This window comes from Streptomyces niveiscabiei, from assembly GCF_033794345.1.
Classification (GTDB): domain Bacteria; phylum Actinomycetota; class Actinomycetes; order Streptomycetales; family Streptomycetaceae; genus Streptomyces; species Streptomyces niveiscabiei.
The window spans coordinates 114507-172177 of sequence record NZ_JARAYJ010000012.1 but is presented as its reverse complement, the minus strand read 5'-3'; the positions used below and the strand labels follow the sequence as shown (position 1 = coordinate 172177).

52 protein-coding genes (2 of these 52 cut by a window edge) are annotated in these 57671 nt (G+C 70.6%); 21 read left to right on the top strand and 31 right to left on the bottom strand.

Translation table 11 applies throughout. The annotated features are described in order from the left end of the window. Both PV682_RS19070 and PV682_RS19065 read right to left on the bottom strand, forming a co-directional pair. Positions 1-47, bottom strand: the beginning of a protein-coding gene (locus tag PV682_RS19070) for a helix-turn-helix domain-containing protein (RefSeq protein ID WP_319731350.1). It extends 1198 nt beyond the left edge of the window; only the first 47 of its 1245 coding nucleotides appear in the window; the start codon lies at positions 45-47; the stop codon falls past the left edge of the window. A gap of 377 nt (positions 48-424) precedes the next feature. Continuing rightward, entirely contained in the window at positions 425-754 is a 330-nt protein-coding gene (locus tag PV682_RS19065) for a hypothetical protein (protein WP_319731489.1), read from the bottom strand. 336 nt (positions 755-1090) lie between these two features. Here PV682_RS19065 and PV682_RS19060 point away from each other — a divergent pair, with 336 nt between their 5' ends. Beyond that, the gene (locus PV682_RS19060; RefSeq protein WP_319731347.1) at positions 1091-1618 is read left to right on the top strand and encodes a universal stress protein; all 528 of its coding nucleotides are present in this window, start codon (positions 1091-1093) and stop codon (positions 1616-1618) included. A gap of 148 nt (positions 1619-1766) precedes the next feature. Then, on the top strand, positions 1767-2342 hold the full coding sequence (locus PV682_RS19055) for a GPR1/FUN34/YaaH family transporter (RefSeq protein WP_319731345.1): 576 nt from the start codon (positions 1767-1769) through the stop codon (positions 2340-2342). A gap of 179 nt (positions 2343-2521) precedes the next feature. Here PV682_RS19055 and glmS read toward each other — a convergent pair whose 3' ends face one another. Continuing rightward, positions 2522-4339 (bottom strand): glutamine--fructose-6-phosphate transaminase (isomerizing), encoded by a 1818-nt coding sequence (gene glmS / locus PV682_RS19050; protein ID WP_319731343.1) that lies wholly within the window; start codon positions 4337-4339, stop codon positions 2522-2524. Positions 4340-4380: 41 nt separating this feature from the next. Continuing rightward, complete coding sequence (locus tag PV682_RS19045; protein ID WP_055721849.1) at positions 4381-4638, bottom strand: hypothetical protein; 258 nt, start codon at positions 4636-4638, stop codon at positions 4381-4383. A gap of 187 nt (positions 4639-4825) precedes the next feature. On the opposite strand from PV682_RS19045, the gene PV682_RS19040 reads away from it, so the two are divergent. Continuing rightward, entirely contained in the window at positions 4826-6391 is a 1566-nt protein-coding gene (locus PV682_RS19040; protein WP_319731340.1) for a purple acid phosphatase family protein, read from the top strand. A gap of 78 nt (positions 6392-6469) precedes the next feature. On the opposite strand, the gene PV682_RS19035 is transcribed toward PV682_RS19040, so the two are convergent. From PV682_RS19035 to PV682_RS18985, 11 genes are all read right to left on the bottom strand, one after another. Continuing rightward, a complete protein-coding gene (locus tag PV682_RS19035) occupies positions 6470-7345 on the bottom strand; it encodes a DUF4429 domain-containing protein (protein ID WP_319731338.1) in 876 nt (291 codons plus the stop codon). Between the two features lie 69 nt (positions 7346-7414). After that, on the bottom strand, positions 7415-9184 hold the full coding sequence (locus PV682_RS19030) for an IucA/IucC family protein (RefSeq protein ID WP_319731336.1): 1770 nt from the start codon (positions 9182-9184) through the stop codon (positions 7415-7417). Next, the gene (locus PV682_RS19025) at positions 9181-9717 is read right to left on the bottom strand and encodes a GNAT family N-acetyltransferase (protein WP_112474573.1); all 537 of its coding nucleotides are present in this window, start codon (positions 9715-9717) and stop codon (positions 9181-9183) included. The genes PV682_RS19030 and PV682_RS19025 overlap by 4 nt, the downstream gene beginning before the upstream one ends. Continuing rightward, positions 9714-10997, bottom strand: a complete 1284-nt coding sequence (locus PV682_RS19020) for a lysine N(6)-hydroxylase/L-ornithine N(5)-oxygenase family protein (protein ID WP_319731333.1) — start codon at positions 10995-10997, stop codon at positions 9714-9716. The genes PV682_RS19025 and PV682_RS19020 overlap by 4 nt, the downstream gene beginning before the upstream one ends. Continuing rightward, entirely contained in the window at positions 10981-12423 is a 1443-nt protein-coding gene (gene desA, locus PV682_RS19015; RefSeq protein WP_319731331.1) for a lysine decarboxylase DesA, read from the bottom strand. Before desA ends, PV682_RS19020 begins: the two co-directional genes overlap by 17 nt. A 134-nt stretch (positions 12424-12557) precedes the next feature. Continuing rightward, the gene (locus PV682_RS19010; protein WP_319731329.1) at positions 12558-13382 is read right to left on the bottom strand and encodes a siderophore-interacting protein; all 825 of its coding nucleotides are present in this window, start codon (positions 13380-13382) and stop codon (positions 12558-12560) included. 7 nt (positions 13383-13389) lie between these two features. Then, a complete protein-coding gene (locus tag PV682_RS19005) occupies positions 13390-14445 on the bottom strand; it encodes an ABC transporter substrate-binding protein (protein WP_319731327.1) in 1056 nt (351 codons plus the stop codon). Positions 14446-14578: 133 nt separating this feature from the next. Then, complete coding sequence (locus tag PV682_RS19000; protein ID WP_319731325.1) at positions 14579-15739, bottom strand: acyl-CoA dehydrogenase family protein; 1161 nt, start codon at positions 15737-15739, stop codon at positions 14579-14581. Then, on the bottom strand, positions 15739-16701 hold the full coding sequence (locus PV682_RS18995; protein ID WP_319731323.1) for a hydroxymethylglutaryl-CoA lyase: 963 nt from the start codon (positions 16699-16701) through the stop codon (positions 15739-15741). Before PV682_RS18995 ends, PV682_RS19000 begins: the two co-directional genes overlap by 1 nt. Next, entirely contained in the window at positions 16694-18613 is a 1920-nt protein-coding gene (locus PV682_RS18990) for an acetyl/propionyl/methylcrotonyl-CoA carboxylase subunit alpha (protein ID WP_319731321.1), read from the bottom strand. The genes PV682_RS18995 and PV682_RS18990 overlap by 8 nt, the downstream gene beginning before the upstream one ends. A 5-nt stretch (positions 18614-18618) precedes the next feature. Continuing rightward, complete coding sequence (locus tag PV682_RS18985; RefSeq protein WP_319731319.1) at positions 18619-20235, bottom strand: carboxyl transferase domain-containing protein; 1617 nt, start codon at positions 20233-20235, stop codon at positions 18619-18621. A 97-nt stretch (positions 20236-20332) separates the two neighbouring features. On the opposite strand from PV682_RS18985, the gene PV682_RS18980 reads away from it, so the two are divergent. From PV682_RS18980 to tesB, 4 genes are all read left to right on the top strand, one after another. Further along, positions 20333-20932, top strand: coding sequence for an SACE_7040 family transcriptional regulator (locus PV682_RS18980; protein WP_319731317.1), 600 nt, complete (start codon positions 20333-20335; stop codon positions 20930-20932). A 21-nt stretch (positions 20933-20953) separates the two neighbouring features. Further along, positions 20954-21304 (top strand): hypothetical protein, encoded by a 351-nt coding sequence (locus PV682_RS18975; RefSeq protein ID WP_319731315.1) that lies wholly within the window; start codon positions 20954-20956, stop codon positions 21302-21304. A gap of 178 nt (positions 21305-21482) precedes the next feature. Then, the gene (locus tag PV682_RS18970) at positions 21483-22640 is read left to right on the top strand and encodes an acyl-CoA dehydrogenase family protein (protein WP_055724544.1); all 1158 of its coding nucleotides are present in this window, start codon (positions 21483-21485) and stop codon (positions 22638-22640) included. Between the two features lie 62 nt (positions 22641-22702). Continuing rightward, on the top strand, positions 22703-23575 hold the full coding sequence (tesB, locus tag PV682_RS18965) for an acyl-CoA thioesterase II (protein WP_319731311.1): 873 nt from the start codon (positions 22703-22705) through the stop codon (positions 23573-23575). A gap of 25 nt (positions 23576-23600) precedes the next feature. Here the strand turns inward: tesB and PV682_RS18960 are convergent, their stop codons facing one another. Then, positions 23601-24389, bottom strand: coding sequence for a phosphatase (locus PV682_RS18960; RefSeq protein WP_319731309.1), 789 nt, complete (start codon positions 24387-24389; stop codon positions 23601-23603). Between the two features lie 87 nt (positions 24390-24476). Further along, the gene (locus PV682_RS18955) at positions 24477-26249 is read right to left on the bottom strand and encodes a PucR family transcriptional regulator (protein ID WP_319731307.1); all 1773 of its coding nucleotides are present in this window, start codon (positions 26247-26249) and stop codon (positions 24477-24479) included. Positions 26250-26387: 138 nt separating this feature from the next. Here PV682_RS18955 and PV682_RS18950 point away from each other — a divergent pair, with 138 nt between their 5' ends. The 3 genes from PV682_RS18950 to PV682_RS18940 are packed head-to-tail and all read left to right on the top strand — an operon-like array spanning position 26388 to position 30560. After that, positions 26388-27857, top strand: a complete 1470-nt coding sequence (locus tag PV682_RS18950; RefSeq protein ID WP_319731305.1) for a sodium:solute symporter — start codon at positions 26388-26390, stop codon at positions 27855-27857. A gap of 49 nt (positions 27858-27906) precedes the next feature. Beyond that, positions 27907-28878, top strand: a complete 972-nt coding sequence (gene speB, locus PV682_RS18945) for an agmatinase (RefSeq protein WP_319731303.1) — start codon at positions 27907-27909, stop codon at positions 28876-28878. Continuing rightward, positions 28875-30560 carry a thiamine pyrophosphate-binding protein gene (locus PV682_RS18940; RefSeq protein ID WP_319731301.1) on the top strand — a complete coding sequence of 562 codons (1686 nt, stop codon included), beginning with the start codon at positions 28875-28877 and terminating at the stop codon, positions 30558-30560. The genes speB and PV682_RS18940 overlap by 4 nt, the downstream gene beginning before the upstream one ends. A 34-nt stretch (positions 30561-30594) precedes the next feature. Here PV682_RS18940 and PV682_RS18935 read toward each other — a convergent pair whose 3' ends face one another. Then, a complete protein-coding gene (locus PV682_RS18935) occupies positions 30595-30945 on the bottom strand; it encodes a hypothetical protein (protein ID WP_319731299.1) in 351 nt (116 codons plus the stop codon). 277 nt (positions 30946-31222) lie between these two features. Here PV682_RS18935 and PV682_RS18930 point away from each other — a divergent pair, with 277 nt between their 5' ends. Beyond that, positions 31223-32281: a methyltransferase gene (locus PV682_RS18930; RefSeq protein WP_319731297.1), complete on the top strand. Its 1059-nt coding sequence runs from the start codon at positions 31223-31225 to the stop codon at positions 32279-32281. 1 nt (position 32282) lies between these two features. On the opposite strand, the gene PV682_RS18925 is transcribed toward PV682_RS18930, so the two are convergent. From PV682_RS18925 to PV682_RS18910, 4 genes are all read right to left on the bottom strand, one after another. Continuing rightward, the gene (locus tag PV682_RS18925) at positions 32283-32669 is read right to left on the bottom strand and encodes a VOC family protein (RefSeq protein ID WP_319731295.1); all 387 of its coding nucleotides are present in this window, start codon (positions 32667-32669) and stop codon (positions 32283-32285) included. Positions 32670-32678: 9 nt separating this feature from the next. Next, entirely contained in the window at positions 32679-33293 is a 615-nt protein-coding gene (locus PV682_RS18920) for a DUF7691 family protein (RefSeq protein ID WP_319731294.1), read from the bottom strand. Positions 33294-33503: 210 nt separating this feature from the next. Continuing rightward, complete coding sequence (locus PV682_RS18915; RefSeq protein WP_319731291.1) at positions 33504-34310, bottom strand: endonuclease I family protein; 807 nt, start codon at positions 34308-34310, stop codon at positions 33504-33506. 204 nt (positions 34311-34514) lie between these two features. After that, positions 34515-36788 carry a glycosyltransferase family 39 protein gene (locus tag PV682_RS18910; protein ID WP_319731289.1) on the bottom strand — a complete coding sequence of 758 codons (2274 nt, stop codon included), beginning with the start codon at positions 36786-36788 and terminating at the stop codon, positions 34515-34517. Between the two features lie 156 nt (positions 36789-36944). Here PV682_RS18910 and PV682_RS18905 point away from each other — a divergent pair, with 156 nt between their 5' ends. From PV682_RS18905 to PV682_RS18880, 6 genes are all read left to right on the top strand, one after another. Further along, a complete protein-coding gene (locus PV682_RS18905) occupies positions 36945-37790 on the top strand; it encodes a serine hydrolase (RefSeq protein ID WP_193554947.1) in 846 nt (281 codons plus the stop codon). Positions 37791-37932: 142 nt separating this feature from the next. Next, positions 37933-38958: an esterase-like activity of phytase family protein gene (locus tag PV682_RS18900; RefSeq protein ID WP_319731285.1), complete on the top strand. Its 1026-nt coding sequence runs from the start codon at positions 37933-37935 to the stop codon at positions 38956-38958. A gap of 122 nt (positions 38959-39080) precedes the next feature. Next, positions 39081-42788: an ABC transporter ATP-binding protein gene (locus PV682_RS18895; protein WP_319731283.1), complete on the top strand. Its 3708-nt coding sequence runs from the start codon at positions 39081-39083 to the stop codon at positions 42786-42788. Positions 42789-42931: 143 nt separating this feature from the next. Continuing rightward, the gene (locus PV682_RS18890; RefSeq protein ID WP_319731281.1) at positions 42932-43306 is read left to right on the top strand and encodes a hypothetical protein; all 375 of its coding nucleotides are present in this window, start codon (positions 42932-42934) and stop codon (positions 43304-43306) included. A gap of 382 nt (positions 43307-43688) precedes the next feature. After that, the gene (locus tag PV682_RS18885; RefSeq protein WP_319731279.1) at positions 43689-44528 is read left to right on the top strand and encodes a helix-turn-helix domain-containing protein; all 840 of its coding nucleotides are present in this window, start codon (positions 43689-43691) and stop codon (positions 44526-44528) included. Further along, complete coding sequence (locus PV682_RS18880; RefSeq protein WP_319731277.1) at positions 44525-45355, top strand: helix-turn-helix domain-containing protein; 831 nt, start codon at positions 44525-44527, stop codon at positions 45353-45355. The genes PV682_RS18885 and PV682_RS18880 overlap by 4 nt, the downstream gene beginning before the upstream one ends. Before the next feature lie 153 nt (positions 45356-45508). Here the strand turns inward: PV682_RS18880 and PV682_RS18875 are convergent, their stop codons facing one another. Then, positions 45509-45931, bottom strand: a complete 423-nt coding sequence (locus PV682_RS18875; RefSeq protein ID WP_319731275.1) for a DNA-binding protein — start codon at positions 45929-45931, stop codon at positions 45509-45511. Positions 45932-46124: 193 nt separating this feature from the next. Between PV682_RS18875 and PV682_RS18870 the strand changes: the two genes are divergently transcribed. Then, the gene (locus PV682_RS18870; RefSeq protein ID WP_319731273.1) at positions 46125-46502 is read left to right on the top strand and encodes a hypothetical protein; all 378 of its coding nucleotides are present in this window, start codon (positions 46125-46127) and stop codon (positions 46500-46502) included. A 172-nt stretch (positions 46503-46674) separates the two neighbouring features. On the opposite strand, the gene PV682_RS18865 is transcribed toward PV682_RS18870, so the two are convergent. From PV682_RS18865 to PV682_RS18835, 8 genes are all read right to left on the bottom strand, one after another. Continuing rightward, positions 46675-47487 (bottom strand): carbohydrate ABC transporter permease, encoded by an 813-nt coding sequence (locus PV682_RS18865; protein WP_319731271.1) that lies wholly within the window; start codon positions 47485-47487, stop codon positions 46675-46677. Next, positions 47484-48377: a carbohydrate ABC transporter permease gene (locus tag PV682_RS18860; RefSeq protein ID WP_319731269.1), complete on the bottom strand. Its 894-nt coding sequence runs from the start codon at positions 48375-48377 to the stop codon at positions 47484-47486. The genes PV682_RS18865 and PV682_RS18860 overlap by 4 nt, the downstream gene beginning before the upstream one ends. Further along, positions 48352-49653 (bottom strand): ABC transporter substrate-binding protein, encoded by a 1302-nt coding sequence (locus tag PV682_RS18855; protein WP_319731267.1) that lies wholly within the window; start codon positions 49651-49653, stop codon positions 48352-48354. Before PV682_RS18855 ends, PV682_RS18860 begins: the two co-directional genes overlap by 26 nt. 84 nt (positions 49654-49737) lie before the next feature. Then, positions 49738-50829, bottom strand: a complete 1092-nt coding sequence (locus PV682_RS18850; protein ID WP_319731265.1) for an LLM class flavin-dependent oxidoreductase — start codon at positions 50827-50829, stop codon at positions 49738-49740. A 130-nt stretch (positions 50830-50959) separates the two neighbouring features. Beyond that, positions 50960-51037: a putative leader peptide gene (locus PV682_RS44355; protein ID WP_368451344.1), complete on the bottom strand. Its 78-nt coding sequence runs from the start codon at positions 51035-51037 to the stop codon at positions 50960-50962. 136 nt (positions 51038-51173) lie between these two features. Further along, positions 51174-52592, bottom strand: coding sequence for a S28 family serine protease (locus PV682_RS18845; protein WP_319731263.1), 1419 nt, complete (start codon positions 52590-52592; stop codon positions 51174-51176). Between the two features lie 148 nt (positions 52593-52740). Beyond that, positions 52741-53742 (bottom strand): LacI family DNA-binding transcriptional regulator, encoded by a 1002-nt coding sequence (locus tag PV682_RS18840; protein ID WP_319731261.1) that lies wholly within the window; start codon positions 53740-53742, stop codon positions 52741-52743. A gap of 360 nt (positions 53743-54102) precedes the next feature. Beyond that, entirely contained in the window at positions 54103-55011 is a 909-nt protein-coding gene (locus tag PV682_RS18835) for a LysR family transcriptional regulator (RefSeq protein WP_319731259.1), read from the bottom strand. 89 nt (positions 55012-55100) lie between these two features. Here PV682_RS18835 and PV682_RS18830 point away from each other — a divergent pair, with 89 nt between their 5' ends. The 3 genes from PV682_RS18830 to PV682_RS18820 all read left to right on the top strand — a co-directional run. Beyond that, positions 55101-56027 (top strand): EamA family transporter, encoded by a 927-nt coding sequence (locus tag PV682_RS18830; protein WP_319731257.1) that lies wholly within the window; start codon positions 55101-55103, stop codon positions 56025-56027. Between the two features lie 283 nt (positions 56028-56310). Further along, positions 56311-57582, top strand: a complete 1272-nt coding sequence (gene aroA / locus PV682_RS18825; RefSeq protein WP_319731254.1) for a 3-phosphoshikimate 1-carboxyvinyltransferase — start codon at positions 56311-56313, stop codon at positions 57580-57582. Then, a protein-coding gene (locus PV682_RS18820) for a GNAT family N-acetyltransferase (protein ID WP_319731252.1) crosses the window boundary here: on the top strand, positions 57579-57671 show its beginning. The gene runs 555 nt beyond the window's last position; the window shows 93 of its 648 coding nt (coding positions 1-93); its start codon is at positions 57579-57581; the stop codon falls past the right edge of the window. The genes aroA and PV682_RS18820 overlap by 4 nt, the downstream gene beginning before the upstream one ends.

Genomic DNA, 57671 nt, shown 5'->3' with positions numbered 1-57671 from the left:
AGCTTCCGGGCAGCGGCTTCCGGTGCGGCGGTGGAGTCGTGGCTCATCCTGCTAAGCCCCCCTCGGTGGTCGCGGCTCCTCGGTTGTGTCGCTCCTGCACGTTTCCCCTCGGTCCTGCACGAGTCCCCCGCCGTAGACAGTCAAGATCGAATCTACTGTGTCGCGTCGTGCCGCGGTGGCCAGTTCTCCACCCGGCGCATTGTCGACATGGCAACTTGGCGTGAAGCATTCGATCACGAAGCGTTGCACTACGAGGACGTGCAGGGAAGTGCGCCTCGTGGCAGTGGCCAATCTGCGTAGGGTGCAGGGGGGCCCTGAGACCCTTTCCGTGCAGGTCAAACGGGGCGTGGGGGGTGTTCGGACCACTTGATGCACAGGTACGGGAAGTTGGCTGAAAACCGATGTGGCTGTGCGCGGAAACCGGTCAGCCGACCGGTGACCCTCCCCCGGTGTGACGTCCGCCTCGGTGTACGCCCGCGCCCGCACGCGGGGGGCGCCTGTGCGAGTGCGGCGCGCGTTCCTCGGCGAGCACGCGCGCCTCGCAGCGCTCCGACTGCCGCAGCAGCACCCGGCACACGGCGGTCACGGCGGCCAGCCCCAGCGCGGTGCCGGCGGTGCCGCCGAGCGAGGTGCCGTACCAAAGGAGTACTACGGGTACGAGCAGACAGGAGAAGACCGCCCAACGGATGAGATCGGTCGTCCGGTCCTCGGGGGACCCGGGGGGTCCCTCGGAGGTACTACGGGGTACGGGCACGGTGGGGTTTCCTGTCTCCCGGAGGCGGTCGGCGGGGTGGTCGGGGGTGCGGTCGGGCACCGGGTTCAACGCCCGTTCGACCGGTCGGTCACTCGGCTGCGGGGCCCGCGTCAGCGAATCCTGTGCAAACCGCCTGTACGGGGCAGCAACCATTGCGTTACGGGCGCCACCTCGTGCATGCTCCCTGGAACCCCCACCGGAAGGGCGTCGGGATATGGGCTGAGGAGGCGTGCCGCCGTACCCTTGGGGGTATGGGGTTGGGAAGATGATTCCCGGACAACAGCTCCGCCGCTCCTGTCGCCCTCCCATCACAAGGATCGATACGCCGAGACAGCCATGGCCGGTCACGAATTCTTCGAACCCGCAGACCGCAAGCGGCCCGTCGCCGACCCAACGGCGGCCGAGCCCCTGGCGGCGGAAGACGCACGCCCCACCTGCGATCCCGCCTTCAAGCACGGCGTGGTCGTCGGCTTCGACGGCTCCACGTCGAGCGAGCGGGCCCTCGCGTACGCCATCGGCATGGCCCACCGCTCCCGCGCGGGTCTGATCATCGTCCACGTCGCCAACCGGCTGCCCACGACCGTGTGGGCGGGCTGCGAGCCCCCGGTCTTCGTCGACGTCCCGGACCACCGCACGGAGGTCCTCGGCCTCGAACTCGCCTGCGCGGAGTACCTGTCGGAGGTGCCGTGGATCCTCGTCGAGCGCGGCGGTGACATCTGCCACGAACTCGAAGAGGTGGGGCGGGAGTACGAGGCGGACGCGATCGTCGTCGGCTCCACGCACGGCATCGTGGGCCGGATCTTCGGCTCCGTCGCGGGGCGGCTCGCGAAGCGCGCGCAGCGCCCTGTCGTCGTCATCCCGTAGTACCCGTAAGCCTTTTGAGGGACGGGTGACTGCTGAGGTCAGGCTTCCGCGCCGGCATAAATCTACCGGCGCGTAGAGGTGTTCGTGCCTTTGTGAAGGGCATATATCGCACACCGCACAACTGCACATGCTTGAAGGGAGCCCCGCCGTGGCCAACGACGTCTCTGCGGGAATCACAGGCACCTCCACGATCGCCGGCCGACTCGCCCTCGCCGTCACCCTGCTGGCCTTCGGCCTCGGGTACGCCGATGTCATCGACGGGGTCACGGCGGCCGACGCCGTCTCCATCGCCCACTACGTCGGCGGAGTCACTCTCTTCGTCGCCGGACTCTTCGCCTTCCGGGACCACGACACCCTGAACGGGACCGGGTTCGTGGCCGTCGGGGCGTTCTGGTTCACCTGGGCCGTGTCCGCCGGCGATCGAGTCTCCGACAACGCGGCCGGGTTGTTCCTGCTGCTGTTCGCGCTCATCGCCCTGTCCCTCACCGTCTCCGGCGGGGACCAACTCACCCAGGGCACCTACGGGTTGTTCCTCGTCGCGCTGGTCCTGCTGGCCGTCGCGCGGCTGTGGGGCCCCGACTCCCTCGCCAAGGTGGGCGGTTGGTTCGCCGTCGCGGCGGGCGCGGTCGCCTGGTACGCCGCGACAGCGGCCCTCGCGCACTGGCCCACCGCCCTGCCCCGCCGTGGACGCGCTGCCGGCCGGGGGGTGACGGCCACCGGCTAACAGGCAGCCGCAGCCGGGGAGTTGGGCGTCCCCGGCACCTATGAACGGACCCTCTGCGAAGGTGGCATCGCAGAGGGTCCGTTCCTGCTTTTGCGCCTGAATCGGCGCCGCTCTCGCGGTGGTTGCTCGCCGCGGGGGTTACTCAATCATCGCTTCGGTGGTCGGGGGTGAAAAAATCTCTACTCGACCGTCACCGACTTCGCGAGGTTGCGCGGCTTGTCGATGTCGCGGCCCAGGGCCTTCGCCGTGTAGTACGCGAGGAGTTGGAGCGGGATGCCCATCAGGATCGGGTCCAGCTCGTCCTCGTTCTTCGGGACGACGATCGTGCGGTCGGCCTTCTCCTGCTCGCGGTGGGCGACGGCGACGATCCGGCCGCTGCGGGCCTTGATCTCCTCCAGCGCGGCGCGGTTCTTCTCCAGCAGGTCGTCGTCGGGGACGATGGCGACCGTCGGGAGGGCGGGCTCGATGAGCGCGAGGGGCCCGTGCTTCAACTCCGAGGCGGGGTATGCCTCGGCGTGGATGTACGAGACCTCCTTCAGCTTCAGGGACGCCTCACGCGCGACGGGGTAGCCCCGCACGCGCCCGATGAACAGCATCGAGCGGGCCTCGGCCAACTCGGCCGCCAGCTTCTCGTACTCGGCCTCGTTGGCCATGATCTCCGCGATCTGGCCCGGGAGTTTGCGCAGCCCCTCGATGATCCGCTTGCCGTCGCGCACCGACAGGTCACGGGTGCGGCCCAGGTGCAGGGCCAGCAGCGCGAACGCCACCGTCGTATTGGTGAAGCACTTGGTGGAGACGACGCAGACCTCGGGTCCTGCGTGCACGTAGATGCCGCCGTCGGCCTCGCGGGCGATCGCCGAGCCGACGACGTTGACGACGCCGAGGACGCGCGCGCCCTTGCGCTTCAGCTCCTGGACGGCCGCGAGGACGTCGTAGGTCTCGCCGGACTGGGAGACGGCGATGTACAGGGTGTCGGGGTCCACGACGGCGTTGCGGTAGCGGAACTCGGAGGCGGGCTCGGCGTCGGCGGGGATGCGGGCCAGCTCCTCGATCATCTGGGCGCCGATCATGCCCGCGTGGTACGAGGTGCCGCAGCCGAGGATCTTCACGCGCCGGATCTGCCGGGCCTCGCGCGCGTCGAGGTTGAGGCCGCCGAGGTGGACGGTGGAGAAGCGGTCGTCGATCCGGCCGCGCAGGACGCGGTCCACGGCGTCCGCCTGCTCGTGGATCTCCTTGTGCATGTAGGTGTCGTGGCCGCCCATGTCGTAGGAGGCGGCCTCCCACTCGACGGTCGTGGGCTCCGACGTAGTACGGGTCCCCTCCGTGGTGTACGTACGGAAGTCGTCCGCCTTCAGCGTGGCCATCTCGCCGTCGTCCAGCGTTACTACCTGACGGGTATGCGCGACCAGCGCGGCGATGTCCGAGGCGACGAACATCTCCTTCTCGCCGATGCCGAGGACGACCGGGGAGCCGTTGCGGGCGACGACGATGCGGTCGGGGAACCCGGCGTGCATGACGGCGATGCCGTACGTGCCCTCGACGAGGCGCAGGGCGTCGCGGACCTTGTCCTCCAGCTTCTCGGCCTGCGAGCGGGCGATCAGGTGGGTGAGGACCTCGGTGTCGGTCTCGGAGAGGAACTCGACGCCGTCCGCCTCCAGCTTGCGCCGCAGGTCGGAGGCGTTGTCGATGATGCCGTTGTGGACGACGGCGACGCTCAGGTCGGCCGAGAGGTGCGGGTGCGCGTTCACGTCGGAGGGGGCGCCGTGGGTGGCCCAGCGGGTGTGCGCGATGCCGGTCGTGCCCTTGAAGCGCGCCGGGACCTTCGCCTCCAGGTCACGGACGCGGCCCTTGGCCTTGACGACCTTCAGGCCGGCCGACTTCGGGGAGGAGACGACGATGCCCGCCGAGTCGTACCCCCGGTACTCCAGACGCTGGAGACCCTCCAGGAGGAGAGGGGCCACATCACGCTTGCCGATGTATCCGACAATTCCGCACATACAGACAAGGTCCTCATGTTCTGGGGCATACCTGAGAGGGACTACCCGTAGACGATGCGGCGCAGCTGCCGGAGCGAGAGCTCCGGCGGGGCGACCGCCCTGTACTTCAGTTCCGCCTCGATCCGCTCGAAGATCTCCGCGTTCACCAGACCCTGCGCCTGGAGCTCCCGGTGGCGGCGACGGACATAGTGCTCCGTCGTCTCGTCGAAGTAGGCGAGCACGTCCTGGATCACCCGCAGCGCCTCGCCCCGCTGGAGGGGCGTGGACCGCGTCAGATGATCAACGAGTTCGTCGTGCACCCGGTAGATCCTGAGGTAAGCGGACGCCTTTCGCAAGAAACCTGCCCGATTTCGGGCAAGCCCTCGCTGGGGGATTCATGAGCGAACGTTGAAGGTCTCATGGGCCCCTGTTCGGAATTCAGCCATCCGGCGTCTTGCGGCGCGTCGTTCGAAGGGGCGAATTTCAGACCTCATGGACACACCTCGCATGGGCGTACCCGAGCAGCTCGCCGCCCGCATGACCATGGCCGAGCAGCACGAGTACCTGCGCGCCAAGTTTTCCCGCCGGTCGATGATGAGAGGCGGCGCCGTGACCCTCGGCGCCGTCGCCGGCGGCGCCTTCGTGCCGGGCGCCACCGCCCAGGCCGCACCCCGCACCCCGTCGTACCAGGGAGCTACGGAGAAGGTCGACGGCTCGCTCGTCGCCCCCTTCGGCCGCCACCTCGCCTACGGCAACGACCCCCGCACCGAGATCACCGTCTCCTGGCAGGTCCCGGTCGCCGTCAAGAAGCCGTACATCCGGATCGGCGCCCACCCCTGGGACCTCTCCCGCAAGATCGAGGCCGAGGTCCGCACGCTCTTCACGCCGGCCGGCGTCGGCGCGAGCGGCAACCACACCCAGTACTACCTGCACGCCAAGCTGACCCACCTGCGCCCCGGCAAGACGTACTACTACGGCGTCGGCCACGCCGGCTTCGACCCGGCCGCGCCCCATCTCCTGGGCACCCTGGGCACGTTCACCACCGCGCCCGCCCACAAGGCGCCGTTCACCTTCACCGCCTTCGGCGACGAGGGCGTCAGCTACCACGGCCTCGCCAACAACTCCCTTCTCCTGGGCCAGAACCCGGCCTTCCACCTGCACGCGGGCGACATTGCGTACGCCGACCCGACCGGCGCCGGCCAGTCCGCCGACACCGGCTTCGACTCGCGCGTGTGGGACCAGTTCCTCGCGCAGACCGAGTCGGTCGCCAAGTCCGTTCCGTGGATGCCGGCTTACGGCAACCACGACATGGAGGCCTGGTACTCGCCCAACGGCTACGGCGGCGAGGAGGCCCGCTGGAACCTCCCCGACAACGGCCCCGACAAGAAGAACCTGCCGGGCGTCTACACCTTCACCTACGGCAACACGGCGATCATCTCCCTCGACGCCAACGACATCTCGTTCGAGATCCCCGCCAACCTCGGTATCTCCGGCGGGACTCAGACCAAGTGGCTGGAGAGGCAGCTCAAGAAGTACCGCGCCGCCAAGGACATCGACTTCGTCGTCGTCTTCTTCCACCACTGCGCCTACTGCACCTCCACCGCGCACGCCTCCGAGGGCGGGGTCCGCAAGGAGTGGGTGCCGCTGTTCGAGAAGTACACGGTCGACCTGGTCATCAACGGCCACAACCACCAGTACGAGCGCACCGACGTCATCAAGAAGGGCGCGGTCACCAAGAAGCTCCCGATCGGCGGTACGGCGTACCCCGAGACCGACGGCGTCGTCTACGTCACGGCGGGCGCGGCCGGCCGCAGCCTGTACGCGTTCAGCGCGCCGCTGTCGTACGAGGGCCACGAGAAGGAGGTCGAGTCCGTCGCCTCCTTCGTCAACACCAAGGACGGCAAGGTCGACGAGACGGTCACCTGGTCGCGCGTGCGCTACCTCGACTACTCGTTCCTGCGCGTCGACGTCACCCCGGCCGCCAAGGGCCGTACGGCGACGCTGACCGTGCGCGGCATCGCCGAGACCGGCGCGCAGGTCGACCACTTCACGGTGGCGCGCCGCGCGAAGTGACCGCTTTCAGCAAGTAGGCCCGGAAGGCGGGGCGTTACTTGTGCGGGAACCGCAGGCTGTCCTCAAACGCCGTTGTTCTCAAAGGCGTTTGAGGACAGCCTGTTTGGCCATCGCGAACTCGTCGTCCGTCAGCACCCCGTCCCGGTGCAGCTCGCCGAGCTCCCGCAGCCGCCGCAGCAGCGCGTCGTGGTCATCACCACTGGGCTGAGACGGAGTTGACGGTACGTCAGAGGCGGGTGCGGCGACCGGGCTCGCCGCCGGGTGCGGGAGCCGCGCCTGGACCGCCGCCGCGACCAGCGCCATCAGCGGGTCCTTCTTGAACCCCCACAGCTCCACCGCGTTGGGGTCGTACTTCGGCGGCGCCTTCGTGGCCGCGCCCCGGACCGTGAAGCGCAGATGCCCGTTCTCCAGCCCGGCGGCCGGCACCCACTCCACGCCGAGGATGTCGCCGATCGCCAACTGCCGTGCCCCGGCGGCCGACTTGGCGTCCTCGGTCTTCCAGTTCCACTCCAGCCGCACGACGTCCCCGTCGAAGCTCGCGCTGCCGTCCCCGGCGGACACCGAGAGCGGTACGGCGGGGCCCGGCAGCAGGAACGCGTCCACCGGGGTGCCCGGCACCTGCTCCAGGAGCAGCGCGCCCCGGACCTCGTCCACCAGGTACTCGGCGACGCCGTACCGGTCGGACTCGACGACGAGCTGATAGGGGTCGTGGGGTTCGGCGAGCCGCCCCGCTGCGGCCAGCAGCAGGGGGTCGGCGCCGTCGCGCAGGCGCAGTCTCAACCGGCCGTTCTTCTTGCCCTGTTCGAGGGAGACACCGGCCAACGCCTGGAGGGGGACGGTGAGTTCACCCAGTTCCTTGCGGAGCGGGCTCACGTTCTTGTCGTGTCCCGGCGTCAGCCTCAGCCGGTCGCCGTCGAAGACCCAGGTGCCGTCCTTCTGGATGATTTCCGCCATGCCATGATTGTCCACCAGAAGGCGACGGGCGCCCCCGAGGACCGTACTCGGGGGCGCCCGTCGCCGCGATCAGTACCCCGCGACGGGATTGTTCAGGGTGCCGATCAGCTGGAGGGCGCCCGCCGGATCGGCCAGGTCGACCATCTGCCGGTTGTCGCGCAGCTGGAGCCGGTTGAGGCAGGAGCGCGCGAACTCGGGAGCGAAGAGGTCGTACCGCCGGAATCTGTCGGCGAGTTCGGGGTGCGCCTCCTGGTACGAGCGGGTGGTCTGCGCGACCGTCCGCCAGAACTCGTCCTCGGTGAGGGCGCCTTCGGCGGCGAGGCCGGAGGCGAGGAAGCGGAAGAAGCAGTCGTAGACGTCCGTGAAGAGCGACAGCAGCTTCTTGTCCTCGGGGACCTCGACGGCGATCCGCCGGACCTCGGGCGGCAGCACCGCGTCCGGGTCCATGACGGCGATCTCCTCGGCGATGTCCTTGTAGACCGCCCGCCGCACGACGCCGTCCTTCAGCACCAGGATCGTGTTCTCGCCGTGCGGCATGAACACCAGGTCGTAGGCGTAGAAGCAGTGCAGCAGCGGCGTGTAGTAGGCGTCCAGGTAGCACCGCAGCCACTCCACCGGCGCGAGGCCCGACCGCTCGATCAACTCGGCGGCCAGCGACCGGCCTTCGTGGTCCACATGGATCAACGAGGCCATCGTGGCGAGCTGTTCGCCCTCCTGGAGAGCGGCGACAGGGCTCTCCCGCCAGAGCGCGGCGAGCATCTTGCGGTACGGCGAGAAGCGGTCCGTCGCCGCCTCGTACTCCAGGTGGCGGTAGCCGACGGCGGCGCGCTCCCGGATGATCGACAGGCCGGACTCCTTCAGCACCCGGTCGTTGTCGATCAGCCCGGCGAGCCAGTCGTTGATGGCCGGGGTCGCCTCCATGTACGCGGCCGAAAGCCCGCGCATGAAGCCCATGTTGAGGACCGACAGCGCCGTCTTGACGTAGTGCTTCTCGGGGTGGGAGCTGTTGAAGAAGGTACGGATCGACTGCTGGGCCAGATACGCGTCGTCGCCCTCGCCGAGCGGTACGAGCGTCCCGCGCGCGACCTCCGCCGCGAACGTCACCGCGAGCTTGTTCCACCACTGCCAGGGGTGCACCGGGATGAGGAGGAACTCGGCGGGGTCGTGGCCGAGTTCCCGCAGACGCCCGGTGAACCGGTCGACGGTCTTCTCGCCCAACTCCCGCCGTACGAACGGTTCGTACTCGATGCCGGCGCCCGCCGTGAACGCGGCGCGCGAGCGGTGCGCGGCGAGCCAGACCAGGCGGACCGGGCTCGCGGTCTCCGGGGCGTACGCGAGGTAGTCGTGGACGCCGAAGCCGAGGCGGCCGTTGTTGGCGACGAAGCAGGGGTGCCCCTCGGTCATGCCGGTCTCGATCGCCTGGAAGCCGGCGTCGATCAACTCGCCCGAGGTGAGCTGGGGTTTGGTGAGCTTGTAGCAGGTGCCGGCGAGGGTGGAGGAGATCTCCTCCAGGTAGACCGGCAGGACCGTGTCGCTCAGGCCGAGGGTGTCCTTCAGCTCGATGAAGAAGTCCAGGGCGGCCAGGGGGAGTTGGGCGCCGTCGCGGGTGCGGGTGATCGAGGCGGCGTCGACCTGCCAGTGGTCGAGGGCGCGGCGGACGGCCGTGAAGCGGTACGTGGTCCGGCCGTCGTCGCTGTGGACGAGGTAACCGCCGTCCCGCTCCTCGGGGTCGAGGAGGCGCTCGTGCGCGAACTCGGCGAGGGCCTTGCGGATCAGATGGCGGTTGGCCTTCTCCCAGCGGTCGGGGGAGAGGTGGGCGACGGAGTCGGCGAGGCTCATGCGGTCACCGCCGCCGCGTGCCTGGCGAGGAACTGTTCGCGGGTGCAGAAACTCAGCAACGCTGTCTTCTCCGGCTTCTGGATCTCGCGTTCGGCGACGAATCCGACGGCTTCGTTCAGGGCGTGGACGGCGGTGTTGGACACGTCCGGCTCGACGACGACCCGCTCGACCGCCGGGTCCGCGAAGAGGTGGGCCATGACGGCGGTGAGGACGGCGAGGGTGAAGCCGCTGCGGGGGGTGTCGGTCGCGGGGGTGAGGAAGTGCATGCCGACGTCGCCGGGCAACGGGTCGTACAGGCCGGTGAGTTCGCGGTGGACGGGGTCGTAGCGCTCCATCACGAAGGCGGGGACGCCGTGTTCCAGGCCGAGGAAGGCTTCCTGGTGTTCGTCGGCGGCCACGGCCATGTAGGCGCGTTCGACGTCTTCCAGTCTCGCGTCCAGCATCATCCAGTAGGCGGCTTTGGGGTGGGTCAGCCAGGAGTGCAGGAGTTCGGAGTCGGTCAGCGGATCGACCGGACGGAAGGTGAAGTTCATACCGCGAACTCCTGGAACGCGATGGTCTTCTCCACCGGGTAGTACTCCCGGCCCAGCAGCTCGGCGATGATGCAGCTGTTGCGGTACGCCCCCATCCCCAGGTCGGGGGAGGTGACGCTGTGCGTGTGCACGCCCGCGTTCTGGAGGAAGACGCCCCGGCCGGTCGTGTCGATCGCGTAGTTGCGGGCGATGTCGAAGTTGCCGTGCGAGTCGTAGACCAGCCGGTCGCGGACCGGCGCGAGGAACTCCGGCTCCGTGTAGGCGTATCCGGTCGCGAGGACCAGGCCCTCGGTGGTCAGCTCGAAGTCCTTGCCCTGCTCCTCCTGGCGGAAGGACAGGGTGTAGCTGCTGCTGCCGCTGTCGTATGTCGCTCTGTTCAGCGAGGAGTTGGTGAGCAGCCGGGTGGGGACCGGGCCGCCGAGGTTCTTGCGGTAGAGCAGGTCGAAGATCTCGTCGATCAGCTCGCCGTCGATGCCTTTGAAGAGGCCCTTCTGCTGGGACGCGAGCCGGTAGCGGGTGGCCTCGGGCAGCGCGCGGAAGTAGTCGACGTACTCCGGGGAGGTCAACTCCAGCGTCAGCTTGGTGTATTCGAGGGGGAAGAAGCGCGGGGAGCGCGTCACCCAGTTCAGCCGGTAGCCGTGGACGTCGATCTCGCTCAGGAGGTCGTAGTAGATCTCGGCGGCGGACTGGCCCGAGCCGACCAGGGTGATCGACCCCTTCTTCACCAGCTCCGAACGGCTCTGCGCATAGCGGGAGTTGTGGAGGAAGTCACCGCCGAGGCCCTGCACGGCGGGCGGGTGGTAGGGCTGGGTGCCGGTGCCGAGGACCAGTTTCCGGGCCCGGTAGGTGTCGCCGGCGGTGGTCCTCACGACGTACACCCCGTCGTCGTACGTGACCTCCTCGACCGTCGTCGAGAAGCGCACGCTGCTCAGCCTGTTCGCGGCCCAGCGGCAGTAGTCGTCGTACTCCACCCGCAGCGGATAGAAGTTCTCGCGGATGTAGAACGGGTACAACCGGCCTTTCTCCTTCAGGTAGTTGAGGAAGGAGTAGGGCGAGGTGGGGTCGGCGAGGGTGACCAGGTCCGACAGGAACGGGGTCTGGAGGTGGGCGCCGTCGAGGAACATGCCCGCGTGCCAGGTGAAGTCGGGCTTCGACTCCAGGAAGACGCCGTCGAGTTCGGCGATCGGCTCGGTCAGGCAGGCGAGGCCGAGGTTGAAGGGGCCGAGGCCGATCCCGGCGAAGTCGTAGGTCTTCTGCCCGGTGTCAGGACGCGCGGTCAAGGGACTCTCCCAGGTACTGCTCGGCGTGGCCGGCGATCAGGTCGAGGACGGCGGCGATGTCGTCCGCCGTGGTCTCGGGGTTGAGCAGGGTGAACTTCAGGTAGTGGCGGTGACCGACCTTCGTACCCGCGACGACCGCGGCACCGGACGCGAACAGGGCCCCCCGGGCGTACAGGTTGGCGCGGTCGATCGCCGCGGGGTCGGTGACCGCCGCCGGGATGTAGCGGAACACCAGCGTGGACAGCGACGGCTCGACCACGACGTCGAACCGCGGGTCGGCGGCTAGGAGTTGCCAGCCCTCGACGGCCAAGTCGCAGACCTCGTCGAAGAGTTCGCCGATGCCGTCCGAGCCCATCGTGCGCAGCGTCATCCACAGCTTGAGCGCGTCGAAGCGGCGGGTCGTCTGGAGGGACTTGTCGACCTGGTTGGGGATGCGCTCCCGCACCATCCGGCGCGGGTTCAAGTACTCGGCGTGGTAGGTCGCGTGGCGCAGCGTCGCCGCGTCGCGGACCAGGACGGCCGACGAACTCACCGGCTGGAAGAAGGACTTGTGGTAGTCGACCGTGACGGAGTCGGCGCGCTCGATGCCGTCGATGCGGTGGCGGTACTTGCGGCTGGCGAGCAGGCCGCAGCCGTACGCCGCGTCCACGTGCAGCCAGGTCCCGTACTGGGCGCAGAGTCCGGCGATCTCGGGGAGCGGGTCGATGGAGCCGAAGTCGGTGGTGCCGGCGGTGGCGACGACGGCCATCGGGGTCAGGCCGGCCGCCCGGCAGCGCTCCAACTCCCTTGCCAGCGCCACCGTCTGCATCCGCTTGTCGTTGTCGACGGGGATCGACACGACCGCATCGGCGGACAGGCCCAGGAGTCTGGCGGACTTCTGCACGCTGAAGTGGCCGGCCTCGGAGGCGAAGATCCGCAGCTCGCCGAGGTCCTCGGCCTTGGCCTCCTCGCGGGCCAGCAGCAGCGCCTGGAGGTTGGACTGGGTGCCGCCGGAGGTGAAGACGCCGTCCGCCGACGGACCGAGGCCGATGCGCTCGGTCGTCCAGTCGATCAGCCTGCGCTCGATCAGGGTGCCGCCCGCCGACTGGTCCCACGTGTCCAGCGAGGAGTTGACCGCGCTCAGCACGGCCTCGCCGAGCAACGCCGGTATGACGACCGGGCAGTTGAGGTGGGCGAGGTAGCGGGGGTGGTGGAAGTAGACCGCGTCCCGGAGGTAGACCTCCTCCAGTTCGTCGAGGACCGCCGTCGTGTCGTACAGCGGCCTGTCGAGGTCGATCCGCTCGATGCGGGGGGCGAGGGCGTCGACCGTGACGCCGGTGAACGGGCGGTCGGTGGCGGCGAGTCTGGCGGCGACCCGTGCCACTCCGTCGGTCACGGAGCGGCGGTACTGCTCCGCTGTCGTGTCGTTGAGCAGGTGCGAGCGCATGCGGGGTCCTCCGGAGGAGAAGGGGACGGCGGCGGCTTGGGGGTGGTCGGGGCGATCGAGAGAGGGTGAAGTAAGGTTAGCCTAACCTAAATTTGCTGTTCGAAATCGCGACCGTGCGGTGACCGTGATCACGTTTACTCCCCGGAGGCCCGCAATTCCTCCTCGGACATCCCCTGTCGCCAATAACCGACAAAGGTGACCCGGCGCCGGTCGATTCCGCGCTCCTGGACGAAATGCCGCCGCAGCGCTTTCACCGAACCGGATTCCCCGGCGATCCAGACGTGCGGCAGTTCGGCGGGCGGCAAGGGGGCGGCTCGGAGATGGGCGAGCGAATCCTCGCCGACCAGCCAATTGATCTCGGTATCGGGAGGGGCGCTCAGGTGAATGACGTCCGAGGCGTCATGGATTTCGATCCACGCCCGGACCCGTCGATGCTCCGGAAGCGCCTCAAGAATCGCCGCGACGGCGGGAAGTGCCGTCGCGTCACCCCACAGGACGATCAGGTCGGCGTCGTCGGGCGCCCGGAAGCGGATCGCCCGGTTGTCGGCGACGGCGGGGCCCAGCAGGAGGACCCGGTCGCCGGGGGCGGCCCTGTCGGCCCAGGCCGAGGCGGGTCCGGCGGGGGTGTGGAGCACGAAGTCGATGTCGATCTCGGCGGGGCCGGAGTCCGGCTCGCGGCGCAGCTCGCGCAGTGTGTACGACCGCATCACGGCCCGTACGTCGTCAGGGAGGTCGCGCCAGCCCTGCCACCAGCCGTCGCCGAGTTCGACCGGGACCCGCGGCTCGCGCTGCCCGGGATGCGGGACGAACAGTGACAGCGACTGGTCGTACCCGTCGGAGAAGAAAAAGCGGAGATCGTCCCCCGTGAAAGAAACGCGGACGAGGGACGGTGAAATCCGCCGGGTCCGCGTCACGTGAAGGGAAAAGAAACGGAACGGGGACCCGGCGGAATCGGTCATACGGAAATCACGCGACCTTCTTGGCCTTCTCGATGGCCGCCGCGAGGTTCTCCAGGAGCGGCGCGCACTTGTCGTACGACAGAATCGGCTCGGGCGAACGCGCGATGACCTGGCCGGCCTTGACGGCGGGCAGCTTCTTCCAGGTGTCCTTGGTGATCGCCGCGGGCTGGATCGCCGAGGTGCGGTCGTCCATCAGGATCAGGTCCGCCGGGTACTTGTCGACGTTCTCCCAGCTCAGCGGCTCGAACCAGCCGCCGCTCGCCTTGAGGGTGGCGGCCGGGGGCTCGACGAAGTTGACGCCGAGGGCCTTGAAGTACTCCAGGTCGATGGAGAGGTTGCTACCGGAAACGTAGAACAGCTCGGCGCTCGCGGAACCGGCGAGGACCCTGATGTCGGGCTTCGCCTTCGCGGCGGCGCGCAGCCGGGTCGCCGCGTCCTCGAACCGCTTCTTCGCGGCGGTCGCCTTCGCGGCCGTCAGGTCCGCGCCGAGGGACCCGGCCAGCTCCCACATGCGCTCCAGCGGCGCGGTGAGCTGGCGGTCGTACACCGAAATGCCCACGCTGGGCGCCAACTTGGCGATCTTGTCCTTGGACGCCTCGGGGACGTACCAGAGGGTGCCGGCCGTGTCGAACATCGTGGAGATGAGGACGTCCGGCGCGAGGGCGGCGTACTTCTCGACGTTGAACTCGTCCCAGACGTTGCCGAGGATCTCGACCTTCGAGACGTCCATGCCGCCGGCCTGGACGTCGGCCTTGCCGGCGGGCGTCTTCGTCGGGCCGAAGACGCCCTTGACCTCGATGCCGTAGTCGTACAGGGCCGCGCCGACGCCGGTGAAGGCGACGATCGTCGAGGGGATCCTGTCGAGCTTCACGGTCGTGCCGCGGTCGTCCTTGAACGTCCACGGGCCGGACTTCGCGGTGTTCGCGCCTGGGTCCGCCGACTCAGAACCACCGCTTTTCGCGTCGTCGTCCCCGCAGGCGGCGAGGACGGCACCGAGGCCGAGGGCTCCGCCGGCGGCCAGGACGCCGCGGCGGGTGAGGTGGGTGGTTCTGGCGTTGGGCATGGGGGAGGCTGCTTTCGGACGTGCGGGATCACCGCCGGGACAGATTGAAGGTAGGTTAGCCTAACCTCAGTCGATGTTCCTAGGGTGGTCGCCTTGGATCGAAAGCTGTGCGCGGCCTGTGGAGCGCTGGATGTCAGCCTGCGAGGCCCAACTCCCTGGCAATCAACATCCGTTGGACCTCGCTCGTGCCCTCCCCGATCTCCAGGATCTTCGAGTCGCGCCACATTCTGGCCACCGGGTACTCGTTCATGAAGCCGTAGCCGCCGTGGATCTGCGTCGCGTCGCGCGCGTTGTCGACCGCGATCGTCGAGGAGTGCAGCTTGGCCAGCGCCGCCTCCTTCTTGAAGGGTTCGCCCGCGACCAGCCGGGCCGCCGCGTCCCGCCACGCCAGGCGCGCGGTGTACGCCTTCAGCTCCATGTCGGCGATCTTGAACTGGATCGCCTGGTTCGCGCCGATCGGGCGGCCGAACGCCTCGCGCTCCTTCGCGTACTTCACCGACTCGTCCACGCAGCCCTGCGCGAGACCCGTCGCCAGTGCGGCGATCGCGATCCGGCCCTCGTCCAGGATGCGCAGGAACTGGGCGTAGCCGCGGCCGAGTTCACCGAGGAGGTTCGCCGCCGGGACGCGTACGTCCGCGAAGGAGAGCTCGCGGGTGTCGGAGGCGTTCCAGCCGACCTTCGAGTAGGGGGCCGCGACCGTGAAGCCCGGTGTCCCCGACGGGACGATGATCGAGGAGATCAGCGGCTTGCCGTCCGGCTTGCGGCCGGTGACCGCCGTCACCGTCACCAACCCCGTGATGTCCGTACCCGAGTTGGTGATGAAGCACTTCGTGCCGTTGATGACCCATTCGTCGGTCTCGGGGTCCAGGCGGGCCGTCGTGCGCGTCGCGCCCGCGTCGCTGCCGCCGTCCGGCTCCGTCAGGCCGAAGGCGCCCAGGAGTTCGCCCGCGCACAGGCGCGGGAGCCACTCGCGCTTCTGCTCGTCCGTGCCGAACAGGTGGATCGGCATCGCGCCCAGCGAGACGCCCGCCTCCAGGGTGATCGCCACCGACGAGTCGACGCGCGCCAGTTCCTCCAGCGCGACGCCAAGTGCCAGGTAGTCGCCGCCCATTCCGCCGTACTCCTCCGGGAAGGGGAGGCCGAACAGGCCCATGCGGCCCATCTCGCGGACGATCTCGTACGGGAACTCGTGCCGTTCGTAGAAGTCGCCGATCTTGGGGGCCACGACGTCGTGCGCGAACTCCTCGACCGTGCGGCGGAGTTCTTCCAGCTCGGGGGAGAGGCGGTGGTCCATCACTGTTCCTTGTCGTCCTCGTGGGCCTTGTGGTCCTTGTGGGAGAGAGCGCGGACGGTGCGGGAGGGGCTCGGGCGGCCCAGCCGGCCGGCCAACCACTCGCTTGTGGCGACGAGTTGACCGAGGTCGGTGCCGGTTTCGATGCCGAGGCCCTGGAGCATCCATACGAGGTCTTCGGTGGCCAGGTTGCCGGTCGCCGACTTGGCGAACGGGCAGCCGCCGAGGCCGCCCGCGGAGGCGTCGACCGTCGTGACGCCGTGCTGGAGGGCGGCGAGGGTGTTCGCGAGGGCCTGGCCGTAGGTGTCGTGGAAGTGGACGGCCAGGGCGGAGGTGGGGACACCTGCGTGATCGAGGGCCTTCAGGAGGGCCTGTACGTGGCCCGGAGTCGCCACGCCGATCGTGTCGCCGAGGCTCAACTCGTCGCAGCCCATGGCGTGCAGGGCCTTGGTGACCTTGACGACCTGGGGGATCGGGACCGGGCCCTCCCAGGGGTCGCCGAAGCACATCGACAGGTAGCCGCGGACGTGGGCTCCGTGTTCCTTCGCGCGGGTGACCACCGGTTCGAACATCTTCAGGGACTCGTCGACCGTGCGGTTCAGGTTGGCCCTGGCGAAGGACTCCGTGGCGCTGGCGAAGACGGCGACGCGGGTCGCGCCGAGAGCGAGGGCCCGGTCGAGGCCGCGGTCGTTGGGGACCAACACCGGGAGATCCACCGGGAGTTGGCGGATCTGCGGGAACAGGGCCTCCGCGTCCGCGAGTTGGGGGACCCACTTGGGGTGGACGAAGCTCGTCGCCTCGATGGTGGTGAGGCCGGCGTCCGCGAGGCGGTGGATGAACTCCGCCTTGATCTCCGTGGGGACGGTCGCCTTCTCGTTCTGGAGGCCGTCCCTGGCGCCCACTTCGTGGATGCGTACGCGGGTGGGGAGGCCGTCGGCCGGGACGGTCATGGGGAGTTCAGGCATGGGTGGCCTCCTCGTGCGGGGTTACGACCGCGAGGACCTGGTCCATGGCCACCGTCGTCCCCGGTTTCACGTCCAACTCGGTGACCGTGCCCGCGTACGGGGCCGCGATGACGTGCTCCATCTTCATCGCCTCGACAACCAACAGGCTCTGCCCCGCGGTGACTTCGTCGCCGGTCGCGACCTTGACGACCGTGACCGTGCCCGGCATCGGCGCGGTGAGGGCGTTCGCTCCGGTGTGCGCCGCGTCGGTGAGGGACGCGGCGACCGGGTCGTGGTCGCGGACCTGCCAGGCGTCGCCGTCGCGGCCCAGCCAGTCGCCCGCGCGGTGGAAGGTGTGACGCAGGCCGTCCAGCGTGACGGAGACCTGGTCGGGGGTGACGGTGTGCGTCCCGCGCGGGGTGTACTCCAGAGGCTCGCGCACCGTCAGGTGGAAGGCCGTGCGCTTCGCCTCGCCGCCCAGCCGCCACCCGCTCGGTACGGAGAAGGGGTCGACCCAGCCCTGACCGGCCGGCCGGAGCGCTTCCAGCCGTACGGCCGCCGCCGCCTCGTACACCTCCTCCGGTACGGCGTCGGAGACGAGGTCCCCGGCGACGCGCTCGACGAGCCCCGTGTCCAGGTCGCCCGCGACGACCGCCGGGTGGGCCAGGAGCGCGCGCAGGAACCCGGCGTTGGTCTGCACCCCCAGGGTGACCGTCTCCGCGAGGGCGCCCCTGAGCCTGCGCAGGGCGGTCGCGCGGTCCGGCCCGTACGCGACGACCTTCGCGAGCATCGGGTCGTACAGGCTGCCGACCTCGGTGCCCTCGCTGAGCCCGGAGTCGGTGCGGATGCCGTCGCCCTCGGGCTCGCGGAGCCTGAGGACCGTACCGCCGGTCGGCAGGAACCCGCGCGCGGGGTCCTCGGCGCAGAGGCGGGCCTCCACCGCGTGGCCCGTGAGCGCGATGTCGTCCTGCGTGAAGGGGAGCTTCTCCCCGGCGGCGACCCTCAGCTGCCACTCCACGAGGTCGACGCCGGTGACGAGTTCGGTGACCGGGTGCTCCACCTGGAGGCGGGTGTTCATCTCCATGAAGCAGTACTGGCTGGCGTCACCCCCGGGGACGATGAACTCGACCGTCCCCGCGCCGACGTACCCGCACGAGCGCGCCGCCTGCACCGCCGCCTCGCCCATCGCCGCGCGCGCGGACGCGTCGAGGAAGACCGAGGGGGCCTCCTCGACGACCTTCTGGTGGCGCCGCTGGACGGAGCACTCGCGCTCGCCCAGGTGGACGACGTTGCCGTGGCCGTCCGCCAGCACCTGGATCTCGATGTGCCGGGGGCGGTCGATCCAGCGCTCGACCAGGAGCGTGTCGTCGCCGAAGGAGGCGCGGGCCTCGCGGCGGGCGGCGGCGATCTCGTCGTCCAGCGCGGCCATGTCGCGCACCAGGCGCATGCCCTTGCCGCCGCCGCCCGCGCTGGGCTTGAGCAGCACGGGGGCGCCCAGCGCGCGGGCCGCCTCGGCGAGTTCGGGGTCGCGCCCGCCCGGGACGACGGGCACGCCGGCCGCCTCGACGGTCTCCTTGGCGCGGATCTTGTCGCCCATCAGGGCGATCGCCTCGGCGGGCGGGCCGATGAACACGAGCCCCGCCTCGGCGCAGGCGCGCGCGAAGGAGGCGTTCTCCGCGAGGAAGCCGTATCCGGGGTGGACCGCTTGCGCGCCCGTGCGGGCGGCGGCCTCAAGGATGCGCTCCGCCGACAGGTAACTCTCCGACGCGGGCGCCGGGCCGATCCGTACGGCCGTGTCGGCCTCGCGGACGTGCCGCGCGTCCGCGTCGGCGTCGGAGTACACGGCGACCGAGCGGACGCCCAGGGCGCGGAGCGTGCGGATGACGCGGACGGCGATCTCGCCACGGTTGGAGACGAGGACGGTGTCGAACATGAGCCTCACATCCGGAAGACGCCGAACTGGGGGTTGCCCAGGGGCGCGTTGGCGCAGGCGGTCAGGGCCAGGCCGAGGACCTGGCGGGTCTCCAGGGGGTCGATCACTCCGTCGTCCCAGAGGCGGGCCGTCGCGTAGTACGCGCTGCCCTGTTGCTCGTACTGGGCGCGGATCGGCGCCTTGAAGGCGTCCTCGTCGGCGGCCTGCCATTCCTCGCCGCGCGCCTCCAGCTGGTCGCGCTTGACGGTCGCCAGGACCGAGGCGGCCTGTTCGCCGCCCATGACGGAGATCTTCGCGCCGGGCCACATCCACAGGAAGCGGGGGGAGTAGGCCCGGCCGCACATCGAGTAGTTGCCCGCGCCGTACGAGCCGCCGATCACGACCGTCAGCTTCGGGACGCGCGTGCACGCGACGGCCGTGACCATCTTCGCGCCGTGCTTCGCGATGCCGCCCGCCTCGTAGTCCTTGCCGACCATGAAGCCCGAGATGTTCTGGAGGAACAGCAGCGGGATGCCGCGCTGGTCGCACAGCTCGATGAAGTGGGCGCCCTTCTGGGCCGACTCGGAGAACAGGATGCCGTTGTTGGCGACGATGCCGACGGGGTGGCCGTGGATGTGCGCGAAGCCGGTGACCAGGGTCTGGCCGAACTCCGCCTTGAACTCCGCGAACCGCGAGCCGTCGGTGATGCGCGCGATGACCTCGCGGACGTCGTACGGGGTGCGCGGGTCCACCGGGACCGCGCCGTACAGGCCGTACGGGTCGACCTTCGGCTCGGCGGCCGGCTTCACCTCCCAGGGGAGCGGCCCGCGCGCGGGGAGGGTGGCGACGATGTTCCTGACGATGCGCAGCGCGTGCGCGTCGTCCTGCGCGAGGTGGTCCGTCACGCCCGACACGCGCGCGTGGACCTCGCCGCCGCCCAGCTCCTCCGCCGTGACGACCTCGCCCGTGGCCGCCTTCACCAGCGGGGGGCCGCCCAGGAAGATCGTCCCCTGACCGCGGACGATCACCGCCTCGTCGCTCATCGCGGGGACGTACGCGCCGCCCGCCGTGCACGAGCCCATCACCGCGGCGATCTGCGGGATGCCCGCGCCGGACATGCGGGCCTGGTTGTAGAAGATGCGGCCGAAGTGGTCGCGGTCCGGGAAGACCTCGTCCTGCATCGGGAGGAACGCGCCGCCCGAGTCCACCAGGTACACGCACGGGAGGCGGTTGTCGAGGGCGACCTCCTGCGCGCGCAGGTGCTTCTTCACGGTCATCGGGTAGTACGTCCCGCCCTTGACCGTGGCGTCGTTCGCGACGATCACGCACTCGCGCCCGCTCACGCGGCCGATGCCCGCGATGACGCCGGCCGCCGGGGCCTGGCCGTCGTACATCCCCTCGGCCGCGAGCGGGGCCAGCTCCAGGAACGGGGAACCGGGGTCCAGGAGGGTGTCCACGCGGTCGCGCGGGAGGAGCTTGCCGCGCGCCGTGTGCCGGGCGCGGGCCTTCTCGCCGCCGCCCAGGCGGGCCGCCGCGAGCTTGCCGCGCAGCTCCTCGGCGAGGGCCTGGTGGGCCGCCTCGTTCACCCGCCACGTTTCCGACGCCGGGTCTGCCGTGCTGGTCAGCACGGGTTCCTGCGCCATGTCGCGCTCCCCTCCGCAGTGATGGGCTGGAGTTAATGAGCGTTAACTCATGGCTCCATGTTAACGACCGCTAACAAGCCTGTCTAGAATCGATTTCATGGGCACCAGAACCGACGCTCCCACCCGGCGCGACCAGATCCTGAGAGAGGCCGCGCGGCTCTTCGCCGAGCGCGGGTTCCACGGCGTCGGCGTCGACGAGATAGGCGCGGCCGTCGGCATCAGCGGACCCGGGCTCTACCGGCACTTCGCGGGCAAGGACGCGATGCTCGCGGAGCTCCTCGTCGGCATCAGCGGGCAGCTCCTCACGGGCGCGCGCCGCCGCCTCCAGGAATCCACCGACGAGCCTCCCGCGCGCGTGCTGGACTCCCTCATCGAGGGCCACATCGACTTCGCCCTCGACGACCGGCCCCTCATCACCCTCCACGACCGCGAACTCGACCGCCTGCGCGACAGCGACCGCAAACTCGTCCGCCAGCTCCAGCGACAGTACGTCGAGCTGTGGGTGGGGGTCGTGCGCGAGGTGTACCCGGCCCTGCCCGAGCCCGCCGCGCGGTCCGCCGTCCACTCCGTCTTCGGGCTCCTGAACTCGACCCCGCACCTCGGGCGCGCGGGGTCGCTGCCGGGGCGGGGGGAGACGGCGCGGCTGCTGCACCGGATGGCTCGGGGGGCGTTCGGGGCGGCGGCGGAGGAGGGGTAGCGGGTCACTAGGGTGGCGGCCGTGGACTACGTGAGGATGCGTGCGATCGCCGAAGAGCTGGAGTCCCGCGCCGAGCGCTTCGAGGGGGGCTGGCGTGTCGAGGTCGGGGTGGCGGGTCCGGTACTGGCCATGACGTGCCGTCCGAAGCGTCACGGGGGGACTGTCCGCAGCATCCGCGAGCAGCTCGACAGGCAGCTGACTTTCACCCATCCGGGTCATGTCTGCGCGAACGGTCCTCATATCGAGGATCTGGCACTCGGCCGCCTGCGCCGACCTGACGCGGTCGTCATCCCGGAGCGTGTGCTCGACGAGGTCCATTCCGAGCCCTGCAATAGGCCGCTACACCCGCAAGGAGCAGTACACCTTCGGTGACCCCGTGCCGTTCGGCTCTTGGGCGGTGGACAGCTCTGGCTTCCGTCGGTACGGCAAGGCCGGGAACTAGCGGCGACTGGCGCGCGCGGGTGGGCAAGGTCACCCTGGACGGTGTGTCGTACTCGCCGGTATCTTGGGGTATGAGCAAGCGCTTAGACAGGTAGCGGGAGGTGGCGGCGTGCGCCGTACGGTGTTCAACGAGGATCACGAGGCGTTCCGGGAGACCCTTCGGGCGTTCATCGAGGCCGAGGTCGTGCCGGTGTACGACGAGTGGTTCGCCGCGGGGCAGGCGCCGCGCGAGTTCTACTACAAGCTTGCCGAGCTGGGCGTTTTCGGGATCCAGGTCGCCGAGGAGTACGGCGGCGCCGGCATCGACTCGTACAAGTTCGAGGCGATCATCTACGAGGAGACCGCGCGCGCGGGCGTGACGTTCGGCGGCTCCGGCGTGCACACGCTGCTGGGCCTGCCGTACGTGAAGCTGCTCGCCACCGACGAGCAGAAGAAGCGCTACCTCCCGAAGTTCGTCTCCGGCGAGGAGATGTGGGCCATCGCGATGACCGAGCCGGGCACCGGCTCCGACCTCGCCGGCATGAAGACCACCGCCAAGCTCTCCGAGGACGGCACGCACTACGTCCTCAACGGCGCCAAGACCTTCATCACCGGCGGCGTCCACGCCGACCGCATGATCGTCTGCGCCCGCACCTCCGCGCCGAGCGCCGAGGACCGCCGCCACGGCATCTCCCTCTTCGTCGTCGACACGAAGGCCGAGGGCTACTCCGTCGGCCGCAAGCTCGACAAGCTCGGCCTGAAGACCTCCGACACCGCCGAGCTGGCGTTCGTCGACGTCAAGGTCCCCGTCGAGGACCTCCTCGGCGAGGAGAACAAGGGCTTCTACTACCTCGGCCACAACCTCGCCTCCGAGCGCTGGGGCATCGCCTACGGCGCGTACGCGCAGGCGAAGGCCGCGATCCGGTTCGCCACGCAGTACGTCAAGGACCGCGTCGTCTTCGGCCAGCCGGTCGCCGCGTTCCAGAACACCAAGTTCGAACTCGCCGCCTGCCAGGCCGAGGTGGACGCCGCCGAGGCCGTCGTCGACCGCGCCACCGAGGCGCTCGACGCGGGCGAGCTGACCCCCGCCGAGGCCGCCTCGGCGAAGCTCTTCACCACCGAGGTCGCGCACCGCGTCATCGACCGCTGCCTCCAGCTGCACGGCGGCTACGGCTTCATGAACGAGTACCCCATCGCCCGCCTGTACGCGGACAACCGCGTCAACCGCATCTACGGCGGCACCAGCGAGATCATGAAGTCGATCATCGCCAAGAACATGGGCCTGTAAGACCGCTCGGTCCGAGCAGCGGGAACGGCCCCCGGCAACGACACATCACGAAACTAGGGGCCATGACCGAGGCACTCCACGACCTCCTCGATCTGCTCGACCTCGAACAGATCGAGGAGAACATCTTCCGCGGCCAGTCCCGCTCCGCCGTCGTCCCCCGGGTCTTCGGCGGGCAGGTCGCCGCCCAGGCGCTGGTCGCGGCGGGGCGCACGGTCCCGCCGGACCGGCTCGCGCACTCCCTGCACGCCTACTTCCTGCGCCCCGGCGACCCCGGCGCGCCGATCGTCTACACGGTCGAGCGCCTGCGCGACGGCCGCTCCTTCACGACCCGCCGCGCGGTCGCCGTCCAGCACGGCCGGCCGATCTTCGCCCTGTCGGCGTCCTTCCAGACGTACGAGGACGGCCTCGACCACCAGACCCCGATGCCGCCCGCGCCCGACCCGGAGACCCTGCCGACCAGCCATCAACGGCTGCGCGGGTACGCCCACTTGGCGCCCGAGGTCGTCGAGCGCTTCCTCGAAGCCCGCGAGGCGATCGACCTGCGGTACGTCGAGGAGCCGCCGTACGGTCAGTTCGGCGAGCCCCGTGAACCGCACTCCCAGGTCTGGTTCCGCACGAACGGCAAGCTGGCCGACGACCCGCTGCTGCACGTAGTACTCGCGACGTACGTCTCCGACATGACCCTCCTCGACTCCGTCCTGCTCGCGCACGGGCGCGGGGGGTGGGCCGTGGGGGACGTCGTCGGGGCCTCCCTGGACCACGCGATGTGGTTCCACCGGCCTTTCCGGGCCGACGAATGGCTCCTGTACGACCAGGAGTCGCCGTCAGCGCACGGGGGGCGGGGGCTCGGGCAGGCGCGGATCTACACGCAGGACGGGCAGCTCGCGATCTCGGTGATCCAGGAGGGCGTGGTCCGGGTCCCCCGGGAGGGTTAGCCGGGTACGACCTGAGAGCTACGGGTCATCTCAGCCCCGCCTCCGCCAGCAGGTACGCCACCATCGGGTCGTAGTGCCTGGGGCTGACCACGTGGTCGTCCAGCGGCACCGCCACCTGTACCGTCCCCTCCGACTCCGCGAGGAACAGGGCGGGGTCGTTGCAGTCGGCGTACCCCAGGGAGTCGATGCCGTGCTGCCCGGCGTACCCGGCCCAGCCGTGGTCGGCGACGACGAGGTCCGGCAGGTCGCGGGCGGTGCGTTCGAGGGCCGTGAGGATCTGCCGCATCGGCTCGCCGGAGTGCGTGTGCCACAGGGTCGCGCCGTGTTCGAGGACCGCGACGTCCGCGAACTGCATGACGTACCCCTCCTCCGTCTGGAGGCCGTCCGGGATCACCACGATGTCGCAGCCCGCCGTCCGCAGCGCGGCGGCGACCGTACGGTGCACGTCCAGCAGCCCGCCCGGATGCCCCGTCGCGAACAGCACCCGCTGGTGCCCGTCCGCCGCCTTGCGCAGCCGCGCCGCCATCCGGTCCAGCGCGTCGACCGTCAGCTCCGGGTCGATCGTGTCCTGCCCGTACCGGTACTCCGGATCGTCGTTCACCCCGACCCGCTCCGCCATCACCGCGAGCACGTCCTGCTCGTCCGCCCACCGGTCGCCCAGCTCCAGGCCGAGCCAGAAGTTCCGCACACCGTTGGCGAGTTGACGGTAGTGAGAGAGGTTGTTCTCGCGCGGCGTGGCCACCTGGCCCGCGATGCGGGTCTTCACCAGGTGGTCGACGAGCTCGGTGCGGGTGGGGATCCGGGGTATCGGCATACCCCCATTCTGGTGCAGACGCCTGTGCGCGTCAGCGCGGTTCCCGCCGCTGGGACGTGGGTCACGTCGTCGATCATGCCCCGCCGATCACGCCTCGCCGCCCGGCGGTTGCCTGAGCGCGAACCACAACTCCATCCGTACGTCCGGATCGTCCAGGTCGGTGCCCAGCAACGCCGCGCAGCGCGCGATGCGTTGGCGCACGGTGTTGCGGTGCACGCCGAGCGCCACCGCCGTACGGTCCCAACTCCCGTGCAGGGAGAGCCAGGTGCGCAGCGTCTCGGTCAGCGCCGGGTTCCCGGCGACCGGCGCGAGCAGCGTCCGCGCGTGCGCCTCGGCGTCCTGCGGGGAGATCAGCGCGGTGAGGGTGGTGCGGGCGGTGTGGCGGACGACGGGGACGCGGGTCGCCACCGCCCGCGCGAGCGCCCGCGCGGCCTGCGCGTCGGCGGTGGGCCAGTCGGCGGGGGTGACGGGGGCGCTCATACCCATGGACCAGCCGGGGTGGGGGGTAGGGGTGGGGTACGGGTCCTGGTCGGCGGGGAGGAGGAGGCGGACCAGGTCGGGGGTGAGGTCTACGAGGGGAGTACCCAGGGAGGAGGCGAGGGCGAGGGCGGCTCGGGGGTCCACGGGGGTGAGGGGTGAGGCGGGGTGCGGGTGCGGGTGGCTCTCGTGGGGGACGGGGGCGGCCGGGCGGTGGTCCGGGGTGGGGGAGTGGCGGCCGGGGCCGGTCGCCCGGTGGTGCGAGGGGCGGGCGTGCACGACGATCCAGCGGTCGGCGCCGAGGAGGGGAGCGACCTCGGTCGGGCTCGCGCCCAGGAGGAGGCGTACGAGGGACGTCGTACGGGTCGTCTCCGGGGTGCTCTGGCGCTCGTCCGTGAGGAGGGTGAGGAGGACGGCGGCGACGGAGGTGATGGTGTGGTCGGCGGGGGTGCGGTGCGGGGAGGCGACGGCGAGGGCGAAGGGGCGGCGGGGGGTGGCCGTCGTACCTGCGGGGCCTTTGCCGGTGAGCCCTTTGCCGGTGAGCCCTGTAGCCCCCGTGGTACCCAGGGCGTACGCCGCGAGGTGTACCCCTGTGGAGGGATCCGTATCGGTGGCCGTCGCCGAGGCGCGGGTCGTGACGAGGTGGGCCAGCGCGGCGAGCGAGGCGTCCACGCCTGTGCTGGAGGCCGGGCCCGCGCTGGGAGCCGGGCCCGTTCCCGAAGTCCCGCCCGCCTTGGCGGCCCCGCTCACCGTCCCCGCCGCCGCGACCTCCGCCCCCTCGGGGCCGAACAGCACCGCGCGCCCCCCGGTCCGCTGGGCCAGCTGACGCAGCACCGCCGGGACCGGGTCCGGCCGGGACGCCGCCGCCGCGAGGCTCTGCTGGGCCTCCGTCACCCGGCGCAGCTCCGAGGTACGGGCCCGCTCCATCAACTGCCACACCGCGCGGGCGACCGCCGCGAACGTCGTCCGCTCGGGTACCTCGATCAGCGGCAACCCGTACGACTCGCAGGCGGCGACCAGGGCGCGGGGGACGGTGTCGTGCACGGGGGCGACCCCGAACCCGAGAGCTACGCCGCCCGCGGCGATCACTCTGGAGACGTAGTCGTCGAAGTACGTCCCCGAGCCGGTGGCCTCCGGGATGTGGACGCCCGCCGTGAGGAGCAGCTCCCCTCCCAGGAGGTACGGGTAGGGGTCGGCCATCTCGGAGGTGAGGGCGCCGTACAGGACGGTGCCCGGGTCCGAGGGGCCGGCGATCTGCCGCAGGGCGAGGTCCTCGCGGGTGAGGAGCGCGGCGAGGGGGACGGGCGGGGTGGGAGGGACGGCCGGGGGAGCGGTGGAGAGTGCCGGCGGGGGCGGCGGTGGGGTCGATGGTTCGCCATGCATGTGCGTTTCCTCCATCCCGTACCGCGAGGGTGTGGGAAACGTACACTTCGCAGTCTCTTTCCGGCCACCTAATGTCGGAGTCCGTCACCCGCACGGCGACAACGAGCGCCTCCGCGCGCAGCCAGAGTGAGGGATTCCATGGCCGTCGACTACACCGTGATCGTCGTCTACCTGGCCGGGATGCTGGCCATGGGCTGGTGGGGCATGCGCCGGGCCCGTTCGAAGAGCGAGTTCCTGGTGGCGGGCCGCCGGCTGGGGCCCGCGATGTACTCGGGGACGATGGCGGCGATCGTCCTCGGCGGCGCGTCCACCATCGGCGGCGTAGGTCTGGGGTATCAGTACGGCCTGTCCGGCGCGTGGATGGTCTTCACGATCGGCCTCGGTCTGCTCGCCCTGAGCGTCCTCTTCTCCGCGCGGATCGCCCGCCTCAAGGTGTACACCGTCTCCGAGATGCTCGACCTGAGGTACGGGGGTGGCGGAGCGGGCGTCATCTCGGGGGTGGTCATGTGGGCCTACACCCTGATGCTGGCGGTGACCTCGACCATCGCGTACGCCACCATCTTCGACGTCCTCTTCGACATGAACCGCACCCTCGCGATCGTCCTCGGCGGTTCGATCGTCGTCGCCTACTCCACCCTCGGCGGGATGTGGTCGATCACCCTCACGGACATGGTGCAGTTCGTCGTCAAGACCGTCGGCGTCCTGCTCCTGCTGCTGCCGATCGCGGTCGTCAAGGCGGGCGGATTCGGCGCCATGCGCGACGAGTTGCCCACCTCGTACTTCGACCCGCTGGGCATCGGCGGCGAGACGATCTTCACCTACGTCCTGATCTACACGTTCGGCATGCTCATCGGCCAGGACATTTGGCAAAGGGTGTTCACGGCCCGCAGCGACCGCACCGCCAAGTGGGGCGGCACGGTGGCGGGTTCGTACTGCCTCGCGTACGCCCTCGCGGGCGCCGTCATCGGTACGGCGGCCAAAGTCCTGTACCCGGACCTGGGTTCGGCGGACGACGCCTTCGCGACGATCGTGAAGGACGAACTCCCCGTCGGGGTACGCGGCTTGGTGCTGGCGGCGGCGCTCGCGGCGGTCATGTCGACGTCGTCCGGCGCGCTCATCGCCTGCGCGACGGTCGCCAACAACGACATCTGGGCGCGACTGCGCGGCAGGTCCGGCGGAGACGGGAGCGGCGACGAGGTCCGCGACAACCGGCGGTTCATCCTGGTCATGGGCATCGCGGTGATCGGTACGGCCGTCGCGTTGAACAACGTCGTCGAGGCGCTCACCGTCGCCTACAACCTCCTCGTCGGCGGCCTCCTCGTGCCCATCCTCGGCGGACTGCTGTGGAAGCGGGGCACCGTGCACGGCGCGCTCGCCTCGGTCGTGGTCGGCGGCGGCTCGGTCGTCGGACTGATGGCGGCGTACGGCATCCTCGCCAACGAGCCCGTGTACTACGGCCTTTCGGCGTCCCTCGTCGCGTACGTCGCCGTCTCGCTGGCGACCGAGCCGACCGACGCGGCCGTCCTCGCCGCCTGGCGCGAGCGACTCGCCGGGCGCACCCCAGAACTGACGGAACATCAGCTCCGTACGGCGGCGACCTCGTCGTAGGAGACAGTGCAGGACACGCCAACCGGCGTGAGGAAGAAGGCAGTTGAGCATGACCGAGTACGAGACGCCCCGTGGCCCCGTCGACTCCTCCCGCATCCCCCGCTACGCCGGACCCGCGACGTTCGCGCGGCTGCCGAGGATCGACGAGGTCGGCGGGCAGGCCGACGTCGCCGTCGTGGGCGTGCCGTTCGACTCCGGCGTCTCGTACCGGCCGGGGGCGCGGTTCGGCGGGAACGCGGTCCGGGAGGCGTCGCGCCTGCTGCGGCCGTACAACCCGGCGCAGGACGCCTCGCCGTTCGCGCTCGCGCAGGTCGCGGACGCCGGGGACATCGCCGTGAACCCGTTCGACATCAACGAGGCCGTCGAGACGGTCGAGGCAGCCGCCGACCAACTCCTGTACGGCGGCGCCCGGTTGATGACCCTCGGCGGCGACCACACCATCGCGCTGCCCCTGCTGCGGGCGGTCGCCAAGCAGCACGGGCCGGTCGCCCTGCTGCACTTCGACGCCCATCTCGACACCTGGGACACCTACTTCGGGGCCGAGTACACGCACGGCACCCCGTTCCGGCGCGCGGTCGAGGAGGGCATCCTCGACACCTCGGCGCTCTCGCACGTCGGCACCCGGGGCCCTCTCTACGGCAAGCAGGACCTCACCGACGACGAGAAGATGGGCTTCGGGATCGTCACCTCCGCCGACGTCATGCGGCGCGGCGTCGACGAGGTCGCCGACCAGCTCCGCCAGCGGGTGGGCAACCGGCCCCTGTACATCTCGATCGACATCGACTGCCTCGACCCCGCGTACGCCCCTGGTACGGGGACCCCCGAGGCCGGAGGTATGACGTCCCGCGAGCTGCTGGAGATTCTGCGCGGCCTGTCCGGGTGCAACCTCGTTTCCGCCGATGTGGTAGAGGTTGCTCCGGCTTACGACCACGCCGAGATCACCTCCGTCGCCGCCTCCCACACGGCGTACGAGCTGGTCACCCTCATGTCCCGCCAGATTGCCGAGGCCCGCGCACAGTGACTCACGACCATGACCTCGTCCTCCGTCCCACGGCGGCCCAGACCGAGGCCGCGCTGAACCCGCCCGCCGGGCGGATCGGCGGGGACCTGGTCGTGGAAACCCTGTACAGCCTGGGAGCTACGACCGTCTTCGGGCTGCCCGGCCAGCACGCGCTCGGCATGTTCGACGCGCTGCGCCGCTCCCCTCTCAGGTATGTCGGTCTCAGGGTGGAGAACAACGCGGGCTTCGCGGCCGACGCGTACGGCCGGGTCACGGGTGAGGCGGCGCCGCTGCTGCTGTCCACCGGGCCCGGCGCGCTGACCTCGCTCGCCGCGCTCCAGGAGGCGGCTGCCGCCTCGGCGCCGGTGCTCGCGATCTGTAGTCAGGTCCCGGCCGCCGGGCTGGGCGGCGGGCGCCACGGCCACCTCCACGAACTCCCGGACCAGGCGGCCTCGTTCAGGGGTGTCGTGAAGTCCGTCCACACCGTCCGTACGCAGTCGCAGATCCCCTCCGCGATCGCGGAGGCGTGGCGCTCGGCGCTGTCCGCGCCGCACGGGCCGGTGTGGGTGGAGATCCCGCAGGACGTGCTCCTCGCACCGGCCGCGATCCCCGTCGTGACCGGCGTCGACGCGACCCCGGAGGAGCTGGCGCCCCGGCCCGAACTCACCGCCGTCGCCGCCGACTTGCTCTCCCGCGCCGAGCGTCCGGTGATCGTCGCGGGCGGCGGGGTGGTCCGCGCGGACGCCTCCGGCAAGCTGCGGAAGCTGGCCGAGCGGCTCTCCGCGCCCGTCGTGACGACGTACGGCGGGAAGGGGGCGTTCCCCTGGACCCACCCGCTGTCGCTCCAGTCGTGGATGGAGGACCGGCACACCACCGAACTCCTCGAAGACGCCGACGTGTTGCTCGTCCTCGGCTCCGGGCTCGGTGAACTCTCCTCCAACTACCACACGTTCAGGCCGCGCGGCCGGGTGATCCAGGTCGAGGCGGATCTCGGCAAGCTGGAGTCCAACCATCCCGCGCTCGGCATCCACGCGGACGCCCGGCTCGCGGTGCAGGCGCTGCTGGAGACCGTCACCGACCGGGCCGACGAGCAAGCGCCGGTGCGGGTACGGGAGTTGCTGGACAAGGTGGGGGAGCGGCTCGCCGGTCAGCAACTCGACCTGGAACAAGGGGTGCTGGCGGCTGTGCGGCGTGCGCTGCCCAAGGGGGCCGCGTCGTTCTGGGACATGACCATCCTGGGGTACTGGGCGTGGGCCGGGTTCGACGCCGGGGCGCCCAACCTCATGCATTCCGCCCAGGGCGCCGGGGGGTTGGGGTACGCGTTCCCCGCGGCGCTGGGCGCTGCCGCCGCCGATCCGACCCGGCCCGTCCTCGCCGTGTCCGGGGACGGGGGCGCGCTGTACTCCGTCGCCGAACTGGCCACGGCCCGGCAGTACGGGTTCGACGTGACCTGGCTCGTCGTCGACGACGGAGGGTACGGCATCCTGCGGGAGTACATGACCGACGCGTTCGGCGAGGCCACCGGGACCGAGCTGGTCCGGCCCGACTTCGTGGCCCTGGCCGAGTCGTTCGGGGTGCCGGGGGTGCTGAGCTCGGTGGAGACGCTGGCGGAGGACCTCGCCAAGTCCCTTGCGGAGCCCGGCCCTTCGGTGGTCGTCCTGCCGGCGGTGCTGCGGATGTTCGCGCCGACGCACCTGGAGTGAGGGCGGCCCCGGAGTCGCCCTCACCCCACGGGGGTCAGCCCACCCAGCGGCACGAGTGGACGTCGAAGATCCGGATCGCGCCGGCCGGGCTCGACGGGACCGTCGTCCGGCACTGGGTCCCGGCGGCGGCGGAGCAGTTGGGGTCGCTGGTGAAGACGAGCGTCGTGATCGTGCCGCCGACCGGGTCGGTCCAGCGGTTGTTGGCCTGGACGCAGACGCCCCGCGCGGTCGGCGAGGAGACGTACGCGGACTTCGCCTGGACCCGGGAGACGCCGGTGAGCTGCCAGGTCGTGGTCTCGGCGGCGGACGCGATGGGCGAGGTGGCCAGGACGGTGGCGGTGGCGAGGAGCGCCGAACCGGCGAGGGTGGCGAGACGGGTACGCATGGGTGAACTCCGGTTTCCGTGGGGGGAATTGACGATCATGCTAGGAGCGGGCCATGGGCGCCGTATGCCTTCTGTGGCCCCCCTGGGGCGACTTCGGCTTGATCGTTCACGCCGGATGGCCGGTTCTGTAGGGGTTTCTCAGGGTTTTCCGATGTGCCTCTGATGTTTCTGATTTCTGAGGGAGGTTGGCTCTTTCGGGTGTTCCGCTCTGTCGGTGCGGCATGTCACTGTGGGTGCACGGAGAGTTACTTTCGGCTTACGTGGTGAGGAGAACGGCATGGTGCAGGGCGAGGCCGGTGCGGCGGGTGTCCCGGAGGCGGAAGGTGAACGCCTGCGGCGTTCCGGCGCGTTCCTCGTCGACGAGGCGCTCGGCTTCCTCCAGCCCGCGGCCCTGCGCGCGGCGGCCGAGACCGGCGTCGCCGACCACCTCGCCGAAGGCCCCCGCACCCCGGCCCAACTCGCCGTCGCCACGGGCGCGGACGAGCGCGGGCTCTACCGCGTGCTGAGGCTCCTCGCGACCCGCGGCGTCGTCGAGGAGGACGCGCTCGGGGCGTTCACCCTCACCGAGGCCGGGCAGGCGCTCCGCAGCGACGTGCCGGGTTCCGTGCGGGCGGCCGTACTCATGATCACCGATCAGAGCATGTGGCAGCCCGCGGGGGAGCTGGCCCGCTGCCTCACCGGCCAAGTCACCGCGTTCGACGCGATGTTCGGGATGCCGTTCTTCGACTACTTCGCGCAGGACGAGCGTACGGCCGCCGTCTTCCACGTCGGGATGGCCGCGATGTCCGACCCCGAGAACGCGGTCATCGCCGCCGCGTACGACTTCCCGGCGAGCGGTACGGTCGTCGACGTCGGCGGCGGGCACGGCGGCCTGCTCCAGGAGACGCTGCGTCAGAACCCCGGCCTGGAGGGCGTGTTGTACGACCGCGCCCATGTCCTCGCGGGCCACCGCCTGGCCGGCGACAAGACCATCGCCGACCGCTGGAGCCTGGCGGACGGCGACTTCTTCACCGCCGTCCCCCCTGGCGACGTCATCATGATGAAGCGCATCACCCACGACTGGGACGACGACCGCTGCGTAACTCTCCTGCGCCACTGCCGGAACTCCCTCAACCCCGGCGGCAAGGTCCTCGTCCTCGACGCCGTCGTCCCACCCGGCAACGCACCCCACCAGTCCAAGACCCTCGACCTCATGATGATGGCGTCCCTGGGCGGCCGTGAGCGTACGGCCTCCGACTTCGCGGCCCTGTTCGAGGCGGCGGGGCTGAAGTTGAGCCGGGTGAATCCCACCGAGTCGGTGCTGTCGGTGGTGGAGGCGGTGGCCGCGGACGAGTGACTCAGCCGCCGTGCTGGCGGACCAGGCACAGGGGATGGCCCGCCGGGTCCGCGAAGACGCGCCAACTCCGGTCCGGGGAACCCGCGTCGAGGAGCTTCGCGCCCAGGGCGAGGAGTTGGGACTGGGCCTCGTCCAAGTCCCGTACGCCGAAGTCCAGATGGAACTGTTGGGGGCGGGTCGGGTCCGGCCAGGTCGGCGGGCGGTGGTCCGGGACCTGCTGGAAGCACAGGACCAGGCCCGATGGGGTGTGGAGGGTGGACCAGGACGCGTGCAGGGACCAGCGGGGGTCCGGCCGGTTGATCTCGCCGCCCAGCAACTCGTGGTAGAAGGCGGCCAGTTCGGCGGGGTCGGGGCAGTCCAGGACCACGCACTGGAGGTCGGCGATCATGAGGGGAGTCTAGGGTCGGTCGAACCAGAAGAAGAGGGTGTCCGCCGGTGAGTCGGGGCGCCAGTCGTTCAGTTCGAAGCGGAACGCCTCGGTGAAGCGGCGGACCGTGTCCTGGCAGTCAGGGTGGACGCGGTCCAGGACGGCGGTGTACGCCGTCGCCGCCCGGGCGGCGCGCTGGAGGGAGAGGGTGCCCATGCGGGGGTGGACGCCGCCCGGGTGGGGGAGGGGCAGCGGCGGGCCGGAGAACAGGAACGTCTCGGGGAGGAGCGCCGGCGTGATGCCGTTGCGGGCGAGGTCGTTGGAGACCGTCTGGAACCAGGACATCCGGCGCCAGCTGCCCAGGTCGGTGGTGTACGAGAAACAGGACGTCACGACCTCGTGGAAGGCGTGGGCGTACGCGGGGCACACGGTCCTCGACGGGGTGCCGTCGATCAGTTCCTCCAGCGCCCGGATCACCGGTACGTCGTAGTGCACCCCCTGGCTCTCAAGTCTGACGTCCAGCGCCTTGCAGCGCTCCCGCACCCTGCCGAGGTGCTCCTCCTGCGCGGGCGTCCGCTCCACCGCCGTCAGCAGCCGCACCACCTGCCGCATGTCCCCCGTACTCATCTCCAGGGCGTAGCTCACCGTCGTCCTTCCCCTCCCGCTCGACCGCTCGCCCCATGATCCGTTGTGCGGCTGTGGAAGGCCAACTCCCTTGCTTGGAAAGGGAGTCGGGGATTTCTGGCGGGGTGCGTGGATCTTGTGCGCGCGCTGTGGGAACGGTGTCGTACCGGCGGGACGACGACGCGGGCGCTCCCCGGTCCAGGGGAACGCCCGCGCCGCCGAAGGCAGTTGCTACCAGATCGCCTCGACCCACTCCGGGTGGTCGATGAACGGGTTGCGGTTGTGCTGGTACGTGTCGTAGATGACCTGGTTGCGGCGCTCCTCGAAGGCGCTCGGCGGGTCCTGCTCGTTCCACGCCTTCAGGACGGAGAGCTTGCCGATGTACGGGTTGCTGCCGTTGTTGACCTTCTCGTTCGGCTCCAGGTCGGCGAAGCCGTCGCCGCCGTCGTACCGCACGGCCATGTAGAGGATCATGCGGGCGACGTCGCCCTTGTCCGCGGCGCGCGGCTCGAAGGAGTCCGAATCGACCTTGCTGCCACCGCCGCCCGTGACCGCGCTGCCGCCGTTGTCGAAGTCCAGGTTCCCCCGGATGCTGTTGATCTGGACGTCCGCCGGGCGCAGGTGGTGCAGGTCCGTGCCGGGGCCGGTCACCTCGCCGAAGTCGCCGTGCGACTTGGCCCACACGTGCTCGCGGTTCCAGTCGCCGACGTCCCCGCCGTTGAGCGACTTGCCGCGCGAGGCGCCGCTGTAGAGCAGGATCACGTTGTTGCTGTTGTTCGGGTCCTGGTCCGTCGCCTTCAGCGCGTTCCACACCGCCGAGTAGGAGATCTTCGTCTGGCTGCTGATGATCGTGTGCAGCGAGGACTTGAGGCTCGCCCCCGTCTTGCCGACCGCGTTCTTGTAGTACGTCGAGTCGTACGCCGTGGTCGTGGCGGAGGCCGGGGTCGCCGTCACCGCGGGAACGGCGAGGCCCACCAGGACCGCTGCGGTCGTCAGCGCCACCGGCTTCCAGCGGCGGCGTATGCGTGTCGCCAGCATAAGGAGTGTCCTGTCTACGCGTGTTGAGTGGGGGGCAACAGGGGGAGCGTGACATGGACATGAGGTCATGTAAATGAATCCGGCATGTCTGTTCGGTGTCAAGAAACGGCAAATCGGGGGTGATCTACGCGAGTTGACCTCGCGGGGGAGCGAAACGGCCCTCAACCCGGGTGGGTTGGGGGCCGTCCGTGGTGCGGGTGAGGGTCAGCTCACGTCCGAGGGGTCCAGTCGGTAGATCGTCGACTGGTTGGAGGCGGAGGCGGAGGCGGAGGCGGACGTGGATGCGGATGTGCTCTTGCTGTATGCGCTCTCCTTCACCGCCGTCGCGTTCTTCTGGACCCACTCCGTGACCTCGGAGCTGACGTTCGAGCCGCCGCCGGGGCCGCCGCCCATGCCGCCGCCGATCTGGATGTAGTGCAGTTCGCCCTTCGCGACCAGTTCTTTCAGCTTGGTGAGCGTCATCGCCTTGTCGCTGCCGGACCAGCCCCACATGGAGATCACCGGCTCGCCGCTGCTGAGGATCAGCTGGGCCGCGCTCTGTGAACTCGACACCGCCAGCAGCCACTTGGCGCTGTCCTGGTGCTTCTTCAGGTAGGCGGTCAGCTCGCTGTTCGCGCCGCCCATGCCCAGGCCGCCGCCCATGCCGCCACCGCCGGGGGCGCCGCCGGTCATGCCGCCGGGGCCGCCTTGGGTGCCGCCGGCCTCGGTGCCGCCTTCGGTGCCGGAGCCGGCGGTGCCCTCGGTGGAGCCGGTGCCGCCGGGCGGCGTACCCGTCTCGCCGGTGCCTCCGGGCAGCTCGCCGTACCCGCCGCCGGGCGTCATCCGACCGCCGCCCTGAGCGTCCTGCCCCTGACCCCCCTGACCCTGGCCGCCCCGAGCCCCCTGGCCACCGGGGAAGCCACCCCGCCCACCCCCCGTACCACCCCTACCGGGACCCCCGCCGAAGCCGCCGCTCCCGGTGGTCGGACCGGCCGTGGGGTTAGTACCCCCCATACCTCCGCCGGACCCCGACGGCACCGACCACGCGTACGCCGCGGGCCCCGCGACCGCCGCGACGACCGCTGCCGCGACGGACGCCGCCAGCAGCCGTACCCGGTTCCCGGACCGGAAGACGATCAGCCCGACGACGGCCGCGGCCATCAGCACACCGACCGCCGGCCACAGCCAGGTGTTCCACCCGGAGGCGCGCCGCAGCAGGACGACGGACCAGAGAGCGGTTGCCGCGAGGGCGGCGGGCAGGACCCACACCCACCGCCGGTCCGTACGGAACGCGCGCAGCAGCATCGCGCCGCCGCCCCCGCACAGCGCCGCGATTCCGGGGGCCATGGCGGTGGTGTAGTACGGGTGCATCGTGCCCTCGGCCATGCTGAACGTGAGGAAGTGCAGGCCCAGCCAGCCGCCCCAGACCAGGACGGCGGCGCGGGTGAGGTCGGTGCGCGGGGCACGGCCGCAGAGGACGACGGCGCCGATGAAAGCGATTGCCGCGAAGGGCAGCAGCCAGGAGATCTGCCCGCCGAGGACGTCGTTGAACATCCGGCCGAGACCGGCGGTGCCGGAGAAGCCGCCGCCTCCGCCGCCCCCGCCTCCGCCACCCATGTTGCCGTCGCCGCCGAGGACCCGGCCGAGGCCGTTGTAGCCCATGATCAGGTTCCAGGCGGAACCGTCCGTCGAACCTCCGATGTAGGGCCGCTCATCCTCAGGTACTACGGACACGGCAGCCGCCCACCAGAAGGAGGAAACCGCGAGTACTACACCCGCGAGCAGCAGGTTGACGATCCGCTTCACCAGCTTCGGCCTGGCCGCGTAGAGGTAGACGGCGAAGACGGCCGGCAGCGCGATGTAGCCCTGGAGCATCTTGGTGTTGAAGGCGAGCCCGAAGCACGCGGCCGACCCGAGCAGCGGCAGCAGCCTGCCGCTGTGCACGGCGCGCAGCGCGAGGGCCGCGCCGCCCGCCATCAGGAACACCAGCAGCGTGTCGGGGTTGTTGTCGCGGTTGATGGCGACGGTGATCGGGGTCAGCGCCAGGACCAGCGCGGCGACGGCCGCCGCGCCGTGCCCCCACACCCGCTTCACGGACGCGTGCAGGATCCAGATCGTGCCGAGCGCGACCAGCACCATCGGCAGCATCATCTGCCAGGTGCCGAAGCCGAAGAGGCGGCAGGACAGGCCCATCACCATCAGCGCGAACGGTGGCTTGTCGACGGTCAGGAAGTTCCCGGCGTCCAACGAGCCGAAGAACCACGCCTTCCAGCTCTCCGTACCGCTCAACACCGCAGCGCTGTAGAAGCTGTTGAGGCTCGAACCGGAGAGGTTCCAGGAGTAGAGGACCGCCGCCAGGACCAGGATCGCGAGCAGCGCGGGCAGCGACCAGCGCGGCGCCTCTCGGGGTACGTCGCCCGCCGCGGGCTCGGGCGGTGGCCGGTCGGGGGACGCGGACGGCTCGGTCGTACGGTGCTGGGGATCGGTGGCAGAGGTCACCCGAGCATGGTGCGAACCCCGTGTTGGCGACCGCTGTGCCGGAGCTGGCCGTCACCTGTGAATGCGCACGGGGCGCGGTGACGCGCTGTGCAACCGTTGCCCAATCGTGCTCACGGTCGTACAACCATTCGCTCGAACCTGTGAGTCAACTGAGGCATGACTCCATCTACTTCGAGACGTGCTAGAGCGGCGGCGGTCGCCGCCCTCGGCACCGGCCTCCTCATAACCGCCGCCGTCCCGGCCTCGGCAGCCGCGCCCGCCGTGAGCTGTACGTCGTCCAAGGCGGCCCTCGCGACCAAACTCAAGAAGGACATCACCGCGGCGGTCGCCTCCCGCAAGGGCACGGTCGCCGTCGGCGTCTACGACCGTACGACCAACACGAACTGCACGCTGCGGGCGTCGTCGGCGTACGACTCGGCGAGCGTCGTCAAGGTGACCGTCCTCTCGACGCTCCTGTGGGACGCGCAGAAGGCGAAGCGGTCCCTCACCGCGCGCGAGAAGTCCCTCGCGACCGCGATGATCACCAAGTCGGACAACGCCTCCACGAGCACCCTGTGGAAGCAGCTCGGCGTCACCAAGGTGAAGAACTTCCTCAAGGCCGCCGCGATGACCCAGACGAAGCCGGGTGCGAACGGCTACTGGGGCCTCACGCAGATCACGGTCACCGACGAGCAGAAGCTGCTCAAGCTGCTGCACGCGAAGAACGCCGTCCTCACCGACGCGTCGCGTTCGTACGCCAACGGCCTGATGAGCAAGGTGGTTTCGTCCCAGCGCTGGGGAACTCCCTACGGCGCTCCGGCCGGTGTCGCCGTCCGCGTCAAGAACGGCTGGCTCCAGCGGGCCACCAACGGCTGGCGTGTGCACAGCGTCGGCACGTTCACCGGCGGCGGGCACGACTACACGATCACCGTGCTCACGCACGGCAACAGCACGATGAACTACGGGATCGCGACGATCCAGGGCGTGGCGAAGGCCGTCCACGCGGATCTCAAGGCGTCCTGACCCGCGACCGGTACCCGGCCTCCCCGCGGCCGGGCTTCCCGGGGCCCGTGGCACGGCAGTCGGGGCGCGGCGGCGTTCACGGCACGGCGTCCGTGGCGCGGCGTTCTTCTCGTGGACACCCGCGCGTCCTACCGTGCCGTCCATGCGCCTGAGAACCGTACTCGCCACCCTCACCGCCGGCCTGGCGGCGGCCACCACGCTCACCGCCGCAGGGCCCGCCACCGCCAACTCGCCCGCGAACCACGCCTGTTCGCCCGCCGTGACCATCGACGGCTTCTCCGACTCCCTCGACAAGACGTCGTACGACGGGACCTTCACCGGCAACTTCTCCGCCCTCGCCCTCGACCCGGACGGCACGCTCGCCGCGCTCTCCGACCGGTCGGCCCTCTTCTCGCTAGACCGGCGAACTCTCCAGCCCCGCAAGGTCGTTCAGCTCGCGGACGAGAAGGGCGCCGCTCTCGACTCGGAGGGTCTTGTCATCGACCGGGACGGCACCCGGCTGATCACCTCCGAGACCGAGCCGTCGGTACGCCGCTACGACCGGGACGGCCGTATCCTCGGCCGGCTCCCCGTCCCCGCCTCGCTCCAGGTCGCGCCGGCCGGGCGGGCCGTGTCCAACGGCACGTTCGAGGGCCTGAGTTGGGCGGACGGCGGCCGTACGCTGCTGGCGTCCATGGAGTACGCGCTGGCCGGGGACGCCGCCGGGACCGTCCGGTTCCAGACCTGGAAGCGGCACGGGAAGGGGTTCGCGCTCGGCGCGCAGTACGCCTACCGTGCGGACGCCGGGCTCGGCGTCCCCGAGGTGCAGGCGCTGCCCGGCGGCCAACTCCTCGTCCTGGAGCGGGGGTTCACCGCTGGCGTCGGCAACACGGTCCGCCTCTACCTCGCCGACCCGCGCCGCGCGAGCGACACGCGGGACGTCGAGTACCTCACGGGCCGGCCCGAGGTGCGGGTCATCCGCAAGACGCTCCTCGCCGACATCGCCGACTGCCCGAGCCTCGGCGCCACCGCGAAGCAGCCCCAGCCCAACCCCCTGCTCGACAACATCGAGGGCATGACGGTCACCGGCCGCTCCGGCGACCGGCTGCGGGTGACGCTGGTCAGCGACGACAACCAGAACGCCGTACAGACGACCCGCTTCTACTTCCTGCGGGTACGGACGCACTGACGATCACGGGTGGTCACGCAGAGTCGCGATATTGCCCGTATTTGTTGCGGAGGGATGAAATCCGCTTCCGTCCGTGTTGGTGCCTTCCGGGAGAGTATCGGTTTCTTGCAGGAGGGCACCGCGTGGCAGCGCAACGGGGATGGGCACGACGGCTGGCGGGGTACGCCTGGCGGTATCCGAAGGACACGCTCCTGGCCCTCGGCTCCTCCCTCGGAGGTATGGCGGTCATGGCCGTCGTCCCGCTGATCACGAAGGTGATCATCGACGACGTCATCGGTGACCGCTCCCGCGCGATGGCCCCCTGGGCGGGCGCCCTCATCGGGGCAGCTCTCGTGGTGTACGTGATGACGTACATCCGCAGGTACTACGGGGGCCGCCTCGCCCTCGACGTGCAGCACGACCTGCGCACCGAGATGTACGGGACGATCACCAGGCTGGACGGCCGCCGCCAGGACGAGCTGTCCACCGGGCAGGTCGTCGGCCGCGCCACCAGCGACCTCCAGCTCATCCAGGGTCTCCTCTTCATGCTGCCGATGACGATCGGCAACATCGCCCTGTTCGTGATCTCCCTCGTCGTCATGGCCTGGCTGTCGATCCCGCTCACCCTGGTGGCTCTCGCGGTGGGCCCCGCACTGATCTGGATAGCCAACCTGAGTCGTAACCGGCTACACCCGGCGACCTGGTACGCGCAGGCGCAGGCCGCCGCCGTCGCCGGAGTCGTCGACGGCGCCGTGAGCGGCGTACGCGTGGTGAAGGGGTTCGGGCAGGAGGACCAGGAGACCGGGAAGCTCCGCGAGGTCGGCCGCCGCCTGTTCGCCGGGCGGCTGCGCACGATCCGCCTCAACTCCCTCTACACGCCCGCCCTCCAGTCCGTCCCCGCGCTCGGCCAGGTCGCGATGCTGGCCCTCGGCGGCTGGCTCGCCGTACGCGGCAGCATCACCCTCGGCACGTTCGTCGCGTTCTCCACCTACCTCGCCCAGCTCGTGGGCCCCGTCAAGATGCTGGCGCTGGTCCTCACCGTCGGCCAGCAGGCCCGCGCGGGCACCGAACGCGTCCTCGAACTCATCGACACCGAACCGACGATGACCGAGGGCACCAAGCAACTGCCCGCCGACGCCCCGGCCACCGTCGAGTTCGACGACGTCTCCTTCGGCTACGACGACGACCGCCCCGTCCTGTCCGGCCTCAGCTTCGAGATCCACCCCGGTGAGACCCTCGCCGTCGTCGGCGCCTCCGGCTCCGGCAAGTCCACCCTGTCCCTGCTGATGCCCCGGTTCTACGACGTCACCCACGGCGCCGTCCTGATCGGCGGCCACGACGTCCGCGAGCTGACGTACGACTCCCTGCGTACCGCCATAGGACTAGTACCCGAGGACTCCTTCCTCTTCTCCGAGACCGTCCGCTACAACATCGCCTACGGCCGCCCCGACGCCACCGACGCCGAGATCGAGGCCGCCGCCCGCGCCGCCCAGGCCCACGACTTCATCACCGAGCTACCTCTCGGGTACGACACGAAGGTCGGCGAACACGGCCTCACCCTCTCCGGCGGCCAGCGCCAGCGCGTCGCCCTCGCCCGCGCCATCCTCACCGACCCCCGCCTCCTCATCCTCGACGACGCCACCTCCGCCATCGACGCCCGCGTCGAGCACGAGATCCACGAGGCCCTCAAGGAGGTCATGCAGGGCCGTACGACCCTGCTGATCGCGCACCGCCGCTCGACCCTCAACCTCGCCGACCGCATCGCCGTCCTGGACGCCGGACGCCTCGCCGACATCGGCACCCACGCCGAGCTGGAACGCCGATCCCCGCTCTACCGGCGCCTGTTGACCGACCCCGACGGCCTCGGCGGCGTCAGCCCCGGCCACGCCACGCCCGTCCAGCCCGCCGAGGACACGACCGTACGCGACGAGCTGGACGCCGAGTTCGACGCCGAGCGCGGCATCACCCCGAGGCTCTGGGCGGGGGAGCGCCCGGCCCGCGACACGGCCCTGACCGGCACCCCCTCGACCCCCGAACTCCTCGCCCAGGTCGAGGCGTTGCCCCCGGCGACCGACACCCCCGGCATCGACGAGGCGCGCGCGGTCACCCCCGAGGAGTCGTACGGGCTGCGGCGGCTGCTGCGCGGATTCCGTACGCCGCTGCTGATCAGCCTCGGCCTCGTCGCCGTCGACGCGGGCGTCGGGCTCCTGCTGCCCGTCCTCATCCGGCACGGCATCGACAGCGGCGTCACCGAGGCCGCCCTCGGCGCGGTGTGGGCGGCCTCGCTCCTCGCCCTGCTCGCCGTCCTCGTGCAGTGGGCCGCGCAGATCGGCGAGACCCGGATGACCGGCCGGACCGGTGAACGCGTCCTCTACACGCTGCGGCTGAAGATCTTCGCCCAGCTCCAGCGGCTCGGACTCGACTACTACGAACGGGAGTTGACCGGCCGGATCATGACCCGGATGACCACGGACGTCGACGCGCTGTCGACGTTCCTCCAGACCGGGCTCGTCACCGCGTTCGTCTCCGTCGTCACCTTCTTCGGGATCATGGTCGCCCTCGTCGTCATCGACGTGGAACTCGCGCTGGTCGTCTTCGCCACCCTTCCCCCTCTGGTACTGGCGACGTACTACTTCCGGCGTGCGAGCGTGCGCGCCTACGAGCTGGCCCGCGAGCGGATCTCCACCGTCAACGCCGACCTCCAGGAAGCCGTGGCCGGCCTCAGGATCGTCCAGGCCTTCGGGCGTGAACGCGACGGCGGCGTACGGTTCGCGGCGGGCTCCTCCTCGTACCGCGAGGCCCGGGTGCACGGGCAGTGGCTCATCTCGGTCTACTTCCCGTTCGTGCAGTTCCTGTCGTCCGTCGCCGCCGCTGCCGTCCTCATCGCGGGCGCGGGCCGGGTCGAGGCCGCCACCCTGACGACCGGCGCGCTCGTCGCCTACCTGCTCTACATCGACCTGTTCTTCGCCCCCGTGCAGCAGCTCTCGCAGGTCTTCGACGGCTACCAGCAGGCGTCCGTATCGCTGGGCCGCATCCAGGAACTGCTCCAGGAACCCACGTCCACGAAGTCCGCCGACGAACCCCTCGACGTGCTCTCCCTGCGCGGCGACATCACCTTCGAGGACGTCCACTTCGCCTACACCGACGACGAAGAAGCCCTGGGCGGCGTCTCGTTGACGATCCCGGCCGGCCAGACCGTCGCGTTCGTCGGCGAGACCGGCGCCGGGAAGTCGACCCTCGTCAAGCTCGTCGCCCGGTTCTACGACCCCACCTCCGGGCGGGTCCTCGCCGACGGCACCGACCTGCGCGACCTCGACCTCACGTCGTACCGCCACCACCTCGGAGTCGTACCCCAGGAGGCTTACCTCTTCCAGGGGACGATCCGCGACGCCATCGCGTACGGCCGGCCCGACGCGACCGACGCCGAGGTCGAGGCGGCGGCGCGGGCCGTCGGCGCGCACGAGATGATCGCGACCCTGGAGAACGGCTACCTGCACGAGGTCGCCGAACGCGGACGCAACCTCTCCGCCGGGCAACGGCAGTTGATCGCGCTGGCCCGCGCCGAGCTCGTCGACCCGGACGTCCTGCTCCTCGACGAGGCGACGGCCGCCCTCGACCTGGCGACGGAAGCGCAGGTCAACCAGGCCACGCAGCGGCTCGCCGGACGTCGTACCACCCTCGTCGTCGCACACCGGCTGACGACCGCCGCGCGCGCCGACCGGGTCGTCGTCATGGCCGACGGCCGGGTCGCGGAGGACGGCACCCACGACGAACTGCTCGCGCGGGGCGGACGGTACGCCGCGCTGTGGCGGACGTTCATCGGGGAGCCCGTGGACGCTGTGTCCTCGTGACGGTCGTGCAACCGTACGACACATGTCGTGCGTCCGTACAACAGTACGGAAGCGGACTACGTGTGCGGGTGGGGGCCATGGAGAATCGCGGGACGGGGAAGCGTGGGACGGGGAAACGCGGGGCGAGACGGTGGCTGGCGCTGGTGACGGCCGGGCTGGCCACGTCCGGGGTGCTCGGCCTGGCGGCCCCGGCCGCCGCGGCGGCGGCGCCGCCCAACAAGGCGCCGGTTCCCATGAGTTGCGCCGGACGCGCGGTCCGCACCTTCCCCTTCGCCACCGGCATCGTCGTCGTCTACAAGCGCCCCGGGTACGTCTGCGCCGTCACTCTCGCCAAGAGGCCCGGCGGGCGGCAGGACATCTCCGTCACCGTCCAGGCGCGCGGCAACGTCCCCGTGAAGCGCGGCTGGACACACGCCCGGACCTCCCCGGCCGTCACGGTCCACGCGGGGCACCGGTGCGTGCGCGTGGAGGGCCGGGTGGGGCGCGGGGAGGTCAAGTCGGGGTGGATCCTGTGCTGACGGTTCCTCTCCGGCGACCGGTGCGGGTGTGCGCATGATGTCCCTCTGGGGGAGTAGCGCGGGACTACCTGAGCGGTAGCTCCGCGAGGGTGGCCGATCGGCGGTGGCGGGCCGGATGGACCCCCGTACCTTCCGGCCCGCACCACCGAGAATGCTGGCCAACTTGGCCCCCGGCCAGCGAAACCCGCCCCTCCGGGACGCCGTGGGACGCCCCACCCGCTGACCTGCGCGGACAGGGATGGCGACGAGGCGTCGGTGGGACGCGCTACCCCCGTCGGGCGCGGCCGAAAGGCGACCGGTGCGGCGTCCCGGCCGGAACCCGGTACCCCGTGCGGGGGTGTACTACAGAGTCGATGGATCCCTGACGCGTGCGGGGTGAGGTATGTCGCGCTGGCAGGAACTACCGGACTCCCTGGACCAGAGGGTCCGGCAACTCGTCGTCCAGTTACGGCGGTTGAAGGACCGCTCCGGGCTGAGCCTGGTCTCGCTCGCCGCCAAGACCGGGTACAGCCGCTCGTCGTGGGAGCGCTATCTCAACGGCAAGGCGCTCCCGCCCCGGCAGGCGGTGGAGGAACTCGCGCGGGTCGTCGGCACGGAACCGACTCGGCTGCTCGTTCTGCACGAGGTGGCGGTCGACGCGTGGCAGGCGGGCGAACAGGGCACGCCCGACGCCGAGTCGAACCCGACCGGAACCGCTGGTACCGGCCCCGCCGACCCGACAGCCACTGTTGGTTCCCTCGGCTCGGCAGGCGTCCCCCGCTCCCACGCCCTCGCCGCAGTCGTGATCGCGGCCCTCCTCGGCATCGGCGCAGGACTGCTGATCGCGCTCCCCTGGTACGGGGACGACGACGGCGACGGGGGCAACGGCAAGGCCCAGGCCGTCACCGGCACCCGTCTCAGCCCCAGCCCCTCAACCACCCAGGGTGGACCGGGGCGTTACCTCTTCCAGGTCGGCAAGACCTACCCCTGCGAGGTGCGCCACCGCGAGGCGGTCGGCCTCGGCGCCGGGTACAGCACGACCCGTACCGCCGTCCTCGCCGGACCCGGCTGGGACGTCGTCGAGGCCCAATGCCTGCTGCGCCGCCACAAGTTGAACCCCGGACCGGTCGACGGCGTCTACGGACAGCAGACCATCGCGGCCGTCGTACGGCTCCAGCAGGGCGCCGGGCTGCCCGCTGACGGCGTCGTCGGGCCCCACACCTGGCAGGTGCTGCGCGGATGACCGGTACGGCGCCGGAGTGCGCGGCCCTCGCCGCGGGCCTGCGTGCCGTGCGGGACCGAACGGGCCTCAGCCTGGCGGGACTTGCCGAGCGGACGCCGTACAGCAAGTCGTCCTGGGAGCGCTATCTCAACGGCAAGAAACCGGCACCCCGGCAGGCCGTCGAGGCGCTCTGCGCACTCGCCGGGGAACCTCCCGCGCGACTCCTCGCGCTGTGGGAACTCGCGGACGCCGAGTGGAGCGGACGTGGGCGCGGCGGCCCCGGACCCGTCTCCGCCGACTCCGGCCGGCCCGTCGAACTCCCGCCCAGGCCAACGCCGTTGAAGCGCCGCTACCTGCTCCCCGCCTGCGCCGCGCTCGCCGCCGTCGCCATCGCCGCGCTCTCCGTTCGCGGCTTAGGTCCCGAGCACGACACGGTGGCCACACCCGTGCTCGACCCCACCCCCGGCTGCCACGGCCGGAGTTGCGACGGCCAGGACCCCGACGCGATGTCCTGCGGACTGCCCGGCCGCGTCGACTCGCTCGGCCCTCAGCGCCGGACGCGCGCCGGGGCGAGCGTCGAACTGCGCTACAGCGCGGTGTGCGGGGCCGCGTGGGGGCGGATCTGGCACGCGCGGGTCGGGGACGCGGTGGAGATCTCGGCGCCGGGGGCACGAGCGCGGCAGGCCCTGGTCAGGAACGTCGCCGACACCACTGTCTACCGCTACACCGCGATGATCGGCGACCCCGAACGGGCGGGGTTGCGGGTGTGCTTCGTGCCGGGGGCGGAGAGGGGGGCGGGGGCAGGGGCTGAGGCTGGGGTGGGTGGCCGGGAGTGCTTCGGGGCTTGAGGGAGGCGGGTGTGGGGGGCGCCGCGAGGGAAGTGGACGTGAGGGGTACGGGGTGAGACGTACGACTTGAGGGGGACGGGATGGCGTGAGGGGTACGGGGTGACGGGTACGACGTGAGGGGGGGAGCGAGCGGCAACCGCACCCCCCGCCCGCCTACCCCGCATCCCCCTCCACCCGGCTCGCCAACCGCTCATGCCGCTGCCGAGCCGCCTGCGGAGTGCCGAGACCCAGCCCGAACGCGATTTCCTGCCACGTCATCTCCCGCCCCCGCGCCATCTCCAGCAACCCGACCTCCAGCTCGTCCAACTCGGCCCGCACCAGCGGCAGTAGCGTCAGCGCGGCCGTGATGTCGGCCCGGTCGACGTCCTCTTCGCCCTCCTCCTTCAACGCCGCCCCGCTGAGCAGGAACGACACCAGCCGAACCGCCTCGTGCGGCGCGAGGATCGCGGGGTTGGTCTGCCGTGCGCGCTGCGCGTCCGTGGCCGCGTGCCGCTCGGCTATGCGGAAGAGGGAGGGGTAGACGCGCTGGGCGCGGGCCTGTTCGGCGTCGGGAGCGGTGAAGGGATCCGAAGTCATGAAGCCCAGCATGGAAGTTGAACGAAAGCACGTCAACTCCTTATGTTGAACGAGTTGTTGTCATGTGTGTGCGCGATGGTGACGATCACCAGCCAACGACGGGGGAGCAGCACATGGATGCCCGCGCCCGGCCCACGGAAGAGACGCGGGAGGCGTCCCACGACGAGGTCGCCCGGCGGCGGTCGTCCTGTCGATGCTGGGCCCCGAGGTCCTGGCACCGCTGCGCCGCGTACGGCGTGACGGGCCGGGGGAGTTGAGGGCGGACGCGCTGTCGGTGCTGGCGGCGGTCGGTGGCGAGGAGGCGCTGTCGGACCGTGACCGCGCGGCCGTGGAGCGCCTCGTCCGCGTCAAACTCCCGGACGACCACCCGATCCCCCTCGACGTCTGCTTCAACGCCTGGATGGCCGTCCCCGGCGGCGACCGCGACGGCGTCGCCGAGGTGCTGGGCCTGTGGTTACGGTCGCGCCGAGGCGCACTACGAGAGCGACGAGGGTGGCCCCTCGGGCTGGCTGGCCGCCGCTCACGGGAGGGTCGTACGGCGTTGTCTCCCCTCCTGGGAGGACGACGATGACGACCCGGACGACTGGCGGGACCCCTCGGTCACGCTCGACTCGGAGTGGGGCGTGAGCCCGCTCGACCTGCACGCCGACACCCCGGTGCGGGGCGAGGGCATGGTCGCCCTCACACCGCACGCCCGCCACAACGACCCGCCGAGGACGGGCGCTTACGGGATCTGAGCCGTCCTATCCGCGCACCGCCCCCGCCGTCAGCCCCGACACGAAGTGCTTCTGCAACAGCACGTACACGACCACCACCGGCACCGAGGCGATCACAACTCCCGCGAAGAGCAAGGGGTATTGCGTGAGGAACTCTCCCTGGAAGTCCAACAGGGCCAGCGGCAGCGTCCGTTGTTCGTGGGAGCGGATGAACAGCAGGGGATAGAGGAGGTCGTTCCAGTCCATCACGAACAGGAAGATCCCGGTCGTCGCGAGCGCGGGCCGGGTCAGGGGCAGGGCGATGGACACGAATGACCGCAGCGGCCCGGCCCCGTCCAACTCGGCGGCCTCGTACAGCTCTTCGGGGATCGTGCGCAGGAAACCGCCGAGGATGAACACGGCCGTCGGCAACGTCATCGTCGTGTCCACGAGGATCAGGCCGAGCAGGCTGTCGGTGAGCCCGAGCCGGTCGAACAGCACGTACTGCGGGACGATCGCCGCCTGCGCGGGCACCGCGAGCCCTGCGACCAGGACACCGAACACGAGCCATCCGGCCCGCCCCGGAATCCGCGCGCAGAAGAACGCGGCGAGGCTCGCGACGGCCAGCGTCAGCGCCACCGCGCCCGCCGTCACGATCACACTGTTGCCGAACGCGGCCCCGAGGCCGCCCTCGTCGATCGCGCGCCGGTAGTTGTCCAGCGTCGGCGAGGACGGCGGCGCAAGCGGCGAGCCGAAGAGCTGCGGCAGCGTCTTGAACGTGCCGAACACCACGACCAGCAAAGGGAGTACGACGGTCGCCGCGCCCAGCGCCAGGACCAGGGGTCGCAGGGTCTTCGTCATCGCGTCGCCCTCCGGATCGCCCGCCGCTGAACCCAGGTGAGCAGCGCGATCAGCGCCATGAACAGCAGGGACTGGGCAGCGGCGTAGCCGAACTGGTTGTTGGAGAAGGTGGTGTAGACCCGCGTGGACAGCAAGTCCAGTGCCGGGCCAGGGGGGTTGCCGCCGAGCCCGAGGACCAGGTCGAACGCCTTGAAGGACTGCACGGTCGTGTAGGCGACGACGATCCCCGTCGCCGGAGCCACCAACGGCCAGGTGACGTACCGGAATCGCGCCCACCGCCCGGCGCCGTCCAGCTCGGCCGCCTCGTACAACTCCCGTGGGATCGCCTGGAGTCCGGCGATGAACACGACCATCATCTGACCCGCGTGGAACCACACCTGCGTGAGCGCCAGCCAGTACACGGCCGTGTCCGGGTTCCCCAGGTACACCGACTGGAGGCTCCCCAACCCCACAGCGCGCAGGCCCGAGTTGAGCAGCCCGCCGTCCGGGTCGTACACGAACCGCCACACGAAGGCGACGGCCACCGAGGACAGGACCGTCGGCAGGAAGAACAGCGCGCGCAGGAGGGTGGAGGCGCGGGTCGTGCGGACCAGGTAGAGCGCGAGGAGCAGCGCCAGCGCCGTCTGGGCGAGGACGACCACCACCATCAGCTTCAGGTTGTTCTCGGCCGCGTTCCTGAACACGTCGTCGCCGGTGGCCAGTTGATGGAAGTTGTCCAGGCCGACGCTGCGGTAGGCCGCGCTGTAGCCGTCCCAGTCCGTCAGCGCGTACTGCACCGCCTGCACGGTCGGGTACGCGAAGAAGAACAGGTAGAGGGCCAGCGCGGGCACCGGGAACAGCCACAGGGCCCGCGCCGTACGGCGGTTACGCGCGCTTCTGGTCGATGACACGCTGGGCCTCCTCGGCCGCCTGCGCGGGCTTCTTGCCCCCGACGACGGCCACGGCCGCGTTCTCCACGGCCGAGCGGATGTCGAGGTTCAGGAACTGGAAGCGCGGCGCGAGCAGCGTCCTGCGGGTCAGCCACGGCGACACGGCCTTCAGGTCGGCGTTGGTGTACGCGACGTCCTTCACGGTGACGTGCTGGCCCGTGCCGTTCGCGTAGACGGCCGCGTTCACCGGGTCGCTGAGGAACTCCAGGAACGCGTACGCCGCCGGCTGCACCGTGGACGCGCTGTTCACGCCGAGAATGAACGTCGCGTTGAACACGCCCTCGTACTTGGCCTGTTGGGCTGTCGTGGTGATCGGCGCGACGAGGTCGAAGGGGAACTTCGCCCCCAGCGTCCGCACCCCGGCCATCTGGAACGAGCCGGTCGCGAGCAGCCCCGCCTTCCCCGACGCGAAGAGCTGCGTCACCGCGTCGGTCGTCGAACCGGTCGCGCGGGCCTGGAAGTACGGGGCCAACTGGGCGTACTGGTCGAGGGTCTTGAGGAACCAGTCGTCGGTCACTCGGTACGCGCCCGACTCGATCTTCGTGAACATGTCGTCGCCCGGCGCGTTGTTCATGACCATCGTGTTGAGCAACTGCCCCGCGTTCGCGGTGTCCCCGCCCGGCCAGGCGATCGGCGTGTACCCCTTCGCCTTGAGGTCGTCGAGGAGTTGGAGGAAACCGTTCCAGTCCTTCGGCGCACTCGTGTGGCCCGCCTTGTCGAGCGCGTCGGTGTTGGCGAGCGGCATGTTGAACACCAACTGGTAGGGCAGCCCGTACTGTTGGCCTCCCTGTGCACCCGGTGTGATCAGGCTCGGCTGGTACGTGCCGACCACGTCCGTGCCGGTCAGCGGCGCGTACACGCCCGCCTTCACGATCTGCTGGAACTGGGCGCCCCGGAACGCGGTGAACAAGTCACCCGTCTTCGAGCCCTGGATGCGGCGCAGCGCGGTCGACTGGTAGTCGGCGGACGGGGAGATGTCCTGCTCGATGTGCGCGTCCGGGTACTTCTTCGCGAACTCCTTCACCAGCCCGGCTATCACCGCCTTGTCCTCCGCCCGCCAGTGCGCGAAGGACACGGTCCCCTTGACCGCGCCCGAAGTGGCCAGTGCCGAGGGGGAGTTGCTGCTCGCCGAGGAGGCGCCGCCACCGCCGGGACCGGCGCAGGCCGCGAGGCCGAGGCCCAGACCGGAGGCGGCGAAGAGGCGGAGGGCGGCTCGTCTGTCGAGCGTGGAGGACATGGCGCGGATCTCTCTTCTGGCGAAGTCGGCGAAGTCGGCGGATACGGCTGATTCGACGAAGTGGGTGAAGCCGGTGAAGTCGGTTCAGACAGCGGCGAGTTGGCGGGCCAGCAGCGGGCGGACGCACTCCCCGAAGCGGATCGCCTCCTCCAGATGCGGCTGCCCGGAGAGGATGAAGTGCTCGATGCCGAGCGAGGTGAACTCCTCGATGCGCTCGGCGACTTGCTCATGGCTGCCGACCAGCGCGGTGCCCGCGCCGGGCCGGACAAGACCGAACCCGGCCCAGAGGTTGGGGTGGATCTCCAGCCGGTCCGTACGGCCCCCGGACAGCGCGGCCATCGCCCGCTGACCGGCCGACTCCGAGGTCCTGAACCGCTCGTGCGCGGCCTTGATCGCGGCCGGGTCGAGGCTGTCGAGGATGCGGTCGGCCTCCGCCCACGCCTCGGCGGCGGTGTCCCGGCTGATCACGTGGAGCCGGATGCCGTACGACAGCTCACGCCCCTCGGCCTCGGCCAACTCCCGTACGCGGCCGATCTTCTGGGCGACGGCCGCCGGGGGCTCGCCCCACGTCAGGTACGTGTCCGCGTACTTGGCGGCCACCGGGAGCGCCGCCTGCGACGAGCCGCCGAAGAACACCGGGGGCAGCTCGGCCGGCGGCTTGCGCAGCCGCCCGCCCGCGACCCGGTAGTGGGCGCCCTCGTAGTCGTACGGCTCGCCCGACCACGCCGTCCGCAGCAGGTCAAGGAACTCCCCGGTACGGGCGTAGCGCTCGTCGTGCGAGAGGAAGTCGCCGTACGCGCGCTGCTCGTCGGCGTCGGAACCGGTGACGACGTTGAGCAACAGGCGCCCGCCGGACAGGCGTTGGTAGGTCGCCGTCATCTGCGCGGCGAGCGGCGGGGCGATCACGCCCGGGCGGAACGCGACCAGGAACTTCAGCCGGGTGGTCTGCGGGAGCAGCGCGGCCGTCGTGAGCCAGGAGTCCTCGCAGTCGCTGCCCGTCGGGGTCAGCACGGCCTCGAAACCGGCCGACTCGGCGGCGCGGGCCACCTGCGCGAGGTAGTCCAGTGTCGGCGGGCGGGTGGTCGTCCGGGACTGGAGCGAGTCACGCGCGGTCACGCCGACCACGTCACGGTCGTCGCCCGTGGTGGGCAGGAACCAGTGCAGGCGCACGGTCATGGGGACTCCAGGAGGAGGGTGGTCACCAAGGTGGATGCAACGTTGAATCAACGCCCGGCGAACATGGCGCGGAGGCGTACGAAGCGGAAGGCAGAGGTGAAAAGAAGAACGCCGAACGCGGCGTGCGGGGTCAGCTACACAGCGCGGTGGCGACCCGGAGCAGGTCGACGTGCGCGCGCTTCACAAGCTCGACACCGGTGGATTCCATGGGCCGGGACTATACACACCGCCGGTGGAAGTGACGACGGCCGACCGGAATGTGGGCCGGTCGGCCGTCGGGGCAGCTCTCAGGTGGCGGGGGTACTACGCGCCCCCGCAGGTACTACCCGGGTACATCGCAGGTACTACGGACGCAGCGCGGGCTCCCTCTCGACGTCCCGCGCGTCCAGCTTCGCGTCGAACCGCGCCAGCGGCTTCGCGGCCTGGACGGCGGAGGCGGAGACGCCCGCCCACTCCAGGATCCGGGCCGTCGCGAACGCCTTCTCGCCGGGGACGAGACCCGCGACGTTCGCCCCGTGGTTCAGCCCCGGCGCGGTCAGCACGTACGAGTCCTTCGCGCCCTTGCCGACCCGGAACCGCTCCGAGCCCCAAGGGTCGTTCTGCCCGTACACGAAGAGCATCTTGTGGGCGTTGTGCCGCACCCAGTTGTCGACGTCGGCCATCGCGTGCCGGTCGAAGCGCGGGATGCGGACGCTGTCCGGCACGAAGTTCGACGGCGGCTGGTACCCGTACCGGACGTACTTCCGCTCGATGTGCGGGAAGTGGATGGTCGGCGCGCCGAGCTGCGAGGCCGCCTGGAAGTAGTACGGGGTGTACGGGTCGAGGCCCTGGTCCGTGTAGAAGGAGAACCCGGAGATCGCGTCGACCGAGTTCCAGATCTCGTCGTCCGTCGCGTTCTTCGCGTCCGCCGGGACCGTGTCGCAGTCGCTGAGCAGGCTGTACTGCCAGAAACCCCAGACGTAGTCGAGGACGACCGCCTCGTACGCCTTGTCGAGGCTGCCGACCGTACCGAAGGTGTACCCGTTGTCGGCCGCGTACGCCGCGTACCGCTTCTCCAGCGGCTCCCGCCGCACCAGCGCCTCGCGCTGCACCCCGTTCAGCCGGTCGCGGCACTCCTTGGTGCCGACGGTGGCGAAGAACCGGTCGTACGCCGAATCCTCGTCGTTCACCACGTCGTTGGGCGCCACGTACGCGACGACGCCGTCCATGTCACGCGGGTAGAACCGCTCGTAGTAGGTGGCGGTCATCCCGCCCTTCGAACCACCCGTCGACAGCCACTTCTTGGAGTAGACCGGCTTCAACGCCTCGAAGATACGGTGCTGGTCACTGGCGGCCTGCCAGATCGTCAGCTTGGACCAGTCGGCCGGCTCGGCGGGCCGCGACGGCGTGAAGTACCGGTATTCCATGGAGACTTGGTTGCCGTCCACGATCTGCGTGGGCTCGCGGCGGCCCGGCGTCGTGGAGACGTTGTAACCGCTTGTGTAAAAGACGGTCGGCCGGTTCACGTCCTTGTGCAGCACCGTGATGCGCTGCTCGAACGTCCCGGCGGCAGGGCGGCGGTGGTCGACCGGCTGCGTGTAGTTCAGCACGAAGAAGCGGTAACCGGGGTACGGCTTCTCCTGCACCAGGCTCATGCCGGGTATCGCCAGCAGCCGGTCTTTTATGTCGGTGGCCTCCGGTTCGGCGGCGGTCGCCGCCGTCGCCGTGCCCAGCGTGCCGATGAGCACCGTGAGCGCGAGCAGCCATCTGAGCGCCTTGCGCATGCGCGTGCACCCTCCCTGCATACCTGTGGAGTTGATGTGTGCGCCGGAAGCTATCGGAGCAACGGCCGTGGCACCAGAGGGCATAGGGCGCAAGGGCACTCGAACTCGCAGGAGAATCAGGCGAGATGACCTGATCTGCGAGCCCTCTTCACCCGCTGTCCCGCACCACCAGCCGATGCCCCGCGACCAGCACCGCCGCCCCGCCCGCCCCGTCTATCCCCGTCAGCAGCGACCGCACCGCCAGCCGCGCCAGCCCCGGCTTGTCCGGGGCGACGGTGGTCAGCGGGGGAGCGGTGTACCGGGCCGCCTCGATGTCGTCGAAACCGATTACTGCCAGTTGCTCGGGAACCCGCACCCCCGCTTCCCGCGCCGCGTGCAACGCCCCCTCCGCGAGCGCGTCCGCGAAACAGAAGACGGCGTCCGGGAGCCTGGGAAGCCCGAGCAGGGTGCGCAGCGCGTCGGCCCCCGACGCCCGGTCGTACGCGGGGACGGGCGGCGCGAGCGCCTCGTCGTACGGCACACCGAACACGCGCAGTGCCTCCAGATACCCCTCCAGCCGGGTCGTCGAGGTCGCCGCGTACGGCACGGTCTGCCGCCCGATCACGGCGATCCGGCGCCGCCCGCGCGCCAGCAGCCGCCCCGTCGCCTCCCGCGCAGCCGCCGTGTTGTCGATGGTGACGTGCGGATGCGGCAGATCGTGCAGCCGCTCACCGAGCAGCACAAGAGGCTTGCTGCGTACGGTGGTTGAGGCGGCGGCGTCGTCCAGCGCGAGCGGGCTCAGGATGACCCCGTCCACCATCGGGTCGGTCCGCCCCAGCGCGATCTCCAGCTCCGCCCCGGGGGAACCGCCGGTCGCCTCGACGAGGAGCGTGCAGCCGTGCGCCGCCGCCTCCCGCAGGACGTGCCCGGCGAGTTCGGCGAAGTACGGCATCGACAGATCGGGCACCGCCAGCAGGAGCACCCCACTGCGGCCGGTGCGCAGCCGCCGGGCGGCGGTGTTCGGCCGGTACCCCAACTCCTCGACGGCCAGGGCGACTCGGACCCGCGTCGCCTCCGAGAACCGGCCCGTTCCCCGGACCACGTTCGACACGGTCCGCATCGACACCCCGGCCCGCTCGGCCACCTCCCTGAGCCCGATCCCCGCGCGCATCGGCCCACCCTACGGCCTGGGATCACCCGATCTGCCGCGCTGTCACGAGGAGTTCACACCAGGAGGGGCCGCCATCGGCGCTCTGGAGGGGGGCACGCCGATGACGGCACGGCTGCCGGCCGCGGTACGGCGGAGAGGGTGGGTCGGCCCTCACGGCCAGCCGCGAGGGCCGACACCGCACCGTGGTGACTCGTCCGGCAGTTTGAGGTTCGACGTACGCCGGATGCGAAGGGTTCCCGGCCGCGACGGACCGCGCCGAACCCCGATCGCCTCCGACCTCGTACCCCGGTACCCCGTACTGAGGTACCCCGTACCCCCCGTACCACTGAGGTACCTCACCTCACCGAACCCCACGGAACCTCACCGCGCCGTCACCCTCGGCCAGTGCTCCCGCAGCGTCCGCACCGTCTCCGCGATAGCCGGCCTCCGCGCCGCCCCCGTCCGCCACAAGGCGTACAACCTGCGGACGGGTACCGGTTCCAGCGGCACCTCCACCACCCCCGGCGGCAGCGGCCCACGACCCAGGCGCGGGATCAGCGCCACCCCCAGCCCCGCCGCGACCAGCGCCACCAGCGTCGGGTTCTCGTCGGCCTGGTGGACCACGTCGGGCTCGTGACCGGCCGAGCGCAGGGTACGCAGGAGCCAGTCGTGGCACACCCGCCCCGGCGGCTGGCAGATCCACCGCTCACCGCCCAGCTCCTCGCGCGTGACCGCCGTACGACCCGCGAACGGGTGGCTCTCAGGTACGAGGAGATCGCACAGGTCGTCCCCGACGTGCGCCTGCTCCAGCCCCGCGGGGGCGGGCAGCGGGGCGATGTCCCAGTCGTGCGCCACGACGAGGTCGACCGCGCCCTTCGCCGCCAGGTCCACCGACAGGTGCGGGTCGACCTCGGTCATCCGGGCGTCGAGCGCGGGATGCCGGCGGGCCAGGTCCGCGAGGACGGACGGCATGAGACCCCGCGCCGCCGAGGCGAACGCCGCGATCGTCAGCCGCCCGGCGGGCAGCCCCCGGCGCTCTTCGAGCCCCGTCTCCGCGCGCTCGACGATCGCCAGCAACTCCTGTGCGGTCTGAGCGAGTTGCCACGCCTCGTCGGTCAACCGCACGCCCCTGCCCTCGCGTTCGAGCAGGACCGTCCTCGTCTCCCGCTCCAGCTTGGCGATCTGCTGCGACACCGCCGACGAGGTGTACCCGAGCGCGGCAGCGGCGGCGCCGACGGTGCCGTGGACGGAGACCGCGTGCAGGGCGCGCAGCCGCTGGAGGTCGAGCATGCCGGGCTCCCAAAGGTAAGCGTTGCTTCATTCTGTTGTGCAGTAATCATCGCTGGTGCTACATGGTCTGTACAGCCGATGCTCGACGCATGCGACCAGCACACCTCCTCCTCGCCGTCCTCGTCGCCGCGATCTGGGGCGTCAACTTCACCGTCATAGAAATCGGTCTCGACCACTTTCCGCCGCTGCTCTTCTCCGCCCTGCGCTTCCTGGTGGCCGCGCTGCCCGCGGTGTTCTTCGTGGGGCGGCCCAAGGTCGCGTGGAAGTGGATCGTCGGAGTCGGACTCTCCCTCGGCGTCGCGAAGTTCGGGTTCGTCTTCGTCGGGATGGACGCGGGGATGCCGGCCGGGCTCTCCTCGCTCGTCCTCCAGGTCCAGGCCGTGTTCACCGCGCTGATCGCGTTCGCGGTGCTGGGCGAACAACCCACGCGCGTAAGGGTGTTGGGCATGGGCGTCGCCTTCACCGGGATCGGCGTCGCCGCCGTCGACGAGGGAACGTCCGGACCGCTCGGGGCATTCGCTCTCGTCATCGCCGGTGCCGCCTGCTGGGGCGTCTCCAACGTCCTGACCCGCAAGGCCGCGCCGCCCGACGCCCTCAACTTCATGGTGTGGGTGAGCACCGTCCCCGTACTCCCGCTGCTCGCCCTGTCGTTGCTCACCGAAGGCCCCAGCCGCGACCTCGACGCCCTGAGCTCCCTCGACCTCGCGGGCGTCGGCACGGTCCTCTTCGTCGCCTGGATCTCCACCGTCCTCGGCTTCGGCGCCTGGGGCTGGCTCCTGCGCCGTCACCCCGCCTCCACGGTCGCCCCCTTCTCCCTCCTCGTCCCCGTCTTCGGCATGTCCTCCGCGGCACTCTTCCTCGGCGAACCGGTGAGCCCCCTGCGCTGGTGCGCGGCGGTCCTGCTGGTGGGCGGGGTGGCACTGACGTCCCTGGCGCCGGGGAGGAAGGCGGTGGAAGCGGTTGCGCAAACGCCGGCGGCGGACTCGGACGCGCGAGCTGTGCAACCGGTTACGTAAACGCCTGAGCCGACTTCGCGGATGCCGGTTGTGGAAGCGGTTGCACAACAGGCGGAGTCGGCCCAGCAGTCACCGGTTGTGCAACCGGTTGCTGCAACGTCCGGACGGCGTCCCGACGGCTTCGGTTGTGCAACCGCTTGCACAACCCCGCCCCGTACGACCCCGTCCCCACCACCCGCGCTCGCCCCACCCGCCCCACCCCCCTCACCAACCTGACGAACCCCCCATTCCAACCCCTGGACGCTCCCGCCCCCGCCGCCACCGGCGCGGGATCATGAGGGGCATGCCCCTCGTCGACGTCCCCGGTTCCAAGTCCCTTACCGCCCGCGCCCTCTTTCTGGCGGCAGCGGCGGACGGTGTCACGACCCTCGTACGCCCCTTGCGCTCGGACGACACGGAAGGGTTCGCCGAGGGGCTGAGCAGCCTCGGCTACCGGGTCGGGCGGGCGCCGGACGCCTGGCAGGTGGACGGCCGTCCGCAGGGCCCGGCGGTCACGGACGCGGACGTGTACTGCCGGGACGGCGCCACGACCGCCCGCTTCCTGCCGACGCTCGCCGCCGCAGGGCACGGCACGTTCCGCTTCGACGCCTCGCCCCAGATGCGCCGCCGCCCCCTCCTCCCGCTCACCCGCGCCCTGCGCGACCTCGGCGTGGACCTGCGCCACGAGGACGCGGAGGGCCACCACCCCCTGACCGTCAACGCGGAAGGGGTGGAGGGCGGTGAGGTCGTCCTCGACGCCGGCCAGTCCTCCCAGTACCTCACCGCGCTGCTCCTTCTCGGCCCCCTCACCCGCACGGGCCTGCGCATCCGCGTCACCGACCTGGTCTCCGTGCCGTACGTGGAGATCACGATCGCGATGATGCGGGCGTTCGGTGTGGAGGTGAAACAGGAAGCAACCGTTTCCACAAACGAACCCGGCGCCGCGGGCGAGCGCGTCTACACCGTCCCGCCCGGCGGCTACCGCGCCACCACCTACCCCATCGAACCCGACGCCTCCACCGCGAGCTACTTCTTCGCCGCAGCCGCCCTCACCGGCGGCGAGGTCACCGTCCCCGGCCTCGGACAGGGCGCGCTCCAGGGCGACTTGGGCTTCGTGGAGGTCCTGCGCGAGATGGGCGCGTACGTCGAGATCGCCGCCGACCGTACGACGGTGAGGGGAACCGGCACGCTGAACGGCGTGACGGTCAACATGCGGGACATCTCCGACACGATGCCCACGCTCGCCGCTATCGCCCCCTTCGCCACCGGCCCCGTCCGCATCGAGGACGTCGCCAACACCCGCGTCAAGGAGTGCGACCGCCTCGACGCGTGCGCGGAGAACCTGCGCCGCCTCGGCATCGACGTCACGACGGGCCCCGACTGGATCGAGATCCACCCCGGCACCCCGAAGCCCGCCGAGATCACGACCCACGGCGATCACCGCATCGTCATGTCCTTCGCGGTGACCGGCCTGCGCACGCCGGGTATCTCGTTCGACGACCCCGGCTGCGTCCGCAAGACTTTCCCCGGTTTCCACGAAGCGTTCGCGCAGTTGAGGAAGGACATCACCGGGTGAGATTCGAGGCAGGCCAACAGCCGCTCCTGTACGGCGACTTCGTACGTCTGGAGCCCCTGGACCGGTGCCACGCCGCCGAGTTGGCGCGC

Coding starts and splice junctions, on each gene's coding strand:
- PV682_RS19060 (WP_319731347.1), top strand. CDS start 1,091: ATGGCCGGTCACGAATTCTTCGAACCCGCAGACCGCAAGCGGCCCGTC.
- PV682_RS18950 (WP_319731305.1), top strand. CDS start 26,388: ATGGCCGTCGACTACACCGTGATCGTCGTCTACCTGGCCGGGATGCTG.
- PV682_RS18875 (WP_319731275.1), bottom strand. CDS start 45,931: ATGACTTCGGATCCCTTCACCGCTCCCGACGCCGAACAGGCCCGCGCC.
- PV682_RS18925 (WP_319731295.1), bottom strand. CDS start 32,669: ATGATCGCCGACCTCCAGTGCGTGGTCCTGGACTGCCCCGACCCCGCC.
- PV682_RS18880 (WP_319731277.1), top strand. CDS start 44,525: ATGACCGGTACGGCGCCGGAGTGCGCGGCCCTCGCCGCGGGCCTGCGT.
- PV682_RS18840 (WP_319731261.1), bottom strand. CDS start 53,742: ATGCGCGCGGGGATCGGGCTCAGGGAGGTGGCCGAGCGGGCCGGGGTG.
- PV682_RS19025 (WP_112474573.1), bottom strand. CDS start 9,717: ATGAACTTCACCTTCCGTCCGGTCGATCCGCTGACCGACTCCGAACTC.
- PV682_RS18955 (WP_319731307.1), bottom strand. CDS start 26,249: ATGCATGGCGAACCATCGACCCCACCGCCGCCCCCGCCGGCACTCTCC.
- PV682_RS19000 (WP_319731325.1), bottom strand. CDS start 15,739: ATGGACCACCGCCTCTCCCCCGAGCTGGAAGAACTCCGCCGCACGGTC.
- desA (WP_319731331.1), bottom strand. CDS start 12,423: ATGCGCTCGCACCTGCTCAACGACACGACAGCGGAGCAGTACCGCCGC.
- PV682_RS44355 (WP_368451344.1), bottom strand. CDS start 51,037: ATGGAATCCACCGGTGTCGAGCTTGTGAAGCGCGCGCACGTCGACCTG.
- PV682_RS18985 (WP_319731319.1), bottom strand. CDS start 20,235: ATGGCGCAGGAACCCGTGCTGACCAGCACGGCAGACCCGGCGTCGGAA.
- PV682_RS19040 (WP_319731340.1), top strand. CDS start 4,826: ATGGGCGTACCCGAGCAGCTCGCCGCCCGCATGACCATGGCCGAGCAG.
- PV682_RS18930 (WP_319731297.1), top strand. CDS start 31,223: ATGGTGCAGGGCGAGGCCGGTGCGGCGGGTGTCCCGGAGGCGGAAGGT.
- PV682_RS18865 (WP_319731271.1), bottom strand. CDS start 47,487: ATGACGAAGACCCTGCGACCCCTGGTCCTGGCGCTGGGCGCGGCGACC.
- PV682_RS18855 (WP_319731267.1), bottom strand. CDS start 49,653: ATGTCCTCCACGCTCGACAGACGAGCCGCCCTCCGCCTCTTCGCCGCC.
- PV682_RS18850 (WP_319731265.1), bottom strand. CDS start 50,829: ATGACCGTGCGCCTGCACTGGTTCCTGCCCACCACGGGCGACGACCGT.
- PV682_RS19035 (WP_319731338.1), bottom strand. CDS start 7,345: ATGGCGGAAATCATCCAGAAGGACGGCACCTGGGTCTTCGACGGCGAC.
- PV682_RS18960 (WP_319731309.1), bottom strand. CDS start 24,389: ATGCCGATACCCCGGATCCCCACCCGCACCGAGCTCGTCGACCACCTG.
- PV682_RS18905 (WP_193554947.1), top strand. CDS start 36,945: ATGACTCCATCTACTTCGAGACGTGCTAGAGCGGCGGCGGTCGCCGCC.
- PV682_RS18870 (WP_319731273.1), top strand. CDS start 46,125: ATGCTGGGCCCCGAGGTCCTGGCACCGCTGCGCCGCGTACGGCGTGAC.
- tesB (WP_319731311.1), top strand. CDS start 22,703: ATGACCGAGGCACTCCACGACCTCCTCGATCTGCTCGACCTCGAACAG.
- PV682_RS18990 (WP_319731321.1), bottom strand. CDS start 18,613: ATGTTCGACACCGTCCTCGTCTCCAACCGTGGCGAGATCGCCGTCCGC.
- speB (WP_319731303.1), top strand. CDS start 27,907: ATGACCGAGTACGAGACGCCCCGTGGCCCCGTCGACTCCTCCCGCATC.
- PV682_RS18900 (WP_319731285.1), top strand. CDS start 37,933: ATGCGCCTGAGAACCGTACTCGCCACCCTCACCGCCGGCCTGGCGGCG.
- PV682_RS18915 (WP_319731291.1), bottom strand. CDS start 34,310: ATGCTGGCGACACGCATACGCCGCCGCTGGAAGCCGGTGGCGCTGACG.
- PV682_RS18835 (WP_319731259.1), bottom strand. CDS start 55,011: ATGCTCGACCTCCAGCGGCTGCGCGCCCTGCACGCGGTCTCCGTCCAC.
- PV682_RS19005 (WP_319731327.1), bottom strand. CDS start 14,445: ATGCCCAACGCCAGAACCACCCACCTCACCCGCCGCGGCGTCCTGGCC.
- PV682_RS18935 (WP_319731299.1), bottom strand. CDS start 30,945: ATGCGTACCCGTCTCGCCACCCTCGCCGGTTCGGCGCTCCTCGCCACC.
- glmS (WP_319731343.1), bottom strand. CDS start 4,339: ATGTGCGGAATTGTCGGATACATCGGCAAGCGTGATGTGGCCCCTCTC.
- PV682_RS18995 (WP_319731323.1), bottom strand. CDS start 16,701: ATGCCTGAACTCCCCATGACCGTCCCGGCCGACGGCCTCCCCACCCGC.
- aroA (WP_319731254.1), top strand. CDS start 56,311: ATGCCCCTCGTCGACGTCCCCGGTTCCAAGTCCCTTACCGCCCGCGCC.
- PV682_RS18830 (WP_319731257.1), top strand. CDS start 55,101: ATGCGACCAGCACACCTCCTCCTCGCCGTCCTCGTCGCCGCGATCTGG.
- PV682_RS18845 (WP_319731263.1), bottom strand. CDS start 52,592: ATGCGCAAGGCGCTCAGATGGCTGCTCGCGCTCACGGTGCTCATCGGC.
- PV682_RS18885 (WP_319731279.1), top strand. CDS start 43,689: ATGTCGCGCTGGCAGGAACTACCGGACTCCCTGGACCAGAGGGTCCGG.
- PV682_RS19010 (WP_319731329.1), bottom strand. CDS start 13,382: ATGACCGATTCCGCCGGGTCCCCGTTCCGTTTCTTTTCCCTTCACGTG.
- PV682_RS18980 (WP_319731317.1), top strand. CDS start 20,333: ATGGGCACCAGAACCGACGCTCCCACCCGGCGCGACCAGATCCTGAGA.
- PV682_RS19030 (WP_319731336.1), bottom strand. CDS start 9,184: ATGAGCCTCGCCGACTCCGTCGCCCACCTCTCCCCCGACCGCTGGGAG.